The 55,399-nt window shown below is 73.0% G+C and carries 54 protein-coding genes and 1 pseudogene (2 of these 55 cut by a window edge); 21 read left to right on the top strand and 34 right to left on the bottom strand.

Features of this window, described 5'->3' with window-relative positions:
- From hypF to hypE, 4 genes are all read left to right on the top strand, one after another.
- Nucleotides 1-1,347, top strand: the 3' portion of a protein-coding gene (gene hypF, locus ACWCPN_RS25525) for a carbamoyltransferase HypF (RefSeq protein ID WP_451210346.1). 1,002 nt of this gene lie to the left of the window's left edge; 1,347 of the gene's 2,349 nt are visible here — the last part of the coding sequence; its start codon lies beyond the left edge, outside the window; the stop codon is at nt 1,345-1,347.
- A gap of 3 nt (nt 1,348-1,350) precedes the next feature.
- Complete coding sequence (locus tag ACWCPN_RS25520; RefSeq protein ID WP_451210343.1) at nt 1,351-1,641, top strand: HypC/HybG/HupF family hydrogenase formation chaperone; 291 nt, start codon at nt 1,351-1,353, stop codon at nt 1,639-1,641.
- The gene (gene hypD / locus ACWCPN_RS25515) at nt 1,638-2,783 is read left to right on the top strand and encodes a hydrogenase formation protein HypD (RefSeq protein WP_451210340.1); all 1,146 of its coding nucleotides are present in this window, start codon (nt 1,638-1,640) and stop codon (nt 2,781-2,783) included. The genes ACWCPN_RS25520 and hypD overlap by 4 nt, the downstream gene beginning before the upstream one ends.
- Nucleotides 2,784-2,901: 118 nt before the next feature.
- On the top strand, nt 2,902-3,891 hold the full coding sequence (gene hypE, locus ACWCPN_RS25510; protein WP_451210547.1) for a hydrogenase expression/formation protein HypE: 990 nt from the start codon (nt 2,902-2,904) through the stop codon (nt 3,889-3,891).
- 30 nt (nt 3,892-3,921) lie between these two features.
- Here hypE and hypA read toward each other — a convergent pair whose 3' ends face one another.
- From hypA to ACWCPN_RS25465, 9 genes are all read right to left on the bottom strand, one after another.
- Nucleotides 3,922-4,278 carry a hydrogenase maturation nickel metallochaperone HypA gene (gene hypA / locus ACWCPN_RS25505; RefSeq protein WP_365128307.1) on the bottom strand — a complete coding sequence of 119 codons (357 nt, stop codon included), beginning with the start codon at nt 4,276-4,278 and terminating at the stop codon, nt 3,922-3,924.
- Nucleotides 4,279-4,287: 9 nt separating this feature from the next.
- On the bottom strand, nt 4,288-4,440 hold the full coding sequence (locus ACWCPN_RS25500) for a hypothetical protein (protein ID WP_199213796.1): 153 nt from the start codon (nt 4,438-4,440) through the stop codon (nt 4,288-4,290).
- A 50-nt stretch (nt 4,441-4,490) separates the two neighbouring features.
- On the bottom strand, nt 4,491-4,697 hold the full coding sequence (locus ACWCPN_RS25495; protein WP_199209324.1) for a hypothetical protein: 207 nt from the start codon (nt 4,695-4,697) through the stop codon (nt 4,491-4,493).
- Between the two features lie 21 nt (nt 4,698-4,718).
- Nucleotides 4,719-5,315: a DUF5947 family protein gene (locus ACWCPN_RS25490; RefSeq protein WP_392294588.1), complete on the bottom strand. Its 597-nt coding sequence runs from the start codon at nt 5,313-5,315 to the stop codon at nt 4,719-4,721.
- The gene (locus ACWCPN_RS25485; protein ID WP_199209323.1) at nt 5,312-5,875 is read right to left on the bottom strand and encodes a NifU family protein; all 564 of its coding nucleotides are present in this window, start codon (nt 5,873-5,875) and stop codon (nt 5,312-5,314) included. The genes ACWCPN_RS25490 and ACWCPN_RS25485 overlap by 4 nt, the downstream gene beginning before the upstream one ends.
- The gene (locus ACWCPN_RS25480; RefSeq protein ID WP_451210335.1) at nt 5,868-7,661 is read right to left on the bottom strand and encodes a nickel-dependent hydrogenase large subunit; all 1,794 of its coding nucleotides are present in this window, start codon (nt 7,659-7,661) and stop codon (nt 5,868-5,870) included. Before ACWCPN_RS25480 ends, ACWCPN_RS25485 begins: the two co-directional genes overlap by 8 nt.
- Before the next feature lie 64 nt (nt 7,662-7,725).
- Nucleotides 7,726-8,814: an NADH-quinone oxidoreductase subunit B family protein gene (locus ACWCPN_RS25475; protein ID WP_451210332.1), complete on the bottom strand. Its 1,089-nt coding sequence runs from the start codon at nt 8,812-8,814 to the stop codon at nt 7,726-7,728.
- Complete coding sequence (locus ACWCPN_RS25470; protein ID WP_451210330.1) at nt 8,811-10,439, bottom strand: hypothetical protein; 1,629 nt, start codon at nt 10,437-10,439, stop codon at nt 8,811-8,813. The genes ACWCPN_RS25475 and ACWCPN_RS25470 overlap by 4 nt, the downstream gene beginning before the upstream one ends.
- A 225-nt stretch (nt 10,440-10,664) precedes the next feature.
- Nucleotides 10,665-11,315 (bottom strand): DedA family protein, encoded by a 651-nt coding sequence (locus ACWCPN_RS25465; protein WP_451210544.1) that lies wholly within the window; start codon nt 11,313-11,315, stop codon nt 10,665-10,667.
- A gap of 427 nt (nt 11,316-11,742) precedes the next feature.
- On the opposite strand from ACWCPN_RS25465, the gene ACWCPN_RS25460 reads away from it, so the two are divergent.
- On the top strand, nt 11,743-13,317 hold the full coding sequence (locus tag ACWCPN_RS25460) for a hypothetical protein (RefSeq protein ID WP_451210327.1): 1,575 nt from the start codon (nt 11,743-11,745) through the stop codon (nt 13,315-13,317).
- A gap of 45 nt (nt 13,318-13,362) precedes the next feature.
- On the opposite strand, the gene ACWCPN_RS25455 is transcribed toward ACWCPN_RS25460, so the two are convergent.
- The 3 genes from ACWCPN_RS25455 to ACWCPN_RS25445 form a co-directional block, all read right to left on the bottom strand.
- Nucleotides 13,363-14,631 (bottom strand): hypothetical protein, encoded by a 1,269-nt coding sequence (locus tag ACWCPN_RS25455; RefSeq protein ID WP_451210324.1) that lies wholly within the window; start codon nt 14,629-14,631, stop codon nt 13,363-13,365.
- A gap of 113 nt (nt 14,632-14,744) precedes the next feature.
- Nucleotides 14,745-15,611 (bottom strand): alpha/beta fold hydrolase, encoded by an 867-nt coding sequence (locus ACWCPN_RS25450; RefSeq protein ID WP_451210322.1) that lies wholly within the window; start codon nt 15,609-15,611, stop codon nt 14,745-14,747.
- Nucleotides 15,612-15,692: 81 nt separating this feature from the next.
- A complete protein-coding gene (locus ACWCPN_RS25445; RefSeq protein WP_451210319.1) occupies nt 15,693-16,664 on the bottom strand; it encodes a LysR family transcriptional regulator in 972 nt (323 codons plus the stop codon).
- A 187-nt stretch (nt 16,665-16,851) separates the two neighbouring features.
- Between ACWCPN_RS25445 and snpA the strand changes: the two genes are divergently transcribed.
- A complete protein-coding gene (gene snpA / locus ACWCPN_RS25440) occupies nt 16,852-17,535 on the top strand; it encodes a snapalysin (protein ID WP_451210316.1) in 684 nt (227 codons plus the stop codon).
- Nucleotides 17,536-17,639: 104 nt separating this feature from the next.
- Here snpA and ACWCPN_RS25435 read toward each other — a convergent pair whose 3' ends face one another.
- The 14 genes and pseudogenes from ACWCPN_RS25435 to ACWCPN_RS25370 form a co-directional block, all read right to left on the bottom strand.
- Entirely contained in the window at nt 17,640-18,446 is an 807-nt protein-coding gene (locus tag ACWCPN_RS25435; RefSeq protein WP_451210313.1) for an enoyl-CoA hydratase/isomerase family protein, read from the bottom strand.
- Nucleotides 18,443-19,690 (bottom strand): cytochrome P450, encoded by a 1,248-nt coding sequence (locus ACWCPN_RS25430; RefSeq protein WP_451210310.1) that lies wholly within the window; start codon nt 19,688-19,690, stop codon nt 18,443-18,445. The genes ACWCPN_RS25435 and ACWCPN_RS25430 overlap by 4 nt, the downstream gene beginning before the upstream one ends.
- Nucleotides 19,691-19,788: 98 nt before the next feature.
- Entirely contained in the window at nt 19,789-21,147 is a 1,359-nt protein-coding gene (locus ACWCPN_RS25425; RefSeq protein ID WP_451210307.1) for a cytochrome P450, read from the bottom strand.
- Between the two features lie 13 nt (nt 21,148-21,160).
- Nucleotides 21,161-21,721, bottom strand: coding sequence for a GTP-binding protein (locus tag ACWCPN_RS25420; protein ID WP_199209305.1), 561 nt, complete (start codon nt 21,719-21,721; stop codon nt 21,161-21,163).
- Between the two features lie 3 nt (nt 21,722-21,724).
- Entirely contained in the window at nt 21,725-22,108 is a 384-nt protein-coding gene (locus ACWCPN_RS25415; protein WP_451210304.1) for a DUF742 domain-containing protein, read from the bottom strand.
- Complete coding sequence (locus tag ACWCPN_RS25410) at nt 22,105-22,944, bottom strand: roadblock/LC7 domain-containing protein (protein WP_392294604.1); 840 nt, start codon at nt 22,942-22,944, stop codon at nt 22,105-22,107. The genes ACWCPN_RS25415 and ACWCPN_RS25410 overlap by 4 nt, the downstream gene beginning before the upstream one ends.
- A complete protein-coding gene (locus ACWCPN_RS25405; RefSeq protein WP_451210301.1) occupies nt 22,941-24,122 on the bottom strand; it encodes an ATP-binding protein in 1,182 nt (393 codons plus the stop codon). Before ACWCPN_RS25405 ends, ACWCPN_RS25410 begins: the two co-directional genes overlap by 4 nt.
- A gap of 455 nt (nt 24,123-24,577) precedes the next feature.
- Nucleotides 24,578-24,959 (bottom strand): annotated as a pseudogene (locus tag ACWCPN_RS25400) (DMT family transporter); the annotation flags it as partial.
- A 213-nt stretch (nt 24,960-25,172) separates the two neighbouring features.
- On the bottom strand, nt 25,173-25,718 hold the full coding sequence (locus tag ACWCPN_RS25395) for a hypothetical protein (RefSeq protein ID WP_451210298.1): 546 nt from the start codon (nt 25,716-25,718) through the stop codon (nt 25,173-25,175).
- A 13-nt stretch (nt 25,719-25,731) separates the two neighbouring features.
- Nucleotides 25,732-25,989, bottom strand: coding sequence for a hypothetical protein (locus tag ACWCPN_RS25390; protein WP_451210296.1), 258 nt, complete (start codon nt 25,987-25,989; stop codon nt 25,732-25,734).
- A 134-nt stretch (nt 25,990-26,123) separates the two neighbouring features.
- On the bottom strand, nt 26,124-26,939 hold the full coding sequence (locus ACWCPN_RS25385; RefSeq protein ID WP_451210293.1) for an ABC transporter permease: 816 nt from the start codon (nt 26,937-26,939) through the stop codon (nt 26,124-26,126).
- 12 nt (nt 26,940-26,951) lie between these two features.
- Nucleotides 26,952-27,845, bottom strand: coding sequence for an ABC transporter permease (locus ACWCPN_RS25380; RefSeq protein WP_451210290.1), 894 nt, complete (start codon nt 27,843-27,845; stop codon nt 26,952-26,954).
- A 3-nt stretch (nt 27,846-27,848) separates the two neighbouring features.
- Nucleotides 27,849-29,045 carry an ABC transporter substrate-binding protein gene (locus ACWCPN_RS25375; RefSeq protein ID WP_451210288.1) on the bottom strand — a complete coding sequence of 399 codons (1,197 nt, stop codon included), beginning with the start codon at nt 29,043-29,045 and terminating at the stop codon, nt 27,849-27,851.
- Between the two features lie 82 nt (nt 29,046-29,127).
- Nucleotides 29,128-30,159, bottom strand: coding sequence for an ABC transporter ATP-binding protein (locus ACWCPN_RS25370; RefSeq protein WP_451210285.1), 1,032 nt, complete (start codon nt 30,157-30,159; stop codon nt 29,128-29,130).
- Nucleotides 30,160-30,269: 110 nt separating this feature from the next.
- Here ACWCPN_RS25370 and ACWCPN_RS25365 point away from each other — a divergent pair, with 110 nt between their 5' ends.
- The 3 genes from ACWCPN_RS25365 (at nt 30,270) to ACWCPN_RS25355 (ending at nt 32,697) form a co-directional block, all read left to right on the top strand.
- The gene (locus ACWCPN_RS25365) at nt 30,270-31,010 is read left to right on the top strand and encodes a FadR/GntR family transcriptional regulator (RefSeq protein ID WP_451210282.1); all 741 of its coding nucleotides are present in this window, start codon (nt 30,270-30,272) and stop codon (nt 31,008-31,010) included.
- A 36-nt stretch (nt 31,011-31,046) separates the two neighbouring features.
- Entirely contained in the window at nt 31,047-31,829 is a 783-nt protein-coding gene (locus tag ACWCPN_RS25360) for a PDC sensor domain-containing protein (protein ID WP_451210279.1), read from the top strand.
- 106 nt (nt 31,830-31,935) lie between these two features.
- Entirely contained in the window at nt 31,936-32,697 is a 762-nt protein-coding gene (locus ACWCPN_RS25355) for a beta-glucanase (RefSeq protein WP_451210276.1), read from the top strand.
- Between the two features lie 85 nt (nt 32,698-32,782).
- On the opposite strand, the gene ACWCPN_RS25350 is transcribed toward ACWCPN_RS25355, so the two are convergent.
- The 3 genes from ACWCPN_RS25350 to ACWCPN_RS25340 all read right to left on the bottom strand — a co-directional run bounded on the left by ACWCPN_RS25350 (nt 32,783) and on the right by ACWCPN_RS25340 (nt 38,805).
- Nucleotides 32,783-34,261: a glutamate--cysteine ligase gene (locus ACWCPN_RS25350; protein WP_451210273.1), complete on the bottom strand. Its 1,479-nt coding sequence runs from the start codon at nt 34,259-34,261 to the stop codon at nt 32,783-32,785.
- A gap of 108 nt (nt 34,262-34,369) precedes the next feature.
- A complete protein-coding gene (locus ACWCPN_RS25345) occupies nt 34,370-36,433 on the bottom strand; it encodes a SpoIIE family protein phosphatase (protein WP_451210270.1) in 2,064 nt (687 codons plus the stop codon).
- 494 nt (nt 36,434-36,927) lie between these two features.
- The gene (locus tag ACWCPN_RS25340; RefSeq protein WP_451210267.1) at nt 36,928-38,805 is read right to left on the bottom strand and encodes an acyl-CoA dehydrogenase family protein; all 1,878 of its coding nucleotides are present in this window, start codon (nt 38,803-38,805) and stop codon (nt 36,928-36,930) included.
- Nucleotides 38,806-39,191: 386 nt separating this feature from the next.
- Between ACWCPN_RS25340 and ACWCPN_RS25335 the strand changes: the two genes are divergently transcribed.
- From ACWCPN_RS25335 to ACWCPN_RS25305, 7 genes are all read left to right on the top strand, one after another.
- Complete coding sequence (locus ACWCPN_RS25335; RefSeq protein ID WP_451210264.1) at nt 39,192-39,875, top strand: ScbR family autoregulator-binding transcription factor; 684 nt, start codon at nt 39,192-39,194, stop codon at nt 39,873-39,875.
- A gap of 121 nt (nt 39,876-39,996) precedes the next feature.
- Nucleotides 39,997-41,235 carry a cytochrome P450 family protein gene (locus ACWCPN_RS25330; protein ID WP_451210261.1) on the top strand — a complete coding sequence of 413 codons (1,239 nt, stop codon included), beginning with the start codon at nt 39,997-39,999 and terminating at the stop codon, nt 41,233-41,235.
- 269 nt (nt 41,236-41,504) lie between these two features.
- On the top strand, nt 41,505-42,161 hold the full coding sequence (locus tag ACWCPN_RS25325; RefSeq protein ID WP_451210258.1) for a ScbR family autoregulator-binding transcription factor: 657 nt from the start codon (nt 41,505-41,507) through the stop codon (nt 42,159-42,161).
- A gap of 88 nt (nt 42,162-42,249) precedes the next feature.
- The gene (locus ACWCPN_RS25320) at nt 42,250-42,954 is read left to right on the top strand and encodes a hypothetical protein (protein ID WP_451210256.1); all 705 of its coding nucleotides are present in this window, start codon (nt 42,250-42,252) and stop codon (nt 42,952-42,954) included.
- 167 nt (nt 42,955-43,121) lie between these two features.
- On the top strand, nt 43,122-43,709 hold the full coding sequence (locus tag ACWCPN_RS25315; RefSeq protein WP_451210253.1) for a sigma-70 family RNA polymerase sigma factor: 588 nt from the start codon (nt 43,122-43,124) through the stop codon (nt 43,707-43,709).
- Nucleotides 43,710-43,772: 63 nt separating this feature from the next.
- Entirely contained in the window at nt 43,773-44,837 is a 1,065-nt protein-coding gene (locus ACWCPN_RS25310) for a YihY/virulence factor BrkB family protein (RefSeq protein ID WP_451210250.1), read from the top strand.
- A gap of 55 nt (nt 44,838-44,892) precedes the next feature.
- Entirely contained in the window at nt 44,893-45,687 is a 795-nt protein-coding gene (locus ACWCPN_RS25305; protein WP_451210247.1) for an SDR family NAD(P)-dependent oxidoreductase, read from the top strand.
- Between the two features lie 11 nt (nt 45,688-45,698).
- Here ACWCPN_RS25305 and ACWCPN_RS25300 read toward each other — a convergent pair whose 3' ends face one another.
- Nucleotides 45,699-46,925 carry a cytochrome P450 gene (locus tag ACWCPN_RS25300; protein WP_451210244.1) on the bottom strand — a complete coding sequence of 409 codons (1,227 nt, stop codon included), beginning with the start codon at nt 46,923-46,925 and terminating at the stop codon, nt 45,699-45,701.
- A 510-nt stretch (nt 46,926-47,435) separates the two neighbouring features.
- Here ACWCPN_RS25300 and ACWCPN_RS25295 point away from each other — a divergent pair.
- Nucleotides 47,436-48,809, top strand: a complete 1,374-nt coding sequence (locus ACWCPN_RS25295; RefSeq protein WP_451210242.1) for a tannase/feruloyl esterase family alpha/beta hydrolase — start codon at nt 47,436-47,438, stop codon at nt 48,807-48,809.
- An 82-nt stretch (nt 48,810-48,891) separates the two neighbouring features.
- Here the strand turns inward: ACWCPN_RS25295 and ACWCPN_RS25290 are convergent, their stop codons facing one another.
- Nucleotides 48,892-50,475: a glycerol-3-phosphate dehydrogenase/oxidase gene (locus ACWCPN_RS25290; RefSeq protein ID WP_451210239.1), complete on the bottom strand. Its 1,584-nt coding sequence runs from the start codon at nt 50,473-50,475 to the stop codon at nt 48,892-48,894.
- Complete coding sequence (locus ACWCPN_RS25285; RefSeq protein WP_451210236.1) at nt 50,472-51,071, bottom strand: TetR/AcrR family transcriptional regulator; 600 nt, start codon at nt 51,069-51,071, stop codon at nt 50,472-50,474. Before ACWCPN_RS25285 ends, ACWCPN_RS25290 begins: the two co-directional genes overlap by 4 nt.
- An 83-nt stretch (nt 51,072-51,154) precedes the next feature.
- On the opposite strand from ACWCPN_RS25285, the gene ACWCPN_RS25280 reads away from it, so the two are divergent.
- Nucleotides 51,155-52,747, top strand: coding sequence for an FAD-binding oxidoreductase (locus tag ACWCPN_RS25280; protein ID WP_451210233.1), 1,593 nt, complete (start codon nt 51,155-51,157; stop codon nt 52,745-52,747).
- 50 nt (nt 52,748-52,797) lie between these two features.
- Nucleotides 52,798-53,700: a YegS/Rv2252/BmrU family lipid kinase gene (locus tag ACWCPN_RS25275; protein WP_451210230.1), complete on the top strand. Its 903-nt coding sequence runs from the start codon at nt 52,798-52,800 to the stop codon at nt 53,698-53,700.
- A 41-nt stretch (nt 53,701-53,741) separates the two neighbouring features.
- Here ACWCPN_RS25275 and ACWCPN_RS25270 read toward each other — a convergent pair whose 3' ends face one another.
- Together ACWCPN_RS25270 and ACWCPN_RS25265 are read right to left on the bottom strand one after the other, a co-directional pair.
- Complete coding sequence (locus ACWCPN_RS25270; RefSeq protein ID WP_451210227.1) at nt 53,742-54,152, bottom strand: ATP-binding protein; 411 nt, start codon at nt 54,150-54,152, stop codon at nt 53,742-53,744.
- Nucleotides 54,153-54,293: 141 nt separating this feature from the next.
- Nucleotides 54,294-54,518: a hypothetical protein gene (locus ACWCPN_RS25265; protein ID WP_385015838.1), complete on the bottom strand. Its 225-nt coding sequence runs from the start codon at nt 54,516-54,518 to the stop codon at nt 54,294-54,296.
- A 119-nt stretch (nt 54,519-54,637) separates the two neighbouring features.
- Here ACWCPN_RS25265 and ACWCPN_RS25260 point away from each other — a divergent pair, with 119 nt between their 5' ends.
- On the top strand, nt 54,638-55,147 hold the full coding sequence (locus ACWCPN_RS25260; RefSeq protein ID WP_451210223.1) for an SRPBCC family protein: 510 nt from the start codon (nt 54,638-54,640) through the stop codon (nt 55,145-55,147).
- Nucleotides 55,140-55,399, top strand: partial view of a phytoene desaturase family protein gene (locus ACWCPN_RS25255; protein ID WP_451210220.1) — the 5' portion only. It continues 1,360 nt past the right edge of the window; only the first 260 of its 1,620 coding nucleotides appear in the window; the start codon lies at nt 55,140-55,142; its stop codon lies beyond the right edge, outside the window. Before ACWCPN_RS25260 ends, ACWCPN_RS25255 begins: the two co-directional genes overlap by 8 nt.

The following is a 55,399-nucleotide window of genomic DNA, read 5'->3' as shown; positions in this document are numbered from 1 at the left end:
CCCCCCGGACCGCGCGTCCTTGTCATGACCAGCGGAAACCGCTCCGGTGAACCCATCGTCACCGACGACACCGAGGCGCTGGACCGCCTCGCCGGCCTCGCCGACGCCTGGCTCGCCCACGACCGGCCCATCGCCTCCCCGTGCGACGACTCCCTGCTGCGGGTCCGCCCCGACGGCACCGAACAGGTGCTGCGCCGCTCCCGCGGCTACGTCCCCCGACCGCTGCGCCTGCCGGTCCCGGTCCGCCCCGTGCTCGCCGTCGGCGGAGACCTGAAGAACGCCCTGTGCCTGGGCGACGGCGACCAGGCCTGGTTCGGGCCGCACATCGGAGACATGGGCGACCTCGCCGCCCTCGACGCCGCCGCGCGGGCCGAAGGCCATGTCACCGGCCTCACCGGTGTCATCCCCGGGCTGATCGCCGCCGACCGGCACCCCCGCTACCACTCGGCCGGCTGGGCCCGGCGCCTGTCCGACGACCGCGGCCTGCCACCCCCCGTGCTGGTCCAGCACCACCACGCCCACGTCGCCGCCGCGATGGCCGAGCACGGTCTCGACGGCACCACACCGGTGATCGGCGTCGCCTTCGACGGCACCGGGTACGGCGACGACGGCACCGTGTGGGGCGGCGAGGTGCTGCTGGCCGACTACTCCGGCTTCCGCCGCTTCGCCCACCTGGCCACGGCCCCCCTGCCCGGCGGCGACGCGGGCGTGGCCAACCCGTGCCGGCTGGCACTGGCCCGGCTGTGGGCCGCCGGGCTGCCGTGGGAGCCGGACCTGCCGAGCCTGCTCGCCTGCACCGACGCCGAACTCTTTGTACTGCGGCAGCAGCTGGAACGGGACGTCGCCTGCGTGCCCACCTCCAGCATGGGCCGCCTCTTCGACGCCGTGTCCTCGCTGACCGGCGTCTGCCACCGCACCACGTACGAGGCGCAGGCCGCGCTGGAGCTGGAGGCCGCGGCGACCGAGGCCTGGGGCGCGGACACCGGGGCCTACCCGTTCCGATTCGGCGCCGGCCACCGGATGGAGGCCGCGCCCCTGCTGGAGGCGCTCCTCGCCGACCGGCGGCGCGGCACCCCCGCACCGGTGCTCGCGGCCCGCTTCCACCGCGGGGTCGCGCGGGCCGTCGCGGAGGTATGCCGGCGGGCCCGCCGGTCGGCCGGCCCGACCACCGTGGCCCTCACCGGCGGTGTCTTCGCCAACGGACTGCTGGAGGAGGAGTGCGCCGCCCTGCTGGACGCGGACGGCTTCACCATCCTGCGGCACCACGAAGTGCCGCCCAACGACGGCGGGCTGGCGCTCGGCCAGCTCATGGTCGCGGGAACGGCAAACCACCACGAGACGGAGTGACCCATGTGTCTGGCAGTGCCCGGCAAGGTCGTGTCCATCGACCATCGCGCCGACCCGCTCACCGGGCTGGTCGACTTCGGCGGAGTGCAGAAACAGGCGTGCCTGGAGTACCTGCCCGACGTGCGGGTGGGGGAGTACGTCATCGTGCACGTCGGCTTCGCGCTGCAGCGCCTGGACGAGGAGTCGGCCCGGGCCTCCCTGGAGCTCTTCGAGCAACTGGGCCTGCTGGACGAGGAGTTCGGCGACGCCTGGGAGCAGGCGGCCCGGCAGGGGAGCGGGAGTGAGGTCCAGTGAAGTACATCGACGAGTTCAACGACCCCGGCCTGGCACGCCGGTTGCTGGACGAGATCCGCGCCACGGCCACCCGCCCGTGGGCCCTGATGGAGGTCTGCGGCGGCCAGACGCACTCCATCATCCGGCACGGCATCGACCAGCTCCTGCCGGAACAGGTGGAGTTGATCCACGGGCCGGGCTGCCCCGTCTGCGTCACGCCGCTCGACGTCATCGACAAGGCGCTGGCGATCGCCGCCCGCCCCGGCGTCATCTTCTGCTCCTTCGGCGACATGCTGCGGGTGCCCGGCACCGACCGCGACCTGTTCCGGGTCAAGAGCGAGGGCGGTGACGTACGGGTGGTGTACTCGCCGCTCGACGCCCTGGAACTCGCCCGCAAGAACCCCGGCCGGCAGGTCGTGTTCTTCGCGATCGGCTTCGAGACCACCGCCCCCGCCAACGCCATGGCCGTCCACCAGGCCCGCCGGCTGGGCCTGACCAACTTCAGCCTGCTGGTCTCCCACGTCCGGGTCCCCCCGGCGATCGAGGCCATCATGACCGCCCCCGCCTGCCGGGTGCAGGGCTTCCTCGCCGCCGGGCACGTGTGCAGCGTGATGGGCACCGCCGAGTACCCGGAACTGGCCGAGAAGCACCGGGTGCCCATCGTCGTCACCGGGTTCGAACCGCTCGACATCCTCGAGGGCATCCGCCAAGCCGTTCATCAGCTCGAACGCGGCGAGCACCGCGTCGACAACGCCTACGCCCGCGCCGTGCGCGACCAGGGCAACCCGGCGGCGCAGCGGATGATCGAGGAGGTGTTCGAGGTCGCCGACCGCAACTGGCGCGGCATCGGCCTCATCCCGGCCAGCGGCTGGCGGCTCAGCGAGGCCTTCCGCGACCACGACGCCGAGCACCTCTTCGACGTCACGGACATCCGCACCGAGGAACCCGCGGTGTGCCGCGCCGGCGAGGTCCTGCAGGGCCTGATCAAGCCGACCGAGTGCGAGGCGTTCGGCGAGGCCTGCACCCCGCGCACCCCGCTCGGCGCCACCATGGTCTCCAGCGAGGGCGCCTGCGCGGCCTACTACCTGTACCGCCGGATGAGCGGCGGCCCGGCACCCCGGGGATCCCGCATTCCGCAGGAGGAGATGAACCCCGTTGGCTGACCTCGCCACCGAAGCGGCCCCCGGCGCCACGCAGGCGCCCGCCGACGCCGCCGAAGCGCCCGTCGACCCCGCGAACTGGACCTGTCCCGCCCCCCTGCGCGACCAGCCGGTCGTGGTCATGGGCCACGGCGGCGGCGGCGCGCTGTCAGCCGAGCTGATCGACCAGGTCTTCGCCCCCGCCTACGGCAACCCCACGCTCGCCACGATGGCCGACTCCGCCGTGTTCGACCTGGGCGGCGCCCGGCTGGCCTTCTCCACCGACTCCTACGTCGTACGGCCGCTGTTCTTCCCCGGCGGCTGCCTGGGCGACCTCGCCGTCAACGGCACCGTCAACGACCTGGCGATGAGCGGCGCCCGGCCGGCCTACCTCTCCACGGCCTTCGTCCTGGAGGAGGGCGTGGAACTGGCCGTCGTCGGGCGGATCGCCCGTGCCATCGGCTCGGCGGCCGAGGCGGCCGGGGTCACCGTCGCCACCGGCGACACCAAGGTGGTGGAGTCCGGACACGGTGACGGCGTCTACGTCACCACCGCCGGCGTCGGGCTGGTACCCGACGGGGTCGACATCCGCCCGCAGCGCGCCCGGCCCGGCGACGCCGTGATCGTCAGCGGGCCGATCGGGCTGCACGGCGTGGCGATCATGAGCGTGCGGGAGGGCCTGGAGTTCGGCGTGGAGATCGCCTCCGACACCGCACCGCTGGCCGGTCTGGTGGCCGCCATGCTGGAGGTCACCAAGGACGTCCACGTCCTGCGCGACCCCACCCGGGGCGGCCTCGGCGCCTCGCTCAACGAGATCGCCCGCGCCTCCGGCACCGGCGTACGGCTCCAGGAACGCGCCCTCCCCGTGCCCGACGAGGTCGCGAACGCCTGCGGGTTCCTCGGCCTCGACCCGCTCTACGTCGCCAACGAGGGACGGCTCGTCGCCTTCGTGCCCCGGGACCGGGCCGACGCCGTGCTGGAGGCGATGCGCGCCCATCCGCACGGCACCGGGGCGACCGTCATCGGCAGTTGCGTCGAGGAGCACCCCGGCATGGTCGTCGTGGCCACCGCACTCGGCGGCACCCGGGTGCTCGACCTGCCGCTGGGCGAGCAACTGCCCCGCATCTGCTGAAGCGGCCCAGGAACGGGAACGGCCCCGCGCTCAGCGCGGGGCCGGCACCGCTTCGACCTCCGTGATCTCCAGTTCCCGTCCGCTGCGCAGCTCCTGCGAGGGACGGTCGCAGCGGGGACACCAGAAGAACGGCGGCATGCCCACCGCGAACTCCTCGGCGCACCCGCCGCACCAGGCCAGTGCCGTCACCTGCTCGACGACGAGCCGGGCCCCGGCCAGTGCCGTACCGTCGCGGGCCACCTCGAAGGCGAACCGCAGCGCGTCCGGCACCACACCCGCCAGCTCCCCGACCCGGACGGTCACCGCCGACACATCGTCGGCGCCGTCCGCCCGGGCGATCTCCTCCGCCTGCTCCACGATCGCGGTCGCGATCGACAGCTCGTGCATGCGGCGGACTCAGGGGTACCGGCGGTGCGCGCGGAGCCCGCCGGTCATCCGGTAGATCCGCACCTCCCGCAGCAGACCGGGCAGCTCCTTCAGGAACAGGGCCGTCACCACGCCGCCCACCAGGGCGGCCTGCGCGAGCAGCACCTGCCGTCCGGTCGTCACCGACCTCGTCTTCCTTGCCGTTCCACAGCGCTTCGTCACGTTCCGCCCTCTCATCCCGGGGAGATGTTCGGCATGGCGTCGATCAGGGCGTCATGCCGCTTCCAGTGGATCCCGGTGGAGCGGCGGGCGTCGGAGGTGCCGTCCTCGTGGAATCCGGTCTGTCGGTCGCACGGGCCGCTGTTGCCCTGGTGCAGACCGGGCACATGGCTGGGTGTGTCGGGCTTCGCCTGGGCGCGGCCCACTCGGATGCTGCCCATCGTGTCTCTCCTTCCAGGTCCTCAGCGCCGCTCGGTGAGCTCCGCGAAGAACCGTTCCACGGCCGGCCAGACCCGGCCGCCACCGGACAGGCCCCGCCACTCGCGGCGGACCAGGGCGACCATCCGGAAGCAGTCGTCGACCGGCACGATCCAGTGTTGCTCGGAACCGCGTGCCGTGTTCAGCAGCAGCGCCTCCACGTCGGGTTCCATCGAGGCGAGCGGCGCACAGGTGCCGGCCAGCCGCCGCCAGGCCGCCGCGTCCACCTCCCACCGCATGGCCCCGGCCGGGCTGGGGCCCTGCGCGGTGACCGTGCCGTCGGAGCGGGGCACGAAGAACACCAGGCCCACGGGCACGCCCAGCACCGCCGTGTCGACCGGCGGCAGCCGCAGACGGCGCCGCGGCACCAGCCGGTAGCGGCCCTCGCCCGCCCCGTCCCCGGCGAACAGCACCGAGCAGGGTCCGCACACGCACCGCACGTCCGCGTCGGCCGTGTCGTACAGGTGCGGGTGCGTCTCGGCCACCGGGGCGGCGCACAGCTCGCACACCTCGGGCTCCCCGGCCGCCGCCCGGTTCGCGGCCGAGCGGATGACCCGGGCCAGCGCTCCCTCGGCGGTCACCGGGCCTCCTGTGCGGCGGCCCGGCGCCTGATGGAATCCAGCGGTACGAAGGCGGGGGCTGCCCGCCGCTCCTCGGCGACCGGCTCCACCGCCGTCAGCTCCGGAGCGGCGGCCAGCACCGCCGCCCGGACCACCTCGGTGACGTCGGCGGACCCGCCGCCGCACCCGGAGCCGCATCCGCCGCCGCTCACCCGCACCCGGGCCACCTGACCCTCGACGCCGGCCCACTCGACGTCGCCGCCGCGCTCGCGCACCGCGGGGCGCAGCTTCTCGACCGCGCGGGCGGCCCGGCGCTCGACCGGCTCGGGATGCACGGAGTGCAGCACCAGCAGGTGGCCCAGCAGTTCGTCCTCGGCCAGCCGTTCGCTCAGCCGCTCGTCCGCCACGTCGACGATCCGGGCCAGCGCCTCGCCGTACACCTCGGTCAGCAGCAGCACCGACTCCAGCGCCTCCCGGGCGGCCGGGCCCGGCGCGGACTCCAGTCCCGCCAGCACCTCGTCGAGCCGGGCGAGCCGCGCCTCCACCGCGGGGTCCGGGAGCCGGACGGCGGCCTCAGCCATGGTTGGCGCCGTACGTGGGGGAGTGCACGGTGCTCAGGGTCTTGCCCTTGCCCATGTACATGTGGACGCCGCACGGCAGACAGGGGTCGAAGCTGCGCACGGTGCGCATGATGTCGACGCCCTTGAAGTCGTCCGGCCCGTTCTCCTCGAAGATGGGCTGGCCCTGCACGGCGTCCTCGTAGGGCCCGGGGGTGCCGTAGATGTCGCGGGGGCTGGCGTTCCACGGCGTGGGCGGGTAGGGGTGGTAGTTGGCGATCTTCTTGTCGCGGATCACCAGGTGGTGCGAGAGGACACCGCGCACCGCCTCGTGGAAGCCGCAGCCGATCGCGTCGTCCGGCACCTCGAAGTTCTCGAAGACCTTGGTGTCGCCGCTGCGCAGCATGCCCATGGCCTCCTCCAGGAACTGCAGGGCCATGGCGGCGGCGTAGGCCACGAAGTACGGCCGGGCGCGGTCCCGCTCGATGGTGTTGCTCCACTTCGGGATGTGCCACTCCAGCGTGGTCTCCGGCAGCGACTCGCCCTTGGGCAGCGAGATCCGCACGCTGCTGCCGGTGGCCTTGACGTAGGGCGTGTCGACCAGGCCGCTCAGCGCGGTCGACCACAGGCGCGCCAGGGGACCGCCGCCCGTGTCCAGGGCGAGGTGCTCGCCGCTGTCCCGGTGGTACCAGCGCGGGCTCATCACCCAGCTGTAGTTGCCGTCGAAGTCGCGCTTCTGCGGCACGGGAACGGTGGTCTGGTTCCACGGGTGCCGCATGTCCACGGGGTTGCCGAGCGGGTCGTGGGTGACGAACGGCTGCTCGTTGACCCAGTCCTCGTAGAAGGAGCTGCCCAGCATGATGCGCAGGCCGAGGTTGATGTCGACCAGGTTGTTGGTGACGAGCTTGCCGTCCACGACGATGCCGGGGGTGACGTACATCGCCTTGCCCCACCGGTCCATGTTCTCGTACCGGTAGTCGACGACGTCCGGGTTCTGCCAGGCGCCCCAGCAGCCGAGCATGATGCGGCGCCTGCCGACCTCCTCGTAGCCGGGCAGCGCCTCGTAGAAGAAGTCGAAGACGTCGTCGTTCATCGCCACCGCCTTCTTCACGAAGTCGATGACGTGCATCAGCCGGCTGAGGTAGTCGGTGAAGGTGTTCGGCTGCGGCATCGTGCCGACGCCGCCCGGGTACAGCGTGGAGGGGTGCACATGGCGCCCCTCCATCAGGCAGAACATCTCCCGGGTGACCCGGCTGACCTTCAGCGCCTCCTTGTAGACCTCGCCCTCGAAGGGGTTGAAGGCCTTCATGATGTCGGCGATGGTGCGGTAGCCGTGGATGTCCCCGCGGGGCGCGTCGGTCCGCTGGGCGCGGGCCAGCACTCCCGGGTTGGTGGCCTTGACCATCGCCTCGCAGAAGTCCACGAAGACCAGGTTGTCCTGGAAGATCGTGTGGTCGAACATGTACTCCGCGGCCTCGCCGAGGTTGGTGATGTGCTCGGCCAGCTTCGGCGGCTTCACTCCGTACGCCATCTGCTGGGCGTAGTTGGAGCACGTGGTGTGGTTGTCGCCGCAGATGCCGCAGATGCGCGAGGTGATGAAGCCCGCGTCACGCGGGTCCTTGCCCTTCATGAACACCGAGTAGCCGCGGAACAGCGACGAGGTGCTGTGGCATTCCACGACTTCCTGGTTCGCGAAGTCGATCTTCGTGTAGATGCCCAGGTTGCCGATGATCCGGGTGATCGGATCCCAGGACATGTCCACGATCTGGGCGGGTTTGCGCTGTGTCTGCCGGGACTCGGTGGTGGTCATCTGCGGTACTGCCCCTCGCTGTTCGGGATCGGCGGTTAGGTGGGGGGTTGCGGCGCGGAAGCGGTCACGGGCGGTAGCGCGGGTCGTACCCGCTGGTCAGCTTCCGCTTGTTGTGGCGCCACCTGGGCTCGTGGTTCACCATGTCGTTGGTCAGGCCGCGCAGCCGGCGGATGACCGCCCCGTAGGGCTTGATGACCATGGACGACAGGGTGCCGCCGGGCGGCTCGTCCATGAACGGCATGAAGGCGTCGGGGAAGCCGGGCATCGTGCACCCGATGCAGATACCGCCGACGTTGGGGCAGCCGCCGATCCCCGCCATCCAGCCGCGCTTGGGCACGTTGCAGTTGACCACCGGCCCCCAGCAGCCCGTCTTGACCAGGCACTTGGGGGAGTTGTAGTCGAGCCCGAAGTCGGCCTGCTCGTAGTACGAGCCCCGGTCGCAGCCCTCGTGCACGGTCTTGCCGAACAGCCACTGCGGACGCAGCATGTGGTCCAGCGGGGGCGGGGGAGCGGAACCGGCCGCGTGCTGGAGCACCCAGATCAGGGTCTCCATGAAGTTCTCCGGCTGGATGGGACAGCCGGGCACGTTGACCACCGGCAGACCGGCCTGGGACTTGAACTCCCAGCCCAGGTAGTCCGCGAGGCCCATGCAGCCGGTCGGGTTGCCGGCCATGGCGTGGATGCCGCCGTAGGTCGCGCAGGTGCCGGCGGCCACCACCGCCCAGGCCTTGGGCGCCAGTTGGTCGATCCACCAGTTCAGGGTCTGCGGTTCCCCGGTCTCCGGGTCGTTGCCGAAGGACGTCCAGTAGCCGTCGCCGTCGATGATGTTCTGGTTCGGGATGGAGCCCTCGATCACCAGGATGAACGGGGCCAGCTCGCCGCGGGCCGCCGCCCGGTAGGGCGCCAGGAAGTCCTCGCCGCCCAGGCTGGGCGAGAGCACCTTGTTGACCAGGTTGACCTTGGGCAGGCCCGGGATCAGACCGAGGACGACGTCCTCGATCGAGGGCTGGTCGGCGGCCGTCAGGGAGACGGTGTCGCCGTCGCAGCTCATTCCCTCCGAGATCCAGAGGATGTGGATCTCGTCGATCCCCTGGCTCGCTCCGGCCCCGCCGGGCTCGCGGCTGGCTTGGGTGGTACCGCTCTGGCTGCTCATGTGGTCGGCCTTTGCTGCAGTCGGTCGGGGAGTCGGCCGGCGGTCTGCGCCGGCGTCTCGGAGGCGTCCGTCGCGCCCTCCATCGAGCCGTCCCTCCTCCGGCCTGCCGGCCGGGCGTCGGAGCCGCGGGTACCGCGGCCGGGTGGGGCAACCGGGTCCGCGGAGGCGAGTGGTTCGACCTCGTCGGGCCGGAAGTAGTGGAAACGGCCGTACCATCCGTGGAGTTCGGCCGCGGGATCGTCGTCCACGGTCACCGCGAGGTGCGTGCTGCCGTCCACGTCGTGGAAGACCGCCGCCACCCGCGCGGTCCGGCCGGCCAGGAACATGTCCTGGGCATCGGCGCCCCGGCCGCGCGGACGCAGCCGCACCGGGCTGCCGCCGCCCACGTCGACACCGTCGACCACGACCGTGTCGGTGGCCGGGGACAGCCCGTCGTCGGCGCCCTCCTGCCACCAGGTGGGCCGGGCGGCGGGGGCGCCGGGCGGTGCGGGCGGTGCGGGCCGCGCCGGCGTGAGCGAGCGGATGGCGCCGTGCAGCCGGGCGAAGATCTCGGGGGGCATGCTGTCGACGCGGTCCAGGATCCGGGCGGCGCGCGGGTCGGTGGCGCGGGCCTCGGCCTTCTCCTCGTCGGTGAGCAGCATCGTGCGCAGCGTCAGGATCTCGTCGATCTCCGCCGCGTCGTGCAGATCGCCCGGGCTCTCCGGCGCCACCTGCGGCCGGTCCGGGAGGATGATCGGGCAGGACAGCACGACCGGCCCGGTGGGGCCCGTGTCCTCGGGCTCGCCGCCCAGGACCGGGTACGTGAACGCGTTTGCACAGCCGCGCGCCTGCTCCGCCAGAGAGGCCGGCGGGTCGACGAGCGACACGAACTCCAGGTCCGCGCCGCCGATCAGGGTGTGCGCGGCGAGCAGCGCGTGCCGCATCGCCTCGCCGCGCACGGCGCGGACGTCCGGCGCCCGTCCGGTGTTCTCGGTGCGCACGCGCAGCCGGTACACGTCCTCGGTGAGCCGCTCGGCCAGCACCGTGGTGCGGGCCCGGACCTCCTCGCGCCGTCGCACCACCCGCCCGGCTCCGCCGGGCAGCGGCTCGCTCTCCTCACCGGCCGGCGCCCCGGACGCGGCACCGCACTCGCCGCGCAGCAGGTCCGCCAGCGGCCACGCGAGATCGATCTCGTGCGGCACCGCCTCGTCGAAGGTGAGATGGTCCCGCCCGTCGTCCGTCCGCAGCGACTCGACCGCGCGGTCCCAGCCGTCCGCACCGGCGGCCCGCACCTGCTTGTGCTGCATCTGCAGGTACCGCACGCGCACCCGTACGACCGCGTCGGGGCGCCGCACGCGCACCAGGCACTCGGTGCGCTGGTACCAGGAGTCGGCGGAGCCGGAGACGCCCGGGACGACGGGGCCGTCCGCCTCCACCCAGTCGCGGGGGAGCAGCACCCCGAACTGCCACCGGACACGGTTCTTGGCCGAGGACCGGCGGTAGGGGTACAGCAGGTAGCCCTCGTACAGGACGGCGTCGGCGACGCCGCTCACTCGCGCGAAGGCGTCGCCGGAACCGCCGTCAGGCGTGTCGCCGCCCACCAGGGCGACACCCGCCACGCCGCCAACGCCGCCCGACTCCGGCATACCGCCTCCTCGTCACAGGTGCACCGGCCCATCTCTTCCACCACGGAAACACCCCTCACCGGACCTCGCCCCTCCGGCGGAGCCACGTTGGGCCGGTCGGGCGACGGCCCGATTCCGATCGGATCCGAAAGCTTCGGACCTCCCGAAGGCGAATGTTTCGAAACATGCGCCGAACCAGGTGCTGACCCGGCGCAGGGCCGGCCGTACCCCCGGCCCGGCCGGGGCTCAGCCGTCTCGCTGACGGTCCTGGTCCCGCCGGAGGCGACGCGTCCGGCGAGCCTCCGCCAGCAGCGGCAACAGCGAGAGCGCGACGATGACGGCGACCAGCGGCAGCAGATAGCCGTCGACGTGTGAGACCGAGGAGCCGAGGAGATACCCGGCGAGCACCAGGCTCTGGGACCAGAGCAGCCCGCCCAGCGTCTGCCAGAACGTGAACGCCCGCACCGGCACCCCCAGCGCGCCGGCCGCCGGATGCAGCACGGTGCGCAGCATCGGGACGAAGCGGCCGATCACCAGAGCCTTGCCGTACCCGTACCGGACCAGGAGACGCTCCGCCCGTGCCGTGACCTCCTTGACCCGCCGGTTCGACGAGCGTTCCAGCAGGGGCCGTCCGCCGTGCCGCCCCAGCAGGTAGCCCACCTGGCCGCCCACCACGGAGCCGACGGCCGCGCACAGCATCACCTGCCACAGCTCCAGCCGCGGCGGCTGCCCGGCGCCCGGGGCGCACAACACTCCGGCGGGGAACAGCAGCGCGTCACCGGGAAGGAAGAATCCCACGACGAGCAGACCCGACTCGGCGAAGATCACCGCCAGGACGCCCAGCGCCCCGAAGGCAGCGAGCAGCGAGGCGCTGTCCGTCGGATCGACGGCGATCACCACGCCCGCCTCCCTGCCTTCGTTCGCCGGCCGCTCTCCCTCAGCCTCCCGCCTGTCGCCGCTGCCGGCGACCCGCAACCTCCCGTCGTTTCCTGGGGAGAGCCGGGACCCACCGCCGGTGTGACGCCGCGGCCCGGCTGACCAGGGACCATCTGCCCGGGCCGACCACGGCTTCGTCGTCGGCGCCCGGCCGCTCGGCGGCGCCGACCTGGACGCCTTCAGGACAAGACACGCCCTCGGCGCGATCGCCCGCCGTGAGGGACCCGGGCGCTACCGACCACACCAACGGGACGGGCTTGCACCGCGACCCGGCCGCATTGTGCCGGGGCGGGAGCATGCTGTCCGGGGCCCCTCTGTCGGGCCCCGCCCACCCGCCCTACACTGCCCATCCGCAGACATGTGGGGACAGTTGACGGGGGGAGCCGCCATGTCCGGAAATCCGTACGGCCCGGAACCGGGATTCGCCGTACCACCCATGCCCCAGGCACCACCGCCCGCACCGCCCGACGCGCTGCGGGCCGCCGCCGTCGCGGTGCTCAACCTGAGCGGCCTCGGCCTCGGTTACGCCCTGGTCCGCAGATGGCTGCCGATGGCCGCCTGCTGGGTGGCCACCGCGGTCCTGCTGTTCGTCGCCCTGCCCGCCGACGCCGACGGCGTCCCGGGAACAGCCCTCGCCCTCTACGGCGTACTGCTGCTGCTCGCCGCCGTGCACGGCGCGGTCGTCGGCCTGCGCACCCGGCTCACCGGACCGGCCGGCGCGCCCCTCGCCCTGCTGCTCGCCGTGCTGCTGCTGACCGTCCCGGCCGGCGGCGCCCTCTGGTACCACGACGCGCGGGAAGAGGCCGTGCAGCAGGCGCTGCTGGACCGTCTGGAACGGGCCGACCACCTGGTGACGGCGGCCGGCCGGCACTCCTTCGCCACCGCCAGGTCCGACTACCGGACCGCCCTGGACGTCTACCGCGACCTCGCCGTGAACCACCCCGGCTCCCGCGCGGCCGGCCAGATCCCGGACCGCATGCGGACCTACTACACGACCGTCGGGGCGCCCTACGGCCACAAGGACTACTGCGCGGCCGTCGAGCCGCTCACCTACCTGCGCACGGTGCCCCGCACCATGCCGGAGCGGCAGCTCGGCTCGCTGGCGCGGTGGCCGGACGACCGTCTCGCCGACTCGCTGTACGAGTGCGGCTCGGCGGGCCTGACGGACGGCGGGGCGGACTGGGTCGCGCGCTTCGGCGACCTGCTGAGCACCTTCCCGCGGTCCGCCCCGGCGGCCAGGGTGGCGCCCGCGGTGGACGCGGCGGTACGGAAGGCGGAGAAGGACGTCCGCGGGGATGAACCGTGCGCGGCCGTCGAGCGGTTGAACAGCCTGGACAGCCGGATCAGCGACCTCGCACGCAGTGCGCCGGCCGCCGCGGACACGGCGGACGACCTCACCGGGACGGCCGGCCGGGCGGGCCGCAGCGGGAGCGCGGGGCAGTACGCCTGCGGCGTCGACCAGTTCGAGGACGGCGACTTCGACGCGGCGCAGAAGACGATGGAGGACTACGCAGACGGCAACAAGCACGGCGGGAACCTCGAGCGCGCCAAGAAGATAGCCATCGGCGCCGAGGTGGCCCGGACCCTGCCGGCCGCGGGGAAGAAGCTGCCCACCACCGCCTCCGGCGGCGGCATCTCCGTCACGGTCAAGAACGACAGCCCCGACGACGTCACGGTCCTGTACACCGGACCGGTCACCGGAAGCTTCACCCTCAAGGGGTGCGGCGGCTGCAAGGCGTACTCGCTGTCCAGCACACTCCTGAACGGCTTCAAACCCTGCGACGACAGCGGCCGGCACTACCCGCAGCGCACGCTCAGCCTGCCGGTCGGCACCACGTACTTCGTGCACAAGCCGCACGGCGGCAGCACCGCCACGCCCGCCTCCGACACCGCCAGGCTGCGGCCCGGTTACGTCTACACGGAATGCGCCTACACGACCCGGACCCTGGGGTCCAGCTACTGACCGGAGCGGGGCGGGCCCGGCCCGCCCCGCGTCCGTTCGCCGCCGTCAGCGCTGCCGGGCGGCGCGCCGGCGGACCGCCAGCACGGTGCCCGCGCCGAGGACCACGGCGCCGGCCGCCGCGCCCGCCAGCGGCAGGGCGGACCCGGCGCCGGTGTCCGCCAGCCCGCCGCCGGTGGCCGCCGACCCGGAGGTGCCGGTCGTGGCGGTACCACCGGTGCCACTCGACCCGGAACCGGAGGCCGGCGCCGGTGCCGAGCCGCCGGTGGTCCCCGTGCCGGAGCCCCCGGTGGCGGACGTCGAGCCGCCGCCCGTCGGGGAACCGGCGCCGGTGGCGTCCAGCACGATGTCCGCGGTGTCGTCGGCCTTGTGGGTGTCGAACGGCCGCGGCTGCCCGGCGAGCGCCACCGAGCCCCTGGCCCCCGTCACCGCCTTGTCGATGCGGAGCGTGAACCGGTACGTCGCCCCGCCGCCCTCGTTGATCCAGGCCTGGGCGGTGCCGCACTCGTAGGTACCCGACCCGAGGCTCTTGCAGAATCCGTCGGTCTTGGTGACGGACGTGCCCGCGGGCATCTTCACGCGGACCCGGGTCGCCCCGGCGCCGATCTCCCGCAGCACCCAGCCGGGCCCGGCGTTGGTGAACTTCACGACCAGCGGCACCGTGTCCCCGGCCCGGCCCTTCAGCCGGGCTCCGCTCACCTGGAAGTCGGCCGTGTTCTCCGCGGTCACCTTCACCGTCGCCCCGTCCCAGCCGGAATGCCGGGCGCTGCCCGGGGCGGCCGGGGTCTCGTCGGGCCGCTCCACCAGTCTCAGCGCGGGCCCGGTGCCCCGCACCGGCTCGGAGGCGCCGTCGCCCGGACCGGTCTCGGTGCTGTCGACCGTCACCCGCAGCTCGTCGTAGAGGGCGTGGTCGAGAGCCTTCAAGGTCAGCGGCCGCTCCGGGGCGTAGACGACGCCCGGCTTGACCGTCTGGTCGAACTCGCAGACCACGACCGAGCGGCTCGGCTCCTCGTCGAAGTCGGTGATCTCGTAGCGCGAGCAGTTGGCGGGCACCTCGGTGTGCGCGAGCCCGCGGGTGACGGAGTACGACATCCAGACCTTGCCGAGCGCCGCGCTACCCGTGTTGGTGAACGAGGTGGGAACCGTGAACCCGCTGCCGGGCCGCAGCCCGTCGATCGGGGCGATCCTCCCCAGGACCAGGGAGGGTTCCGGGTCCGCGGCACCGGCGGGGGCGGCCCCGAGGGCGATCAGGGCGACGGCGCCGACGGCACCGGCGGTCCGGAGCGTCGCACGGGAGCCGGAGAGCGTGGGGGGCATGGAGTCCTCGTGGGTGGAGCGGCTGTTGCGGACAGGTGAACCTGGAGGGAACGCGCGTTCCCCGGAGGAAGACCTGTACGACCGCCCGAGGGTTGCACGCGGATCCGGATCGCTCACGGCCGCGGGGTGCCGTCGCCCCCGGCCATCCGGACCAGCCATACCAGGGCGCCCTCGGCGCCGGCCAGCACGGAGATGTGCCCGTCGCCGGGCCTCGGCCGGAGTTCGGCGGTGGGGCAGCGGCTCGCCAGCCACCGTCCGTGGGCGAACGGGATGACCCGGTCCCGCCCGCCGTGCAGGACCAGCACCGGAGCGGTGACCGAGGCCGGATCGCATCCCCACGGACGGACGTAGGCCCGATCGTCGTCGACGAGCCCGCCGAGGCCGGCGGCGACGGCCGGCCGGACGACCTCGTCGAACCAGGACCAGTCACCGGCGAGCGCCGCGTGGTCGGCCGGGGTGAACATCTCGGGGTCGTACTCCGCGTCCGCCTCGTGCCGCTCCTTGGCCTCGCGGCCCGCCGCGGCCGCGAGGAGCGACGCCCGGCAGGACGGGGCCATGCCCGCGAACCAGTCGAGCCCCTCGGCACCGAACGGGGCCGGCCCCGACACGGCGGCCACGCCGAGCACCCGCTCGCCCAGCACCGCGGCACAGGCCAGGGCGTACGAGGCGCCGCCCGAGTGGCCCATGACGGCGAACCGGCCGAGGCCGAGCGCGTCGGCGACCCGGCGGGCGTCTTCGGCGGCCGACGCGACGGTACGGCCAGGCACCGGGGTCGATCCGCCGTACCCGGGCCGGTCGTACGACACCCAGCGGATCCCCAGCCGGGCGGAGGCGGCGAAGAGCGGCTCGGGCGGCAGGCCCACGTTGGGCGTGCCGTGGTGCCACAGGACGGGCAGACCGCCGGTTCCGGTGTCGTAGACGTGCAGTACGCGGCCGTCGGGCGCATCCACGACGGACTCGCCGACTCGAACGTTCGCCATGGTGCGGTTCCTCCCGGAGGGGCGCGGACGGGTGATGCTGCCGGCGTACCGACCTCGCGGCCGACCGGAAGTCATCGCACCTCAGGCGCCCACCGCACGCAGTGTCTGGGCGGGACGGCCGGCCGCCCGGCGCGCCAGCCACTCCTGGTACGCCGGCGCCTGCCGGGCCGCCTCCCCGTAGGCCTCCTCCAACTCGCGCCAGCCGGTCATGAGTTCGTCCGCCGTCCGGGCCGCGAGCAGCAGCCGTACTCCTATCGGGTCACCGTGCAGGGGCCGGATGACCAGGTCGGACCGGGGCGGAAGCGCGGTCGGCTGGCTGACCGTGACCACCTCGCCGATGGCGGCCAGGAAGTAGGCGGTGAGGTAGTCGCCGTGCAGCAGGTCGGGCTCGATGCCGGCGGCGCGCAGCACCCGGCAGACCCCGTCCCACTCGCCGTCGACCGTGGCGTCCACCATCCAGCGGTCGTGCGCCAGGTCCGCGAGACGCACCTCGCGCCGGGCCGCGGCGGGGTGGTCTGCGGCCAGGGTGACGAACTGGGGTTCGCGCTCGACCAGGACCCGCAGACACAGTCCGTCCGGGACGCGCAGCGGGCTGCCCTCGACCTCGTGGACGAAGGCCAGGTCGAGTCTGCCCTCGGCGACCTGACGCAGCAGGGCGTTCGCGGACACGTCCATCTGCAGGCTGGGCTCCACGGCCGGGACGCGGGCGCGCAGCCGGCTGAGCCAGCCCGGAATCGCCCGGCTGGCCGTGGCGCCGATGCGCAGCCGGGGACCGCCCGCCGCGCGGGCGGCCGCGGCCCGTGTCTCGGTCACGATCGCGGTGAGCTCGGCGACCAGCGGCCGGGCACGGCTCACCACGATGTGTCCCAGCGGCGTGGGGCGGCTGCCCGTGCGGTCGCGGGTGAACAGCCGGCCGCCCAGCAGCTGCTCGATGCGGCGCAGCTGGGTGCTCAACGAGGGCTGTGCCATGCCCAGTTCGCGAGCAGCCTTGTGCAGGCTGCCGGCGTCGGCGACGGCGCACAGCACGCGTAAGTGCCTCACCTCGAGCTCCATGCGCGGAGCGTAAGGGTTGCGTCTGATGAGGCGCCAGATGTTCAAACGCCAACGGAACAGCACGAGTCGCCCTGATAGCCGTGCGCTATCCCCAGTTGCCATCATCCGCTCGGCCACCGGACTGACCCAGACTCGTGGGCGAACCGATCGTTCATCACCCCACACGAACGAGTAGGAGCCCCCCCACATGACGTCCACCCGTACGTCCTCCACGTCCGCGAAGGCCTCCAGGAGACTGCTGGCGCTCGGCCTGGGCGTGACGTTCGCGGCCCTGGGCGGCGCGATCCCGGCGAGCGCCCAGACCACCGGCCCCACCGCCACCGTCCGGGCCGGCTACACCGGCTCGGCCCACGAGGCGGCGAACAACAAGGCGTTCTTCCAGGCCGTGCTCGACTCGGTGGCCAGGAAGCAGGCGGCGCACCCGAACCTGCAGTCGGTGACCGTGTACTACAACGCCTCCCAGGCGCCGACCTTCCGCTCCCAGATATCGAGCGCCGCCTCGATCTGGAACAGCTCCGTGAGCAACGTCAAGCTGGCGTCCACCACGGGCAGCGCCGACTTCTCGTACTACGAGGGCAACGACTCCCGCGGCTCGTACGCATCCACCAACGGCCACGGCAGCGGCTACATCTTCCTCGACTACGCGCAGAACCGGCAGTACGACTCGATCCGCGTCGCCGCGCACGAGACCGGCCACGTGCTCGGGCTGCCGGACCACTACAGCGGCCCGTGCAGCGAGCTGATGTCGGGCGGCGGACCCGGCACGTCCTGCACCAACCGCTACCCCAACTCCACCGAGCGGGCGCGCGTCAACCAGCTGTGGGCCAACGGTCTCGCCAAGGCCCTGGACAAGCTGAACAAGGTGCGCTGACACCCAGGGGAGACCTCCGCCCCTGCCGGAGCGGGCTGTGCCACCGGCGGCACGGCCCGCTTCGCCGTGCCGCCGCACCGCCCGTAAGTCCGCCGGTGGCGGAACTAGGCGTGTTCTTCCGCCCGCCGCGAGCGCGGCCGGTTGAGTTCCGCGGTCAGCAGGTGCGCGTCGAGCAGGGCGACGTCGGCGGTGCGGGCGGCCCGTGAGTGGCCCGCGAGCATGCGCTTGGTGAGGGTGACGGCCTCCGGTGAGCGCCGCACGAGCGGCCGCACCCATGCCTGGACGGCGGCGTCCAGCTCTCCGGGCGGTGTGACCTTGTGCAGCAGACCGAGCCGGTGTGCGGTGGCGGCGTCGAAGACGTCGCAGGTGAGCATGAGTTCACGGATCCGTGCGGCACCGCCCTCCACGATGAGCCGGCCCATGGCGCCGCCCCAGGCCGGCGGCAGCCCCACGCCGATCTCGGGCATGCGGAACCGGCAGGTGTCCGCGCCCGCGCGCAGGTCGCAGAACGAGGCGAGCGCGAGGCCGGCGCCGATGACCCGGCCGTGCAGCCGGGCGATGGTGACGGCGTGGGTGTTCTCCAGGGCGTCGCACACCCGGTGGGCCTTGTCCGCGATCCGGCGCATCAGGGCCCCGGTCGGGTCCTCCTCCAGCGCGGCCCGGTACTCGTTGCGGTCGGCGCCCAGACAGAAGTCGTCCCCGGCGGCCGACAGCACCAGCACCCGGACGTCGGGGCGGTCGTGCAGGCCGTGGAGGAGGTCGGCGAGGGCGTCGAGGGCGGCCACGGTCAGCGTGCTGTCCCGGCCCGAGGGGTTGAGCCGGACCCGCAGGACCGGCCCGTCCTGCTCGGCGTCCAGTGCCCTGCTGTGGAACGACGCGGCGGCGGGGGAGGGGGTGATGATCTCGGTCATGAGAGGGCGACGTCCAGGTTCAGCAGCCGCCGGAAGGCGACACGGGGCGCCCACGACGGCCGGCGCACGAGGGTCAGGCCGGGGAAGCGCCGGACCAGTTGGTGGAGCAGGGTCTGGGCCTCGAGGCGGGCCAGCGGAGCGCCGAGGCAGTAGTGGATGCCGCCGCTGAAGGACAGGTGGCCCGGCTTGCGGTGCAGGTTGAACAGCTCCGGGTCCTCGTGCCGGGCCGGGTCGCGGTTGGCCGCGCCCACCATGAGGTGGACCATGTCGTCCCGGCGCACCTCGGTGCCGCCGAGCACACAGTCCCGGGAGGCGACGCGGCTGATGACGTGCGTGGGCGGGTCGTACCGCAGCGACTCCTCGACGGCCGCGGGGACGAGGTCGGGGCTGACGGCGAGCCGGTCCCACTGCCGGGGGTGCTCCAGCAGCAGCAGCGCCGTCGTCGACAGCAGCGTGGACGTGGTCTCCAGTGCGGCCAGCAGGAAGAACAGGGCGAGGTGGTAGACCGCCTCGTCGGCCTTCTCGCGGTCGCTCTCCATGCCGTCCCACACCGCGATCCAGCGGGACACCGGATCGTCACCCGGGCGCGCCCGGCGGTCGCGGACCAGAGCGGTGAAGTAGCCGCGCAGCTCGGCCGTCGCCGCGTCCGACAGGGCCAACTGGCTCGCCGAGGGCAGCAGTTCCTGGGTGAAGACCTGGTCGTGGGTCAGCTCCCGCAGCCGGGGGAAGTCGGCGGCGGGCAGCCCCATCCAGTGGCCGATGGTGGCCACCGGCAGCTCCTCGCTCACCAGGGCGTTGAAGTCCGCCTCGCCGTCGCGCAGCCGCTCGGCGAAGGTGTCGAGGAGTCCGCCGGTGATCCGCTCCACCGTCCCGCGCAGTTCCTCCAGGGAGCTGCGGTCGAACATGCCCGCCGACCGGCGCACCCAGGTGTGGTCCGGCGCGTTGAGCGCGGGCAGCGTTTTGCTCATCTCCCGTGAGGAGGGCGCCGTCCAGCGTGTTCCGTCTCCTTGCTGCTCCCGCCAGCGTGCGTCGGGTTCCAGCCACTCGCGGCCGCGCAGGACCTGGTCGCACAGGTCGAAGCCGGTGACGAGATGACCTCCCCACGGTGCCGCGACCACTCCGCCCCTCGACCGCAGTTCCGCGTACACCGGAAAAGGGTTCGCCTGACCTTTCGCCGTCCGCAGCCGGGAGAAGAGCGAGACGGCGAAGCGTCTGTCGGCGGGCGGAGTTGTCGCGATCTCCACGACGGTCCCTTCTTGATCGTCAGCATCGGGCGCGCCATGCATACCCAGCCGATGGCCGATACATACAAGATGACTATGCGCGGCGCGCGTTGCCTACGTCACTCCCCCCTGGTCCATGCCAGGAACCGGCTGAACAGACCGGGCCTGCCCTTGGGCGCGGCCGGTGCCGCCGACTGCGGCGACGTGCTCGGGACCCGGTGCGCGGCGCTCGGGGCCGGCTGGGGCTCCGCCGACCGCGCGGGCGTCACGCTGCGGGGGGTGAACCGGACCGGCAGGTTCACCAGGGACCGGCTCCAGGGGGCCGGCACCCAGTTCAGGTCCTTGAAGGGGACCCGGACCTCGACGTCGGGCAGCCGGTTGAGCAGCGACTCGACGGCGGTGACGGCGATCACGAACGCCGGGTCCTTGGCCGGGCAGGCGTGCGGCCCCGCCCCGAAGGCCAGATGGGCCTTGGCGCTGAGCTGTTCGCGGTGCTCTGCCAGCCGGGGGTCGGTGTTGGCCGCGGCGAAGGAGATGAGCACCGGGTCGTTGGCCCGGACCGTCCTGGCGCCCAGCTCCACGTCGTGAGTGGGGTAGTGGGCCGCGTAGTTGGCGATCGGCGCGTAGTTCCAGAGCACCTGGGTGACGGCGTCCTCGACCGGCAGGCCGGTCTGCCATTCCTCGCCGAGGATCAGGGCGCAGGCGCTGCCTATGGTCGCCGACAGCGGAGCGGTGCCACCGGAGAGCAGGGTCACCAGCTGGTGCAGAACCTCCTCGTCGGTGAGCTGCGCGGAGTGCTCCATCAGACGGGTCGTCAGGTCGTTGCCGGGCCGGCGGCGCTTCAGCGCGATCAGCTCGCCGAGCGCCTCACCGAGCACCTGGTCCGCGCCGGCCGTGCCGTCGAAGATGCCGCTGATGCCGACGATGACACGGTCGCCGATCTCCGGCGGGCAACCGAACAGGTCGCTGAAGACCAGCAGCGGCAGCGACTGGGCGTACTCGGCCATGAGCTCGGCCTGTCCGAGCCGGTCCGAACTGAACCGGCTGATCAGGTAGTCGGCCGACTGCTGGGTCTGCCGCACCAGCTGGAGCTCGTTGACGCCCGCCAGACTGTCGGTGACCGCCTGGCGCAGCCGGGCGTGCGCCGCCCCGTCGCTGAACAGCGCGTTGGGCCGGTACCCCATCATCGGCAGGGCCGGGCTGTCCGCGGGCACGCGTCCCTCGTTCAGCGCCCGCCAGCGCCGGGAGTCCCGGACGAAGGAGGCCGGGTTCTGCAGGATGTACAGGGCGGCGTCGTAGCTGGTGACCAGCTCGACCTCCACTCCCGGGGCGATGTCCACCGGTGCGCTCGGGCCGAGGCGGCGCAGCTGTTCGTAGTGGGCGTCCGGATCGGAGCCGAACTCGGGCCCGTAGAGCGGGACGTTGCCGTGCGCGGGGCAGCCGGGCGGTGGCCCCTGGATGCCGGGAGGCTGCTGCATGTGGGGGTGGCTCCTAGTCGAGAAGGGACAGAAGGTGGTGGACGAGGGTGATCAGGGCCTGCGCGGACGACTGCTGGTCCCGTACGTCGCAGGCGACGACGGGGGTCCGCTCGGACAGGTTCAGCGCCTCGCGGATCTCCGCGAGCGGGTAGTTGGTCGTGCCGTCGAAATGGTTGACGCCGATGGCGTACGTGAGGCCGAACCGCTCGACCAGGTCGAGGACGGGGAAGGAGTCCGACAGCCGCTCGGGGTCGACGAGGACCAGTGCGCCGAGCGCGCCCCGGGACAGCTCCTCCCACATCTCCTTGAAGCGCTCCTGACCGGGTGTGCCGAAGAGGTAGAGCACCACCTCGTCGCTGATGGTCAGGCGGCCGAAGTCCATGGCGACCGTCGTGGTGACCTTGTCCGGGGTTCCCGACAGGTCGTCAAATCCCACACTGGCCTCGGTGATCTCCTCCTCGGTCCGCAGGGGCTCGATCTCGGAGATGCTCCCGATGCACGTGGTCTTCCCGACCCCGAAGTGCCCCACCACGAGGATCTTGACCGCGGTGAGAACACCTGAATCCAGGTACACGAATCACGCTCCGAATCGGGCTTTGAGGCCGTCGAGTACGGCGTTGAGCACTTCCCGGTCGACACGTTCGGCGGGTGGAACCGGCTTACGCGCGATGATGTGACCGCTCTCCTCCATCTGCGCCAGGAGAATCCGTACGATCCCCAGGGGCAGATGGGTGTGGGCGGCCACTTCGGCCACGGAGAGAAAACCTTCCGCCACCAGTTCCAGAACCCGGCGCGCCTCCGGTGAAAGGGTGCGCACCGAAGCGGCGGCATCCTCTTGCGCGGACACCAGCGTGGTGCGCTCGTAGGTATTGTCCGGTGGCAGGGCCCGTCCGTTGGTGATCACGAAGAGCGGGACTAATGCCGAGGTCAGCTCGAGTTCCTCGTGCGGCTCGTCATTCACGTACGGCTCGCCTCCCCGCGGGGTGCCAGATATCCGTTCAGCCGGGGTACCGCCTCGTGCAGACGGGTGGTGAACTCCTCGATATCGGCCTCGTGTTCGGCGGCCGCGGCCAGGAAGGCGCCGTGCCCGGCCGAGATCAGGAAGATCCAGCCGTGCTGGAACTCGATGACCGTCTGCCGCCACTGCGCCGCCGGATCCGGCCCGGCGAACTGCGAGGTGGCCCTGCTGTAGGCGTGGATGCCGGTCATCGCCGCCGAGATGGTGTCCGCCAGGTCCTGGCTCATGCCCGTGGTGGCGCCGCGGGGCAGGCCGTCGTGGCCCAACAGGACGGCGTGACGGGCGCCTTGCACCTCACCGACGGCCGCGTCGAGGTCCGCGATAGGGATTCCCGTGCCGCCCACCGGCACCTGCTGGGCGCCGCCGGAGGGCCCGTCCCCGCTCTCCGTGTGCACGCGCGGCGGCGAGGTGAGGTTATTGCCGAGCCGGGCGACGAGCCGGTGCATGCGGAAGGAGATCTGCTGCATGTCGACGTCGGGGGCCGCGGCCGCGGCGAGATAGGCGCCCTGGCCGGCGCCGATCAGGAAGATCCAGCCGTGCGAGAACTCGATGATGGTCTGGTTCCACTGCCGGTCCGCGCCGGGCCCGGCGAAGTGCGAGGTCGCCCGGCTGAGCGACTGCATGCCCGCCATGGCGGCGGAGATCGTCCGCACGTCCTTCTGTTCCATGCCGTCGGTCGCGCCGCGGGGCAGGCCGTCCGCGGACAGCAGGACGGCGTGGCGCGCCTTCGGCACGTTGTGCACGATGTCCTCGAGCATCCACGACAGGTCGCTGGTCATGCGTCATCGGACCCTTCGGACGGCGCCGAGGCGAGATTGCGGCCCGAGAGCGTGCCGCGCTGGAAGGCGCCCAGGCTCCGGCCGACGGCCCGGCCGGCGTCCTCCGGCGCCGGGGCGGGCGACGCGGCGGCGTCCTGGTCGGGAACGCTCGCGATGGGTACCTGACGGGCACCCCGCCGGGGCAGGCCGTGCGCCGTGCGGGATACCGGCTCCGGCCGGCCCACGCTGCCACGGATACCGCTGACCTGGGGCTCCTCGGACACCGCCGGCTCCTCCTCGGTCCACAGTTCCTCCGGCAGCAGGACGACCGCCCGCACACCGCCGTAGCGGGAGACGCCCGTGACGTCCACCCGGAATCCGTACTGCCGGGCGAGCAGGCCGATCACCGGGAAACCGAACTTCGGCTGGTTCCCGAGATGCGAGAGCCGGGGGCTGAAGTCACTGGAGAGCAGCGCGGTCGCCTTCTGCCTGTCCTCGTCGTTCATACCGACACCGGCGTCGTCGATGACGATGCACAGGTTCTTCTGCACCCGCTGGAAATTGACCTCGATCGGCGAACCCTGCTGGGAGAAGCTGGCGGCGTTGTCAAGAAGTTCGGCGACCGCGAGGGCGACCGGGGAAACGGCGGACGCCTTCAATGCGAGACCGGTCTGCTGCATGATTTCGACGCGCCGGAAGTTTCGAATCTGACCCTGTGCGCTGCGCACCACGTCATAAACATTAGCGGGCCTATTACGACGGCCCAGCGGTGCGCCGCACATCACCGCAATGCCCTGCGCCTTGCGTGCCATCTGCGCATTGGCGTGACTGACTTCCAGCAGATCGCCCAGTACGGAATGGCCACCGTATTTGCGCTGGATTTCCTCGAGCAGTGCGAGCTGTTCCGCGGCAAGGCTCTGCAGAAAGCGCGCCGATCCCTTGAGGACGGCCTTCGTGCTTTCCTCGGCCGCCTCCTCGGCGTCCGCGATGGTCTTGTCGTGCTCGGCCCTGTGCTGCTGCAACTGTGCGCTTAAAGCGGCAAGTTGGCTGTCGGCCGCGCTCAGCTGCCGGGTCAGCTCCGCCTCGGCCAGGCGCTTCTTCGCGGCGATGGCCTTGTTGCGACGACTGAGCGCGAGTGCCGCGGTGACGGCGATGACCGCCACTGCGACCAGGCACCAAACGAGTGCGTCTCGAAACATGGATACCTTTCCTATGTGTAGCCCGCAACCATCGGTGGACGGACATCGGGGGAATCCGTGACACAACCGCTCGGAACGACTCGGCCGACTTCGGGTCGAGAAGTCGGTCCCAGTGCAGCTCCCGAGCCGAGTGGACCAAGGTCGCAGACGCGGGGATGCTATCACTGACTTGGCTAAACGTTTGCAACGCGGAGTGGTCGTATCAGGTCGGCCCGGAGCGCTGGCTCCGCCCCTTTTGCGGACGTACCGGTTGCCGCGCGCGGCGCCGGTAACCACCGGTTGTTCGCCGGGTCGCCTATTGAATGCGCGGCGGCCGTCATTTTCCCGTCATCCCGCCGGACTCATTGCCCTTTGTCGGACTTGGGATCACGCGCGCCGGTATACGACGCCGCCCGCCGCGGCGACCGGCGCACCGGACCGCGGGAAGGCCTCGGACCCGCCCCCGTTCACCGCTCCGCCTGGTCGGTGGCCATGGGCGGTGCGGCCGCCGCGAGCAGCACGGCCAGTCCCGCCACCACGCCGCCGACACCCCACCAGCCCCGGCGGGGCAGCCGCCGGTGCATCAGCGGTTCGGCGATGAGCAGGGCGAACGGCAGCTCCAGGATGAACAGCGGCCGCACCAGCGCGAGCGGCCCTTTGACGAGGGCCAGGCTCTGGCACACCGCCGCGCCGATCGCCCCCGCCATGCCCAGCGCCCACACGGGTCCGCGGGCGAGCTCACGCAGCAGCCCGCAGTCCGCCGTGCCGGCTCGCGGAGGCCGCCTCGCGCTGGAACGCGGTGCCCGCGGCGTTGCTCGCGTCTCCCGCGACGGCGGACGCCGCGGCCAGTTCGATCACGACCGTCTCCCGCCCGCGGACCATGCCTTCCGAAGAGGCCTCGGGCGTGTTCGGCCCACGAACGCCCTCGCCGGGGCGCCGCAGCGCCACGGGCCGGTACGGCGGTACGGGGTTCCGCCGCGGCGGCGGGCGTGAGCGGATGCCGTCGGCCGGACGGCGGGGACCGCCGGTACGCACCCGGCGCGGCGCGCCGCTGCCGGGTGCGTGGTCCGGTCACCGCTGATGCGGCTCGGCGCCGGCGGCGCCGGAGTGACCGGCCAGCGCCGCTCGCATCCGGCACAGCCTCTTGTGCTGGAGGTTGCCGAAGGGGATGAACCAGCCGAGGAAGACCACGGTGAGCAGCGCGAGGCCCAGGGTCTGGCGCGTCCCGGCGGTCAGCGCCGTCAGCGCGGTCACCGAGCAGAAGAGCACGGCGAGTACGACCTGCGCGGCGACGCGGTGCCGGGTGCGGTGCAGACGCTGCTCCACCAGGGCGCGCATGGCCTCGCGCTCCGCGGGATCGGTGGGGACCTCGCCCTTGCGCAGCCTGCCGTCCAGGCCGACGAGCCGGTCCGTGGAACCGCCGGCCGCGCGCTTCTCCCTGCGGCGCGCCACCACCACCACGGCGATGCCACCCAGCGAGCACAGTGCCGTCCGCGCCAGGACGGAGGCGGGCGAACGCCCGGGATAGAGGAGCAGGATCAGGGCGCTGCCGAGCAGGACGGACACGATGATCTGCAGCCACAGATGGCGGCTCAGGAAGTCGTTCAGGCGTTCCACGGCCTCTCCCGCCTCAGAGGCGCGGCCGGCGGCGGCCGGCCACCCGGACGGTCAGCGCCACGGCGAGCAGGACCCAGGCCACCGCGCTGTACGCCCAGGCCGTCGTCCCGCGCACCGCGCCGACGGCGCTCCACACCGCCCAGAGGGCGAGGACGGCGCACCCCGCCGTCCACGCGATGCCGGTGATCCGGGCGCGCAGCTGCGCGCGCTGCGCGGTGCCCGGTTCGAGGTCACCCAGCCCCCGGTCCAGCGGTGTCCCGCGCGATGTCATGGCCGGTCTCCTCCCGTCGCGGTGTCAAGGCCTGTCGCTTACCCGGCCGCGGCGGGCGCATGTCGTCAAATTCCCTACTCCATACGGAAGTTGATGATCCGCTTCGGGGCCGCGCCGCCCGGTCGTGCCGCCCCTCACACCCGGCTCGACGTGGCCGTGTCCGCGGACAGCCGCTGGGCGGCGTAGATCGGGACGACCGACACGAGGACGAGGACGGCGGCCACGACGTTCACCACGGGCGCCTGTTGCGGCCGGGTCATGTTGTTGAAGATCCAGATGGGCAGGGTCTCGACGCCGGGGCCCGCGGTGAAGGTCGTGACGACGATCTCGTCGAAGGACAGGGCGAAGGCGAGCAGGCCCCCGGCCAGCAGGGCGGAACGGACCAGCGGGAAGGTGACGTCCGCGAAGGCGCGGAAGGAGTTCGCGCCGAGGTCCATCGCCGCCTCCTCGTACGACGCGGCCGTACGCCGCAGCCGGGCGACCACGTTGTTGAACACCACGACGATGCAGAAGGTGGCGTGGCCGACGATCACGGTGAACAGGCCGAGGCCCACGCCGAGCGGCTCCAGGACGGTGCCGAACGCGGAGTTGAGGGCGATGCCCGTGACGATGCCGGGCAGCGCGATCGGCAGCACCACGACGAAGGACACCGTGCCGCGGCCGAAGAAGCGGTACCGGGCCACGGCGAACGCGATCAGCGTGCCGAGGACCAGCGCGACGGCCGTGGCCCCGAGACCCGCCTTGACCGACACCCACACCGCCGCCCGCGCTCCGGAGCTGCCCGCGGCCACCGACCACCAGTGCAGGGTGAGCCCCGACGGCGGCCAGCTCGCGCTGCGGTCCGGGCTGAGGGAGTTGACGAGGACGAGCAGCAGCGGGACGTAGATCACCGCGAAACCGAGCGCGGCGCCCAGGCGCAGGGCGATCCGCGCGGTGCGGCCGAGATGCATGGCGCTCCTCCTCTACAGGTTGTTCAGCGCGCCGGTACGGCGGATCGCCAGCAGGTACAGGACGATCACGACCACGGGCACGGTGCCGAGCGCCGCGGCCATGGGCAGGTTGAGTTCGATGTTGGAGTACACGAGGTTGCCGATCAGCTGGGTCTTGCCGCCGACGATCTGCACGGTGATGTAGTCGCCGAGGCTCAGTGAGAAGGTGAAGACCGATCCGGCGGCGACCGAGGGCAGCACCATGGGCAGGACCACCGAGCGGAAGGTGCGGCCGGCCCGCGCGCCGAGGTCGGCCGAGGCGTCGAGCAGATTGTCCGGGAGCTGCTCCAGGGCCGTGTGGATCGGCAGGATCATGTACGGCAGCCACAGGTAGGTCAGGGTGAGCACGGTGGCGGTCAGGCCGAAGCCCGGGCCGCTCAGCCCGAACGGCCGGAGCATCCAGTCGGCCGGACCGCCCTCGGCGAGTATGAGCCGCCAGGCGTACACCTTGACCAGGTAGCTCGCCCAGAGCGGGGTGAGGATGGCGACCACCAGCAGCGGGCGCCACTTCGGCCGGGCCACCCGCGCGGTGCAGAAGGCGACCGGGAAGGCGATCACGGCGCACAGCACGGTCACCGCCAGGGCCACGCCGACGCTGCGGAGGACCACCTGCCGGAACACCGGTGTGGTGAACAGCGCGTGGAAGTTGTCCGTCGACCAGACCTTCACCACCTCGGAGGTGAAGGAGTTCGTCGTCCAGAACGCGGAGACGAACAGAACGGTCAGCGAACCGAGGTACAGGACGGCCAGCCACAGCAGTGGGGCGGTGAGCAGCAGCGTCAGGCGCAGCCGGGGCCGTCGGTGCAGTGTCCCGGCGAGCCGCCGGACGGTGCCCCGTCCGGCGGCCGCGGTCGCGTCGGTCGTCACCGCTCAGCCCTTGATCTCGGTCCAGGCCTGCACCCACTTGGCGTAGGGCACGCAGCGAACGTCGGTCCGGCCGTCGAGGCACTGCTCGATGGGCGTGTTCCAGAAGGCGATGTTCTTCCAGTAGCCCTCGTCGGAGGCGTGGTAGGTCGCGCAGAAGGTCTTGGCACTGGTCTCGGAGCAGGCCTTGGCGTTGGCCGGGGCCTCCCCGAAGTACTCGGCGACCTGGGCGTTGACCTTGGGGGAGACGATCCAGTCGAGCCACTTGTAGGCGCAGTTGGGGTGCTTGGACTTCGCGGAGACCATCCAGGTGTCGGACCAGCCGGTCGAACCCTCCTTGGGGACGAGGGCCTTGACCTTGGCGCCCTCGTCGGCGGCGAGGCCGGCGATGACCTGCCAAGTGGTGCCGACCACGGAGTCCCCGCTCTTGAAGGCCGAGACCTCCTTGAGGTAGTCGCTCCAGTACTCGCCGATGTCACCGTTCTGCTTCTTCAGCAGCGTCACGGCGGCGTCGAACTGCTTCTGGTCGAGCGCATAGGGGTCCTTGATCTTCAACTCGGGCCTGGTGGCCTTGAGATACAGGGCCGCGTCGGCGATGTAGATCGGCGAGTCGTACGCGGTGACGTGACCCTTGTGCCGGGCGGCGTCGTCGAAGACGGCCGACCAGGAGGTGGGCGCCGGGCTCACCTTCTCGGTGTTGTACATCAGCAGGTTGGCGCCCCGGCCGTGCGGGATGCCGTACATCTTCCCGTTCACGGAGTTCCAGGAGCCGTTCTTCAGTCCGCTGAAGACATCCTTGTAGTGGGGGACGAGCGCGGTGTTGACCGGGGCGGCGTCACCGGAGGCGATCAGGCGCAGGGAGGCGTCACCGGAGGCGGAGACGGCGTCGTACTCGCCGGTCTTCATCAGCTTGACCATCTCGTCGGAGCTGGCGGCGACCTTCGAGTGCACCTGGCAGCCGCTCTGCTTCTCGAAGCCGCTGACCCAGTCGACCTTGGGGTCGTTGGAGCCGTCCTCGACGTAGCCGGCCCAGGCGATCAGATTGACCTGTCCCTCGGTCCGGCCGAGTTTCGTGGGCGCCTTGAGGTCGGGCGGGTTGAGACCGGTGGCGGCGGAGCCGCCGGAGCCGGAGGAGTCGCAGGCGGCGGCGAGCAGCAGCGCGGCGGCGCCGGCCGCGGCCTTCAGGGTACGGGTGAGACGCACGACGTTCTCCAGGGGTGAGGGAGCCTTGCGCGAGCGGGGGGACGGACGGGGGAGCGGAGTCGGGTGGGGCCGGGTCCGGTGGTCAGGTGGGCAGCCGGACGGCGTGACCGCGGTGCCAGCGCAGTCTGACCCGGGTGCCGCGGTAGGCGGCGACGTCCTCGGAGGAGGTCTCCAGGTTCTGCTGCAGGGCGGTGAGCCGGCCGCCGCCGTCGAGGTCGACGAGGAACCGGGTGGCGTCACCGAGGTAGACGACCTCGGCCACGGTGCCGGTCGCGGTGGCGTGCCCGGGCTCGTCCGCCTCGGCGGACTCCTTCAGCACGCGGATCTTCTCCGGGCGGATGTTGTACGTGCCGGGCGCGCCGACGATCCGCCGGGCCGTCTCGCCCTCCAGCAGGTTCGAGGTGCCGACGAAGGAGGCGACGAACGGGGTGGCGGGCCGCTCGTATATCTCCGCCGGAGTGCCGACCTGGGCGATCCGGCCCTGGTCGAAGACGGCGATGCGGTCGCTCATCGTCAGGGCCTCCTCCTGGTCGTGGGTGACGAAGACGAAGGTGATGCCCACCTCCCGCTGCAGCGCCTTGAGTTCGACCTGCATCTGTTCGCGCAGCTTCAGGTCGAGGGCGCCGAGCGGCTCGTCGAGCAGCAGGACCCGGGGACGGCCGACGAGGGCACGGGCGAGGGCGACGCGCTGGCGCTGGCCGCCGGACAACTGGGCGGGGCGGCGGCGGCCGTAGCCCTCGAGGCGGACCTCCGCCAGAGCCTTGCGGGCGCGGACCAGGCGTTCGGCCTTGGGCACCTTGCGGATCCTCAGCCCGTAGGCGACGTTCTGCTCGACGGTCATGTGCGGGAACAGGGCGTAGTCCTGGAAGACGGTGTGCACGTCCCGCTCGAAGGGGGCTAGGCCGGTGACGTCCTGCCCGGCGAGTTCGATGCCGCCCCCGGTGGGGGTCTCGAACCCGGCGATGAGCCGGAGGACCGTGGTCTTCCCGGATCCGGACGGGCCGAGCATCGAGAAGAACTCCCCGTCCCGGACCTCCAGGTCGACTCCGGCCACGGCGGTCGTCTCACCGAACGACTTCCGCAGATCCTGCAGCCGGATCGCAATTCCCTCCATGCGGGAACCTTTCTGGAGCGCTCAACGTTGAGCGCAAACATATGAAGTCATAGTTCTGATCTCAAGGGCCCCTTAAGGTAAAGCTTGAGTCAACGCATGAGGTGGTGGCCGTGAGGCAGCACGAGAGGGAGGGCGGCGCCCGCCTGGCCGTCTTCACCCCGGTGGACGGCGGGGCGCGGGTGGACGCCGTCGTCCGCCGTATAGGGGACGCCATCGAACTCGGCCTGCTCGCCGACGGCGAGCAACTGCCCGGCGAGAGCGACCTGGCGGGCCGGCTCGGCGTCTCCACCGTCACCCTGCGCGAGGCCCTCATGGCCCTGCGGCAGCAGGGCCTGGTCACCACCCGGCGGGGCCGCGGCGGGGGCAGCTTCGTCTCCCTGCCCGAGGTCCCCGCCGCCGACCGGCTGGAGGCCCGGCTGCGCGGCTGGAGCACCGACGAACTGCGCGACCTGGGCGACCACTGGGCCGCCCTGTCCGGCGCCGCCGCCCGCCTCGCCGCCCGGCGCACCGAACTCGGTGACCTGGACCCGCTGCGCCGCACCGCCGAGGAACTGGCGCGGGCCCGGGAGACGGCCGCGCGCAGCCGCCTGTACGGCCGCTTCCACGTCGAACTGGCGGCCGCCGCCCAGTCCGCCCGGCTCACCCGCGAACAGGTGGCCCTCCAGAGCGAGGTGGGCGCTCTGCTGTGCCTGGTCCTCGACAGCGACGAATATCGTGAAGAAGTGGCGGAGCGTCACCGCTCCGTGATCTCCGCCGTGCAGGATGGGGCCGACCAAACGGCCGGCACGCTGGCCGAGCGGTGCGTCAGGGACGCCACGGAACGGCTCGTCGCCGTGCGCCTCACCCTCTGACGCGCCGCGTCCGGTTCCCGTCCGCTGGAGGACATCATGGGCTGGAGCCCCGGGCAGGCCGCCTCGGCGGCAGCCACGCTGGACACGGACGTCGAGGCCTGGGTGGCCTCCCGGGTGGGCGGCGCCCTGGAGACGGTCTTCGAGGCCGTCGCCGCCATCCGCGCCGACACCACGGCCCTGCTCGCCAGGGTGTCCGCCCGGGGCGGCCGCCCCGCGAGCGCCGACCTCGCCGCCCTCCGTCCCGGCCTGCACCACCGCCTGACCTGCCAGGAACTGGTGTCCGGCGCCGGCTTCGTGGCGGCCCCCGGTCTGCTGGCCGACGTACCGGCGTGGCTGGAGTGGTGGCAGAAGGGGACCGACGGAGACCTGCGGCCCCTGCTGCTCGACCTCGACCCCGACCACTCGGCCTACTCCGACTACACGCACTGGGACTGGTTCACCCTGCCCCGCGACACCGGCCGCCGGGCCGTGGCGGGCCCCTACGTCGACTACCTCTGCTCCGACGAGTACAGCCTCACCCTGTCCGCGCCCGTCGAGACGGAAGGGCGCTTCGCCGGGGTCGCCGCCGCCGACGTGTACCTGCGGCACTTCGAGGCCGCCGTACTGCCCCTGCTGCGCAGGCTGCCCCGCCCCGCCCACCTGGTGAACGCCCGCGGCCGGGTCGCCGCCTCGGCGGACCCCGCGCACCTGGCCGGCTCCCTCACCAGGGGCCCCGGCTTCGGCGCCCTGCTCGCCGGGTCGGCGCCCGCCGAGCACGACGGCCTGCGGCTGGTGCCCTGCCGCGGCGTCCCGCTGGTCCTCGTCCTGCGCGAGGACTGAGCACGCTCCGGCGCGTGCGCGGGCGCCCTTCACCCGGACGGGTCATTCCCGCGGTGTTCCGGCCGTCCCGGCGCATGGTCGGGCCCCAGCCGGTGAGACATCGGTCATGGAACAACCGACACCGAGCGGCCCGGTTCCGGCTCCGCGCACTCCGGCCCGGTCCGACGTGGTGTTCACCGCGGACTTCACCTCAGAACGCCAGTGGGTCGCGGGCCGTTCGTGGGCGTATCCCGACGGCGGCCCGGACAACCCCGGCGACGACAAGCTCGACCACCTGGTGTCCGACGCCGCCTACAGCCGGTCGGGCGTCTTCCGGGCCAGACGGAGGCCGGACGGCCGGTGGAACACCGGACTGCTGACCACGGAGGGCAGCGAGGAGGCGTTCCTGCTCCGGACCGGAGACGTCCTCACGGCCCGGGTACGGCTGCCGCGGGAGCCCGGCGCCTGGCCCGCCATCTGGACCTGGCGCGACGGCGGCCAGGAGATCGACGTCTTCGAGTACCACCCCGACAACCCGGATCTGCTGGAGCTCTCCAACCACGTTCGCGGCAGCGGCAGTTACTTCCGTGACGACGCCGTCCGCCCCGGCGCCTGGATCGACCTGCGGACCGACTTCGGCGCCCGGTCCGTAGTCTGGTGGGTCAACGGCACCCGGGCCTTCGCGGACCGGCGCGGGGTGGGTTCCGGCTGGCACGCCCACCTCATCGTCAACCTGTCGGTGTCCGCCGGGCGTTACCACCCCCCGCCCGACCGGTCGACGACCGCGATGTCGTTCGAGGTGCGAGACCTCGTCGTGCGGCGGCCGCGCGGCGCCACGGCACGGGAGGAGGAGGCGGTGACGGAGGCCGCCGAGGAACGGCCCGCCTGACGGACGCCACGGGCATCGGACCCGGCGGGCGCGCCCGGAAGCCCGGACGGCTGCCGTCGCCGGCCGCGTTCCCCGGACCGCGCGGTCAGTCCACCGGCCAGGTGTGGACCGGGGCGTTGAGGTGCATGTAGTCGATGTACAGCTCGGTCATCCGGCGCAGCGCCTCGTGGCGGCCGGCCTGCGTGCCGGACTCGATGCGGTGGAACATCTCCTTCTGCCACACCGCCCCGTTGCGGGCGGTGACGCAGCGCTGCTCGATGATGCCGAGCAGCGGCTCCCGCCAGGCCGCGTCCATGCCGGACTGCTCGAGACCGCGGTGCGCCATCGGCAGCAGCCGGCGCAGCACCAGTTCGGGCACCGGCACCTCGCCCATGCCGGGCCAGTACAGCAGGGCGTCGATCCCCTGCCGGGCCGCCGTGTGGAGGTTCTCCTCGGCCGCGGCGAAGGACATCCGCGACCACACCGGCCGGTCCTCCTCCACAAGCGCGCGGGTCAGCCCGTAGTAGAAGGCGCCGTTGGCCAGGGTGTCGGCGACCGTCGGCCCGGCGGGCAGCACCCGGTTCTCGACCCGCACGTGGGGCTTGTCGTGGGAGACGGCGTAGACCGGCCGGTTCCAGCGGTAGATGGTGCCGTTGTGCAGGGACAGTTCGGCCAGCCCGGGGATGTCCCCGCGGTCCAGCGTCTCGCCGGGATCCTGTTCGTCGCACAGGGGCAGCAGGGCCGGGAAGTAGCGCAGGTTCTCCTCGAACAGGTCGAAGACGCTGTTGATCCACCGCTCGCCGAACCACACCCGGGGCCGCACCCCCTGGACCTTGATCTCCTCGGGGCGGGTGTCGGTCGCCTGCTCGAACAGCGGCACCCGGGTCTCGTGCCACAGCTCCTTGCCGAACAGGAACGGCGAGTTGGCCGCCAGCGCCACCTGCACCCCGGCGATGGCCTGCGCCGCGTTCCAGTAGCCGGCGAAGTTCTCCGGTGACACCTGGAGATGGAACTGCGTGCTGGTGCACGCGGCCTCGGGCGTGATCGTGTCGGCGTACGTCCGCAGCCGGTCGACGCCGTCCACCTCGATCCGCAGGTCCTCGCCGCGCGCCGCGAAGACCTGGTCGTTCAGCAGCCGGTAGCGCGGGTTCTCCGACAGGGTCCCCTCGCCGATGTCGTCCTGCCGCAGCGTGGGCAGGATGCCGATCACGACCAGGCGCGCCCCCACCGACCTGGCCCGCTCGTCCGCGTGGTTCAGCGCCGCGCGGATCTCCGACTCCCAGGCGTCGGGACCGCCCTGCGTCAGCGCGCGGGGCGGCACGTTGATCTCCAGGTTGAACCGGCCCAGCTCGGTGGACCATGCGGGGTCCGCGATCGCCTCCAGCACAGCGGTGTTGCGCATCGCGGGCTCGGCGGCGTCGTCGACCAGGTTCAGCTCGATCTCCAGCCCCACCTGGGGCCGCTCGGCCTCGAAGAGCTGATCGCGCAGCATCTGCGCGAAGACGTCGAGACACTCCTGCATCTTGATCCGGTACCGGCGACGGTCCTCACGGGTGAAGACGAGCGCCGGGACGTCCCGTCCCATAGGCCCTCCTGGATCGCGCTCCTCGAGAGACCTCCCGTCCCAGGGTGGCATTGCCGGGCGAACCGCACCATGCGGGGCGGGGATTGCCCGGCGCCGGGTGCGCGGGCCTCACAGCGCCCGGGCGACGAGCAGCGCCACGTCGTCGTGGTCCTCGGGGTGCCGCAGGCCGTACAGCAGCAGGTCGCAGGTCTCCTCGAGCGGCCGTCCCGGTTCGTCGAGGAAGCCGAGGAGCACGTTGAGCCGGTCGTCGATGGGGTGCTGCCGCGTCTCCACGAGGCCGTCGGTGTACAGCACCAGCAGGTCGCCGGGCCCCAGCTCCACCGTGGCGGTCTCGAACTCGACGCCCCCGACGCCGAGGGGTGCCCCGGTGGGCAGGTCGAGCAGCTCGGGCGCCCGGCCGGGACGGGCGAGGGCGGGCGGCATGTGGCCGGCGTTGGCGATGGTGCACCGCCGGGTGCGGGGGTCGAACACGGCGTACAGACAGGTGACGATGTAGTGCTCCAGATCGCAGGTGATCCGGTCCAGGTGCTGGAGCACCGCGTCGGGGGCCAGGTCCAGGTCCGCGTAGGCGCAGGTCGCGGTGCGCAGCCGGCCCATGGTGGCGGCCGCGTCGATGCCGTTGCCCATGACGTCGCCCACCACCAGCGCGGTCTTGTCGTCGGCCAGCGGGATGACGTCGTACCAGTCGCCACCCACCTCGCTGGTGGCCTGCGCGGGCTGGTACCGGGAGGCCAGCTCCAGGCCGGTGTGGTGCGCCGAGTGGTCGGGCAGGAGGCTGCGCTGGAGGGTGAGCGCGGTGTTGCGCACGCTCTGGAACCAGCGGGCGTTGTCGATGGCGATCGCGGCGCGGCCGGCCAGCTCTCCCGCCAGAACGACATCGTCGTCGTCGAAGGGCAGCGGGTTGCGGGTGCGTTTGAGGTCGAGCGCGCCGAGCACCTCGCCGTGCGCGATCAGCGGTACGGCGAGATACGAGTGCACGCCCGCCCGGGCCAGGTAGGCCCCGGCCTCCTCGTTGCGCGCGATGCGCGACAGGTCCCGCTCGCCGACGTGCCGGACCAGGACCGGACGGCCGGTGTGGACGCACAGGGTCACCAGCCGGTCACCCTCGTAGGAGGCGAGGTCGCCGGGCGGGTCGGCGGCCCGCAGCGCCACCGTGGGGTGGGCCGCCCTGAGAGCGAGGGCGCGGAACAGCTCCGGGCCGTTGTCCGGGCGGCGGACGCGGCGGCAGGCCAGGGCCGAGTCCAGCACGTCGACGGCGACCACGTCGGCGAGCACCGGAGTGGCGATGTCGGCCAGCTCACGAGCGGTCTGCTCCACCTCGAGCGAGGTGCCGACCCGGGTCGAGGCGTCCGCGATGAGCGCCAGCCGCCGCCTGGCCCGGTCCGCCTCGGCGGCCGCGTGGTGCCGCTCGGTTACGTCGACGACCGAGGCGGCCGCGCCCAGCACCCGCCCGCCGGGGTCCTCGAGGCGGTAGAAGGACAGCGACCAGGCGTGCTCGTGCTCCGGATCGGAGGGCGGCAGACCCACGTGGTACTGGTCGAGCAGCGGCAGGCCGGTGGCGAGCACCTGACGCAGACAGGACTCGACGGTGCCCACGTCGAAGAAGGGCAGCATCTCCCGCAGCCGGCGCCCGATGTGGTCCTCGGCGGGCACGCCGTCGATCCGCTCCAGTGCCGGGTTGACCAGCAGGTAGCGCAGATCCGGGTCCAGCAGGGCCAGGCCGATCGGCGACTGGTTGATCAGCCGCTCGCACAGGGCCAGGTCGGTCTCCACCCGCTGCAGCAGCGTGTGGTCGGCCGCGATGCCCAGGGCGTACACCTGTCCCACGTCGTCCAGCAGCCGCATGGTGCGGAACTCCGTCAGGCGGCTGCTGCCGTCCTTGTGCCGGATGGGGAAGGCACCGGCCCACCCCCGGCCGGTCTGCAGGACCTCGGAGAACAGGCTCACCACGGCCTGCAGATGCTCGGGCCGGACCAGCAGCTGGGCCGCGTACTGGCCGAGCACGTCCTCGGCGGTGTAACCGAACAGCTCCTCGGCCTGCGGGGTCCAGAAGACGATGCGCCCACTGGTGTCGAGCGCCACGGCGGCCACGCTGAGCACGTCCAGCAGGCCGGTCGGGCGGGGCCGCTCGGGGCTGTGCTCGTCGCCGGCGCGGAAGGAGTCCACTGCCATACCGGATCCACCTCCACCGGTCGGTCGTCGGGGGCGTACTCCGAGCGCTGCGGACCGGTACCTCCATGCTGCCCCCGGCGCCGGGCCCGCCCCAACCGCAGAGCGGCCCGCGCGCTTCGGGCGGACCGGCAGCGCCAAGGGGAGGACACGGGGCGGAACCCGCCGGACCGGGCCGCGGCGTGGGACTGTCCGCGGAGCCACGTGATCTTCCCGACGCTTCCGCCTCCGTCCCGCCCCGGCCACGCGACGGCTGTGCGGGCGGCCGATGGCGTCGTGGCGGCCCGGGCCCGGGGTGCCGGGTCGCTGCTCGGGCATCGCGCGGGGGACGTCGCCTGCCGCCCCGCGGTCCGGCTGCCGGCCGGACCCCGGACCCCGGCGCGAGCGGCCGCCGGCGCGTGGTACGGGCGCGCCGCAATGCGATGGAACGGTCCGGTCCCCTCCGGCACGCCCGGTCGAAGGCGGTCCGGGCCGGGCAGGGGATCCCTCGGGACAGGTCAGCCCTCGGAACCGACGGGGGCGTGGCCGGTGCAGTGGGCGGCGAGCGAGCCGGGACCGCCGCCGGTCATCGGGATGCCGTCCAGGAACTCCCTGGGCAGGTCGAACGCCTCGACCAGTTCGGTCATACGCGGCGCGAGGTCGCGCAGGACGTCGTCGAGGAGCTGGGGGAGGGCGCGCACCTGGTCGGCGGAGAGGTGCCCGTCGGCCAGCAGGTCGCCGGTGAACTCGCCGAGCTGCTCCAGCAGGAACAACCGGCACAGATCCTCCAGCAGGCCGCCCGCCTCCGGGTGCCGCGCCCGGGTCACCGCGGCCAGGAAGGCGTCGGCCGCCTGCAGCCGGGCGTGCACCGAGACCATCTCCAGGGCGGCGGAGGACGCGCCGTTCCACCGCTCGACCGGATCGCCGGAGGGACCCCGGCGCAGGGCCGCCCGCGCCCGGTCCTGCCAGACGGCCTCGGCCCGGGCCAGCAGCCCGCGCAGATGCCGGACGTCCGTCAACCGCTCCACATCGCCCGGGGGTTCGGGCTCCTGGCGGGGCGGCTGGTGCTCGAACAGCATCTCGGCGGCCGCCTTCACCCAGATCACCAGGTTGTCGCCCTCGGCGGTGATGGTGCCCTCGATGTACTGCGGGAACTCCGACAGGCCGTTGGCGGCGAACAGGCCCTGGGCGCCGCAGCGTTCCCGGCACTCGACCGTGATGTCCCGCGCCTGCCAGGTGATCCAGCCCTTGGCCACGGCGATCAGCCGTTCGGCGTCCGCCCGTTCCCCGGCTTCCGCCCCGGGGTGCCCGGCGGCCCAGCGGGCGAGTGCCGCCCGGTGCAGGAAGGTCATGGCGTAGGCCGTTGCGATGCCCTTCAGCAGCCGCCCGTGATGCGGGCGATGGGCGTTCACCGGGACGCGCTGACCTGCGCGCGGTCCGCTGACCAGCCGGTGGTCGCCGTAGCGTACGGCTATCGCGAGCGCGGCCCGGGTCGCGCCGACGGCGGCGCCGCTCATGCACAGCTTGCCCATGGTGACCCGGCCGATGGAGTGCAGGAACCGCTTGCGCCGGTTGCCGAGACCGCTGTGCAGCCGGCCCTCGGCGTCCAGCCGGCCGTGCTCGGACTCCAGCAGGGCCTCGCGCGGCAGTGTCACCCGGTCGAACGCGGTCAGGCAGTGGTCCACGGGGGCTCCGGTGCGCAGCGGCAGCCGGCGGACCCGGACCCCCGGCAGCAGTCCCCGCTCGTCGCTCAGCGGGGTCAGGAACAGGAAGACGCCCTCGTCCCGGCCCTCGACCAGGAGGCGGGCGGCGACCACGGCGCTCTTCGGCCCGCCCGTCATGCTGGTGTTGGGCATGAACTTCTGCGCGCCCGCGTGCGGGGTGTCGAGCACGAAACCCCCGGTCACCGGGTCCAGCTCGGCGGTGGTCTCCAGCGCCGAGGCGTCGTTGCCGTGATCCAGCTCGGTGCACAGGAACGTTCCGGTGCGCCGCAGGGCCGTGAAGTCGGACAGGTCCCGGCCGCCGGAGCCCCCGTGGTCGAGCAGGCTGCCGAGGAAGAGGTTGTAGTGGATGCTCGCCACCGTGCACAGGCCCCCGCCGCCGTCCACGATCGCCGCCCACTCGTGCAGGGCCGCCAGCAACCGGGGATCGTCCGCCAGCCGTTCGGCGTCCCCGGCGGTGTCGTTCACCAGACGCAGCCACTCGTAGGAGAGCGCGGCCCGCTCGGCGGCGCCGAGTCCGGGGCGGTGGCGGAAGGTGTCCTTGGCGACGAGCTCGCGCCACATCCCGTGGACCCGCTCGCGGTCGTCGCCGTCGAAGAGGAGCCGGGTCAGCTCGCCGTGGTCCTCGATCTCCGGCAGAGGGGGGAGATGTACCTCGGACGTCAAAAGGGTCATGACCCTCTCCCGTGGTCGCGGATCCGGCAGGGTGGGTTGCGCAGAGTCAGAAGATACGGACCTCCCGGTTTGCTTATCAAGCCAAATTTCTGCCAACGGTGGCCGAACAGGGCCGTCTTGTGAACCCTGCCGGATCGGCCAGGAGCGGAATGCCCAACTCCCCCGGGGCGCGGCCTTCTTCCCGTCGCGGACAGGCCCGGCGGGGTATTGAGATACCGGTCGACAGGTTTTATCGTGGCGCCGGCGACGGCCCGGAGGGCCCGTGCGCCCGGTGAAGGGGAGGCATCCATATGGTTGAAGGGGCATCTTCCGAGGTGGCACGATACGAACCTGTCGGTTTCTTTTCGTGGCCGACCGGTCTGTGAAGCCAGTGCGGAGGATGTGCCGTGGCCCTGCAGGAACGAGCGATCAGGACGAGGCGCAACATCCTGGTGGCAGCCGCCGACGTGTTCGCCGACGTCGGCTACGAGGCCGCGACCATCTCGGAGATCCTCCAGCGGGCGAACGTCACCAAGGGTGCCCTCTACTTCCACTTCGCCTCCAAGGAGCAGCTCGCCCAGGCGGTGCTGACCGACCAGCTGAAGGCGGTGCCGGAGTCGCCGCCGCGCGAACTGGTGCTCCAGGAGGGGCTGGACGCGGGCTTCCTCCTCGCCCATCTGCTCGGCTCGGGAGATCCCATGGTGCGCGGCAGCATCCGCCTCACCGTGGACCAGGGCTCACCGCACGACGGGCTGGACCGCCGGGTCCCCATGGCCTCCTGGGTCGACTACAACGCCATGCTGCTGGAACGGGCGAAGGCGAACGGGGAACTGCTGCCCCAGGTCGACGTCCGGGCCGCGGCGAAGGCGTTCGTGGCCGCGTTCACCGGGGCGCAGGTGCTCTCCAAGATCATGAACGACCACTCCGACCTGATGGAGCGGGTGGTCGACCTCTACCGGCACCTGATGACCAGCATCGCCGTCCCCGCGGTCCTGGTGCGTCTGGACATGTCGCTCGACCGGGGCAGACGCGTCCACGAGGAGGCCATGGAGCTGCGCGGGGAACCGCAGGAGGCCCAGGCCGCCCGCTGAGCGGGAGGCTTCCGCGGAGTACGGCCGCCGGCCCTCTCCCGGAGCGGGGGAGCGGACATCGCTGCCATGGGCACGTCGCCACGCCACAACGTGATGCAGGACCGACCCAGGGAGCACACCGATGGAACAGACCGCCTGCCCTTACGCCTTGGACCTCACGGGCCGGGACCACAGGGGCGAGGCCGCGAAACTGCGCGCCCAGGGCCCCGCGGTCCAGGTCGAGTTGCCCGGCGGGATCCTCGCCTGGGCCGTCGTGGGACAGAGCCACATCGAGCGGCTGCTGACCGACCCGCGCGTCTCGCGCAGCGCGCGGCTGCACTGGCCGCCGTTCATAGCGGGGGAGATCACCGAGGAGTGGCCGCTCTACCCGTGGGTGGCGAACGAGAACATGCTGTTCGCCTACGGGGAGCACCACACCAGGCTGCGCCGCCTGGTGGCCGGCGCGTTCACCGCCCGCCGCTCCGAGGCGCTGCGGCCCCGCGTCCGGGAACTCTCGGCCGAACTGCTCGGCGAACTCGCCGCCCTGCCTTCCGGCGGCCCGGTCGACCTGCGCACCGCTTACGCGGAGGTGCTGCCGCTCAGGGTCATCTGCGAACTCTTCGGTGTGCCGAGGGGCGCCGAGACGGACGCCCTGTCGGCCGCACTGAGCACCGTGTTCAGCTCCACCGTCACGGGCGCGGAGATGGAGGCGGCCAGGCTGGAGGCCTTCGGGCGGCTGGCCGCACTGGTCAAGGACAAGCGGGAACGGCCGGGCGACGACCTGACCAGCTCGCTGATCGCGGCGCGGGACCACGGCGACCGGCTCACCGAGGACGAACTCCTCGGCTCGCTCTTCATGTTCATCGCCGCCGGCCAGGACACCACCGCCACCCTCATCACCAACGCGGCCGGCGCTCTGCTCACTCACCCCGAACAGCTCGCGCACGTGCGCGAGGGCCGGGCAACCTGGGCGGACGTGGTCGCCGAGACCATGCGCGTGCACACGCCCGGGGCGTACGCGCCGATGCGGTTCGCCGTCGAGGACATCGACCTGGACGGAGTGCTGATCCGCAAGGGCGACTGCATCCTCGTCAACTTCGCGGCAGGCGGCCACGAGACCGAGCGGCACGGGCCGGACGCGGACCGCTTCGACCTGTTGCGCGACCGCGACCGGGACATCCTCGGCTTCGGCCACGGACCGCACCGCTGCCTCGGTGCCCCGCTCGGGGAGATCGAGGCGGCCTCCGCGCTGTCCCGGCTCTTCGAGATGTTCCCGGACGTGGAACTCGCCTGCGCGCCGACGGAGTTGGCGCCGCTGCCGACGTTCATGCTCAACGGCTACCGGTCGCTGCCCGTCCTGCTGCGCCCGCAGGACTCCTGAACACGCGGGAGGCCGCCCGCCGGAAGTCCGCCGCCCACCACGGTCGGCGGACTTCCCCTGCTTCGCCCGGCCGACCGGACACGCGGTTTTCCTCGAAGTGCCGTACGGCCGACTCCCCGCGTGACAAGGGCATTTGCGCGGCCTTACGGGTTTTCGCGCCCGGCCGCGGGCCAGGCCTTGCCGTGCCCGTCCCGCATAAACATACTGAACATGCGGTTTACGGGGCCGAGGAGTGGCCTGCCTCCGCGCCGGCCCAGGAGGAGGGCGTCATGGTCAAGCAGGTTCGGGCGGTTCGCACCCGGCAGGCCCTCATACGCGCGGCGGCGGAGGCGTTCGCCCACGACGGCTACGCCCGCGCCTCCCTGCCCGCGATCAGCGGCAAGGCCGGGGTCAGCGCCGGGGCGCTGCACTTCCACTTCCCCAGCAAGGACGCCCTCGCCCGCGAGATCGAGGGCGCCGCCGCCTACTCGGTGCGTGAGCTGACCGAGTGCGCGCGGTCCGCGGACATCGGGGCGGCGGGGACGCTGGTCGCCGCGATCCGCCGGCTGGTGGTGGCCCTGGCCGCCGACCCCGTGGTGCGCGCCGGGTTCGTGCTGAGCGCCGATCCCGCACGCCACAACGGGACGGCGGTACTCGACACCTGGCACGACTGGGTGCGCGACACGGCGCGGCAGGCCCACGAGGCGGGGGAGCTGAGGGACGGCGTCTCGCCCGATGGCGTGGCCACGGTCGTGGTGGCGGCGACGGTCGGCTTCGAGCGGCTCGGGGGCCCGGACCGCGACCCGGAGTCGGAGGACCGCATGGTGGAGTTCTGGACCTGCCTGCTGCCCCGGCTGACCGCCGCGCCCGCCGCCGGTCCCGCCCTGCTGCCGCCCGCCGAGCCCGCCGTCGGCCGGGGCGCCGAGAACAGCATGGCCGGTCTGTAGGCCGCGGCTCGCTCCGGTTGAGTCACGGGCGGGCCGCGGCACGTACCGGGGCACGACGGGGAACGCCCGGATGCGAGGATGAGGCGCCATGACGGCAGGGTGGGGGTCGCGCGCGGCGCGTGCCGCGGTGTTCGCGGCCGTCTGCGTGCTGCTCGCGGCCCTCGGCCACGTCCTGATGTCCGGCCGGCACGTCCCCGGCTGGGCGCTCGCAGCGGGACTGGCCGTGACCGGCGCCGCCGGCTGGGCGCTGACGGGACGTGAGCGGGGGCTGCCGCTGGTCGTGACGGTCGTGGTCGCCGCCCAGACCGGGCTGCACGAGGCCTTCTCACTGGCCCAGCCGTCCAGCGCCACCATGGGTTCCGCCACCACGGGATCCGCCGGCATGGGCGCCATGGACATGGAGGCCATGGGCTCCCTGAACGCGGGCAGCGCCGGTGCCGGCCTCATGGGCCACATGAGCCACATGGGCCGGATGACGCACATGGCCGGCACGGGGCACATGCGGCACTCCGCGGCCGGCGGCTTTTCGCCCGGCATGCTCACCGCCCACCTGCTCGCCGCGCTGCTCTGCGGCCTGTGGCTGGCCCACGGCGAGAAGGCCGCGTTCCGCATCCTGCGGACCGCGGCGGCCCGGCTGGCGGCGCCGCTCAGACTGCTGCTGGCCCTGCCCGTCACTGCGGCGCGTCCGCGACCGCGGATCCGCCGCCGCCGTTCGGCGCGGGCACCGCGGCTGCTGCTCCTCGTCCACTCGATCGTCTCCCGGGGTCCGCCCGCCGGGGCCGCTGCCGTCTGACGGCAGCCGGAATCCCGGGGCCGCCGCCGCGCGCCCCGGGCCCCGGCCGTACCCGCGCACGCCCCGCGTCTTCCCGCGCGTGCCGCGGCGGCCGGCCCCTCTCCCCGGACCGCCGGCGCCGAAGCGTGCCCGCGGCCCGGATCCGGACGATCCGAGAAGGACTTCAGGTGATCACTCCTGCCCTCCTGTCCACCGCTCCCGAAAACCGCGCGCCCGCCGACGAGCCGGTCACCACGTGGGCCCTCGCGGCCCGGGCCGGCGACCCCCGCGCGCTGGAACACTTCGTCCGCGCGCTCCACCGCGACGTGCGGCGCTACGTCGCCCACCTGTGCGCCGACCCCCAGGCCGTCGACGACCTGGCCCAGGACACGTTCCTGCGCGCGCTCGGCAGCCTGCACCGGTTCGAGGGCCGTTCCTCGGCGCGCACCTGGCTGCTGTCCATCGCGCGCCGTGCGGTGATCGACAGCCATCGGCACGCCGCCGCCCGGCCCCGGCTCTCCGACGCCCCCGACTGGCAGACCGCCGTGGAGCGCGCCCAGCCGCGCGGTCTGCCCGGCTTCGACGAGGGCGTCGCCCTGCTGGACCTGCTGGCCGCGCTCCCGGACGAGCGCCGGGAGGCCTTCGTGCTGACCCAGCTGGCCGGGCTGCCGTACGCGGAGGCGGCGCGCGCCGGCGGCTGCCCGGTCGGCACGGTCCGCTCCCGCGTGGCGCGGGCCCGGGCGACGCTGGCCGGCCTGCTGGACGAGGCCGCCTGACGCAGAACCGCCCGTGTCCTGCCCCCGGCTGCGTATCCGCGCCTCCGGGGGTACCCGGGGGACATGGCGCGACTGCATCTTCCAGGGCACAAGGACCATCACGACGGCGACGGGGCGAGGGAGCCCGAGCCGCCGTCACCGGAGCACGCCGGGCCCGGCCCGGAGGTCGAGCGGCGCGCCCCCGACGCGCCGACGAAGCTGCCGAAGGCGGCGTGGGGCAAGGTCCTGAAGGGCTCGCTGCGCGAGTTCAAGGACGACGAGCTGACCGACCGGGCCGCGGCGCTCACCTACTACGGCGTGCTGTCCCTCTTCCCGGCGCTGCTGGTGCTGATCTCCCTGCTGGGCATCACGGGCAAGTCCGCCACGGACAGGGTGCTGGCCAACCTCAAGCACCTCGCGCCCGGCCCGGCCCGCGACATCCTCACGCGCGCGGTGGAGCAGTTGCAGGGCAGTGCGGGCACCGGCTCGGTCCTCGCCGTCGTCGGTGTGCTGCTGGCCGTCTGGTCGGCCTCCGGCTACGTGGCCGCCTTCATCCGCACGGCGAACGCCGTCTACGACGTCCCCGAGGGGCGGCCGATCTGGAAGATCCTCCCGGTGCGCCTCGGCGTGACGGTCGTGCTGATGGTGCTCGCCGTGCTCAGCGCCCTCATCGTGGTGTTCACCGGCGGCCTCGCCCGGCGTGCCGGGGACGCCCTCGGCATGGGGGACGCGGCCCTGACGGCCTGGGCGATCGCCAAGTGGCCGGTGCTGGTCGTGTTGGTCGTTGTGATGATCGCGATCCTGTTCTGGGCGACCCCGAACGCCAAGGTCAGGGGGTTCCGGTGGATCACCCCCGGCAGCTTCCTCGCCCTGCTGCTGTGGCTGATCGCGTCGGCCGGGTTCGCGCTGTACGTCGCCGGGTTCGCCTCGTACAACAAGACCTACGGGACCATGGCCGGCGTCATCGTCTTCCTCGTCTGGCTGTGGATCAGCAATCTGGCCATCCTGCTGGGCCTGGAGTTCGACGCGGAGACCGCACGGCAGCGGGCCATCGCCGGCGGGAATCCGCCGGAGGCGGAGCCGTACGTCGAGCCGCGCGACACGCGCGCGTGGGACGAGGAGGACGTACGCCGGCTGGACGACGCCTGAGCCCGCCGGGCCGGAACCCGGTAGGGCGGCCCACGCGCGGGGAACCTGTCGTCGCATGCACATCGATCTGACTGGACGCACCGCCCTCGTCACCGGCTCGACGCAGGGCATCGGCGCCGCCATCGCCGCCGGCCTCGCGCGTGCCGGCGCCCGGGTGGCGGTCAACGGACGCAGCGAGGACAGCGTGTCGGCCGCGGTCGCCACGCTGGCCCATGAGGTCCCCGGCGCCCAACTGGTGCCGGTGGCCGCGGACGTGGCGAGCGAGGAGGGCGCCGACCGGGTGGTCAAACTGCTGCCGCGGGTGGACATCCTCGTCAACAACCTCGGCATCTTCGGCTCCGCCGACCCGCTGGAGATCACCGACGCCGAGTGGCGGCGGTACTTCGAGGTCAACGTCCTGGCCGCGGTACGGCTCACCCGGGCCTACCTGCCCGGCATGACCGAGCGCGGCTGGGGGCGGATCCAGTACGTCGCCAGCGACTCCGCCGTCGTCATCCCCGCCGAGATGATCCACTACGGGATGTCCAAGACCGCGCTGCTCGCGGTGAGCCGCGGCTTCGCCAAGAAGGCGGCGGGCACCGGCGTGACGGTGAACTCCGTCATCGCCGGGCCCACCCACACCGGCGGGGTCGAGGACTTCGTGTACGAACTCGTCGACCGGTCCCTGCCCTGGGACGAGGCCCAGCGGGCCTTCATGCGCGAGCACCGGCCGCAGTCCCTGCTGCAGCGCCTGATCGAGCCGGAGGAGATCGCCAACATGGTCGTCTACCTCAGCTCCGAGCAGGCCTCGGCCACCACCGGGGGAGCACTGCGCGTGGACGGCGGGTACGTCGACGCGATCCTGCCCTGACCGGCCCCGCGCTACCAGGTCACCGGCAGGACGCGCGGCCCGCGGATCAGTCCCTCGCGCTGGAACTCGACGTCCTCGGCCGCCACGGCGAGCCGGAGCCTCGGGAAACGGCCGAGCACGGCCTTGATCATGACCTCGGCCTCCATCCGGGCCATCAGGGCCGCCAGACAGAAGTGCGGGCCGTGCCCGAAGGCGAGGTGCCCGGCGCCGTCCCGGCCGAAGTCGAGGACGTCCGGGTCGGGGAAGACCGAGGGGTCGCGGTTGGCGGCGACGTAGGCGTTGTAGACGACGTCGCCCTTGCGGATGAGCCGGCCGCCGACCTGCACGTCCTCGGTGGCGATCCGGGGGATCCCGACGCCGTTGCGGTGGGGCACGAACCGGTAGAGCTCCTCCACCGCCTTCGGTACCAGCGCGGGATCGCGCCGCAGCCGGTCGCGGTGGGCCGGATGGGTGAGCAGCGCGTACATCATGGAGCCGCTGTTGTTGCGGACCGCGTGGCCGCCGCTGACGTAGACGGCCATGGCGAGGGAGACCGCCTCGTCGTCGCTGATCTCGCCCGCGGCGGCGGCCTGGGCCAGCACGCTGGCCAGGTCCTCACGGGGTTCCTCACGACGGCGCGCGAGCAGGTCCACGACCCGGCCGCGGGTCGCCTCGCGCGCCGCCCGGTTGCGGTCGCCGCCGTCCGGGTCCTTGGAGAGCAGCGCCTCGGAGTTCCCGGCCCAGTCCCGCCAGTCGTCCTCGTCCGCGCCGAGGAAGAAACACACGACGGCGATCGGGAACGGGGTGTGCAGGTGTTCCATCAGGTCGGCCGGCGGTCCGGCCTGCTCCATGCCGTCGAGCATCCGGTCCGCGGTGCGCTCGGCCAGCGGACGCAGCCGGTCCATGCCCCTGGCGGTGAACGCCCGGGCCACGACCCGGCGCAGCCGGGTGTGCCGCGGCGGGTCGATGTACTGCAGTCCCGCCGTCTGCGACGCCACGGCCTGCGGCGCCATGCTGGTCACCGGGCGCCCGACGAGCTCCGCACGGGAGAAGCGCGGGTCGGAGGTCACGAGGCGGACGTCCTCGTAACGGGTGACCAGCCAGGCGTCGCCGGAGCCGTACGGCAGGGTGATCCGGGTGACCGGTTCGTCGCGGAGCACCTCGTCCAGGAACGGGTCGGGCTCCAGGGCGGGCAGGTCGTCGACGGGCCAGTGCCGCACCTGTGGGGCAGGTGCCGCGGGCTCGGTGTCGAAGCTCATGTCGCATCACTCCTGACTGTCCCGATTGCGAAGTGCCGGTCCGCCGGTGAGCGGCCGCGCGTCAGCAGGTCCCGTGCTCCACGCCGGAGTATCCGGGGGAGGGGCCGTCGCGGTGCGGACGCGGTGTCCGCCGTACGACCACCCGGGGCGGCCGTGGCGTCCGGAACTCTCCGCCCGGTCGCGGGGCCGGCTCGTGTGCTCGCCCGGCGCCGTCCGCGCTGCCTCGCCCGGACGGCCGGGGCGGTATGCCGCCGTCGGCCACGCTGCGTCCCTTCGCCGAACCTTTCTGTAGCGTGCCGCAGCCGCCGACGGCCCGCACGCCGGGAACGCCGGGAGCGCCCTTCGGCGGCCGGGCTCGCCGCACCGCCTCGGCATGTGCGCTCATGCCATCACTGACAGTTTCGATGTGTGGTTCTCGACCATGGCCGGGCGGGCGCGGGAGGCCAAGCATGTGCACGGCACGCTCCAGCTCCCTCCGTCCCCGCACCACCGGACCCGGAAGGCCGCACCATGCACCCCAGCCGTCGAAGCACCCTTCTGTCCGCCGCCCTGCTCGCGGCGGCGTCCGTCACCCCCGCGGTCTCGGCCCGGGCCGACGACGGATCGCCCGGCCGGGGCGGCGGCCGGCGCCGGATCACGGTTCCGGGCGCCGAACTGCAGCAGATCTCCCGCCACGACGACCTGACGACCAGCGCCCTCGCCGGCACGGCGTACACCGACACCGCCGACTGGGCCGGACTCGCCGCCAAGGGCACCCGCAATCCCACCGGCGTGCCCGGCCTGCAGATCGACGGCTACTTCCCGGGCTCCTCGCGGCTGAACACCCTGCACGGCTGGAACCACGACGCCCAGTTCGTGATCCGGCTGCCCGAGGACTGGAACGGCAAGCTGGTCGTCACCGGTGCGCCCGGTGTCCGCAAGCAGTACGCGATGGACACTCTCGTCTCCGACTGGGTGCTGGCCCAGGGGTACGCCTTCGCCGCCACCGACAAGGGCAACAGCGGGCCCGACTTCTACACCGACGGCAAGCGCCCCGGCGACGCCGTCGTCGAGTGGAACCGGCGCACCACCCAGCTGACCCGCGCCGCCAAGGCGGTCGTCGCCCAGCACTACGGACACGCCCCGCGCCGCACCTACATGACCGGCATCTCCAACAGCGGCTACCTCACCCGGTGGCAGCTGGAGAACCACCCCGAGCTGTACGACGGCGGGGTGGACTGGGAGGGGCCGCTGTGGCGCCCGGAGGGCCCGAACCTCTTCACGTTCCTGCCCACCGCCGTCGCCCGTCAGCTCGGCCGGGCCGGCGACGAGGACATGTACGCGGCCGGGTTCGCCCGCGGCTCGGAGTTCCTGTGGCCGTACCACGAGAAGGTCTACTGGGGACTGACGCAGAAGACCTACCGCGCCGAGTTCGACCCCGGCTACGACCCCGACTGCCCCGGCGCCTCGGCCGGTTCGACGGTCGAGGAGATCCTGGCGCCCTGCCCCTCCGACGCCGGCTACGACTACGCGGCCCGGCCCCGCGCCGTCCACGACGCGGTCGGCCGGGTCGCGCTCACCGGCCGGATCGGCAAGCCCATGATCACCGTGCACGGCACCCTGGACGCGCTGATCCCCATCCGGGTCCAGTCCGACCTGTACGCGCGGATGATCGCCGAGCAGGGCCGCTCCCGGCTGCACCGCTACTACCGGATCGAGGGCGGCACCCACGTCGACAGCCTGTACGACACCTATCCGGACCGGCTGCGCCCGATCCTGCCCTGCTACCGGGCCGCCTTCACCGCCCTGACGGACTGGGTGGAACACCACGAGGAGCCCCCGGCGAGCGGCACGGTGACCCGGCCGGCCACCGGTGACCTGGTCAACACGGGGTCGCTGACCTGACCGCACGGCGGCCGCGGCCGGGGTCCCTCACCGGTCCCGCCCGGGGCCGTCACCGGCCCGGACCGCCCGGCCCGCCCAGGGCTCAGCGAAGTACCGCGGCCGCCCGTTCCAGGGCTTCCCGGGCGGTGGTGAGCGCCTCGGCGCGGTCCTCGGGGACCAGACCGATCCGGGTGCAGCGGTCCAGCAGGTCCGACGCCTCCAGGGCGCCTTCGTGCAGGGCGGCCCACACCAGCTCGGCCCGGGTGACCGGCTGGCCCGGCAGGACCGCTTCGGCCAGCGCCGGGTCGCGCTCGGTCAGGGCCTGCACGGCCGGCGCCTCGGTGCCGTGCCGGCGGACCAGGCGGCGCGGCGCGGGCAGGGCCCGCAGCGTTCCGGCCGGGGCGGCTCCGACCAGCGGGAGATCCATGGTGGGGGAGGGCCGGGCGGGCAGGCCGCGGGCCTCCAGGGCGGCGTCCACCGCGTCCTGCGCCATCCGCCGGTAGGTGGTCAGCTTGCCGCCGACGACGGTGGTCACCCCGTCCGCCGAGGTCAGCACCGCGTGCCGGCGGGAGATGTCGGAGGTCCGGGCCGGTGCGTCACCCGCGCCCCGGGACGCGTCCGTGTCCAGCAGCGGGCGCAGCCCGGCGAAGGCCCCGACGACCTCGTCCCGGCGCACGGGCACGTCCAGGACGGACCCGAGCACGTCCAGCAGGAAGCCGATGTCGGTCTCGGGAACCTCCGGCACGTCCGGCAGCGGGCCGTCTACCGGCTCGTCGGTGAGTCCCACGTAGACCCGGCCGTCGCCCTGCGGCAGGACCAGCACGAAGCGGTTGGTCTCGCCGGGGATCGGGATGTGCAGTCCGGCCGGCAGCGTGCCGAGCCGCTCCGAGCGAAGGACCAGGTGGGTGCCGCGGGAGGGGCGGATCCGGATGCCGTCGACCAGCTCGCCCGCCCACACGCCGGTGGCGTTGACCACCGCGCGGGCGCGGATCTCGCCCTCCTCGCCGGTCAGTTCGTCCCGGACGCGGGCGCCGGTGCCGGTCAGCTCCAGCACCCGCACCCGGGTCAGCACCCGGGCGCCGTGGGCGGCGGCGGTGCGGGCCAGGGCGGTCACCAGCCGGGCGTCGTCGGTCACCCGGCCGTCCCAGGACAGCAGCCCGCCGCGCAGTCCGTCGGCGCGCACCGCGGGCGCCAGGTGCCGGGCCTCCGTCGCCGACAGCCGGCGCGGCGCGGGCAGCGCCTGCCGGGGCGTCCGCGCGGCCAGCCGCAGCATGTCACCGGCCCGGAACCCGGCCCAGGCCAGCGAGGCCTGGGCCCGCGACACCAGCGGGGTCAGCGGCAGCACGAACGGCTGGGCGGACACGAGGTGCGGGGCGGTGCGGGTCATCAGCACGCCGCGCTCGACGGCGCTCTCGTGCGCGACGTCGAACTGCGCGGAGGCGAGATAGCGCAGTCCGCCGTGGATCAGCTTCGAGCTCCAGCGCGAGGTGCCGAACGCCAGGTCGTGGGCGTCGACCGCGACGACGTCCAGTCCGCGGGCGGCCGCGTCCAGGGCCGCTCCGGCACCGGTGGCGCCGAGCCCGACGACAAGGACGTCGCAGACCCGGCCGTCCGCCGCCTCGGCGAGTTCGCGGGTGCGCCGGCCCGCGCTGAGGGACGAGCCGGGTACGGCCTCGGGGTGGCTCATGGCGTCAGGGTCCTCTCCAGAAGGGCGCGCAGCTCACCGAGCAGGGCGGCGGAGTCGAGGTCGGGGTCGTCCTCGTCGGTCATCGTGCGCAGGGACAGGGCGAAGGACTGCACCACCAGCAGCAGGGCGCGTGCCTGCCGCTCGGTGTGGGCGGTGCGCACCGAACCGTCCGCGTGACCCTCGCGCAGCGCCTCGGCCAGCAGCGCCAGCAGCGCCTCCTGGCTGGTGCCGCGCCGGTCCAGGACGTAGGGGAGCAGCAGTTCGGGATCGACGTCGACGATCTTCCGGAAGAGCGGGTGCGCGCGGAACGCCTCCACCCCCGCCACCAGCCCGTCCACGATCCGGGCGCGGGTGACGGTGTCGGAAGCGGGCTCCGGTATCGCCCGGGTGGCCACGTCGATCCACTCACGGGTCATCAGGTCGCCGACCAGGGTGCGCAGATCGGGCCAGCGCCGGTACAGCGTCATCCGGGAGACGCCGGCGCGGCGGGCCACGTCGGCCAGGGTCGTGCGGCGCACGCCGACGGCCAGCACACAGTCGCGCACCGCGTCGAGCACGGGATCGCTGTCCGAACCGTTGTGACGAATAGGCGTCATGTGTCACAGTGTAACGCCCCGGGGGCCGGGCGGAGCCGCCGCCGCGCGAACCGAGCACACCGACCTGTGAGGACGACCCTTCGATGGACATGCTGTGGAACGGCTGGGGCGACCCGGCGAAGGCCGCACCCCTGCCCGGCGCGGTGACCGGACTCCTGCGCGACCTGCTCGGGGTCACACCGCGCACCGCGCCGGCACTCGCGCTCGAGGACATCCGGCTGCCCGCCCCCACGGCCGGCCCCGCCGCGCTCGAGGCGCTCGCCCGGGCCGCCGGCGGCGCGGAGCACGTCCTGACGGACGACGAGAGCCGGGTCCGGCACACCCGCGGCAAGTCCACCCCCGACCTGCTCCGGCTGCGCGCCGGCGACGTCACCGACGTCCCGCAGGCAGTGGTCCTGCCCTCCTCCCACGACGAGGTCCTCGCCGTGCTCCGGGCCTGCGCCGAGCACGCTCTGGCCGTCGTCCCGTTCGGTGGCGGCACCTCGGTCGTGGGCGGACTCGCCCCCGAGCGGCGCGCCTTCGTCGCCCTGGACCTGCGCCGCATGAACGGCCTGCTCGACCTCGACCCGGTCTCCCGCACCGCCGTGCTCCAGCCCGGCCTGCGCGCCCCCGAGGCCGAGGCACTGCTCGCCGAACAGGGCTTCACCCTCGGCCACTTCCCGCAGTCCTACGAGTGGGCCACCATCGGAGGCTTCGCCGCGGCACGCTCCAGCGGACAGGCCTCCGCCGGCTACGGCCGCTTCGACGACATGGTGCTCGGGCTGACCCTCGCCACCCCCGAGGGCACCATCGAGACCGGCCGCGCCCCGCGCTCCGCCGCGGGACCCGATCTGCGTCAGCTCGTCCTCGGCTCGGAGGGCGCCTTCGGCGTCATCACCTCCGTCCTCGTACGGATCCGGCCGCTGCCCACGACGCGCGTCTACGAGGGCTGGCGGTTCGCCTCTTTCGAGGAGGGCGCCGCGGCCCTGCGCCGGCTCGCCCAGGACGGACCGCGGCCCACCGTGCTGCGCCTGTCCGACGAGACCGAGACGCTCATCGGCCTCGCCCAGCCGGACGCCATCGGCGCCCAGCTCCAGCGGGGCGACGCCGGCTGCACGGCGATCACCGGCTACGAGGGCACCGCCGAGGACACCGCCCGCCGGCGGGAACGGGCGGCAGCCGTCCTGCGGTCCTGCGGCGGCACCCTGATCGGCACCGAACCGGGCGAACGCTGGGCGCACGGCCGCTACTCCGCGCCCTACCTGCGCGACGCCCTGCTGGACGCGGGCGCGTTCGCCGAGACCCTGGAGACCGCCGCGTTCTGGTCCCGGGTCCCCGAGCTGTACGGCGCGGTGCGCACGGCCCTCACCGAGACCCTCACCCGGGCCGGCACCCCGCCCCTGGTGATGTGCCACATTTCCCACGTGTACGAGAACGGCGCCTCCCTCTACTTCACCGTCGTCAGCGCCCAGGGCGAGGACCCGGTCGCGCACTGGGCACCCGCCAAGCGCGCCGCCAACGACGCCGTCCTCGCCGCCGGCGGCACCATCAGCCACCACCACGGCGTGGGCACCGACCACCGCGACTGGTACGTCCGGGAGGCGGGCGCCCTCGGCGTCGCCGCGCTGCGCGCCGTCAAGGACCGCCTGGACCCGGACGGACTCCTCAACCCGGGCGTCCTGCTCCCCACCGACTGAACCACCCGCCGTCCCTTCCGCTCCCACCGTAACCGCCCGGAGGCACACCGATGCGACAGTTCACCGCCGTCGTCAACCCGACCGCGGGTGACTCGACCGGAGCGGCCTCACTGCTCCAGGTGGCCCGCCTGCTCCGCGAGGCCGGAGCGGAGCTGGAGACGGAGTACAGCCACAGCCTCGCCCACGCCCAGGACATCGCCCGGCAGGCCGGAGAACGCGGCCGGGTGGTCCTGGCGGTCGGCGGCGACGGGATGGCCGGCGGCGTCGGCGGCGCGCTCAGCGGCACCGGCACCGTCCTCGGCCTCGTACCCGCCGGGCGGGGCAACGACTTCGCACGCGCCCTCGGCCTCCCCCGGGACCCCGCCGCGCTCGCCGACATCCTGCTGCGCGCGGAGCCCGGACGGGTCGACACCATCGAGGTCGAGTCCGCCGTCCACCGGCGCACCGTGGTCCTCGGCAGCGTGTACGCCGGTGTCGACGCGCTCGCCAACCGGCACGCGAACCACACCCGGCTGCTGCGCGGCGCCGCCTCGTACTACGCGGGCGGCCTGCGCGCCGTCACCACCTGGCGGCCGGCCGACTTCCGCGTCACGGTCGACGGCGAGGAGCACCACCACCGCGGCTACACCGTCGTGGCCGCCAACTCCCCCTACTACGGCTTCGGCCGCCTCATCGCCCCCGGTGCGCGGGTCGACGACGGGCTCCTCGACGTCGTACTGATCCGTGAGGCGCCGCGCCTGCTGTTCTTCACGCTGATGAACGAGCTGAAGACCGGGGCTCATGTGAAGCGCCCCGAGGTGGTGATCCTGCGCGGACGCGAACTGCGTATCGAGGCCTCCCGGCCCGTGCCCTACGGCGCCGACGGCGAGGTGGAGGCCACCCTGCCGGTGACGCTCCGGGTACGCCCCGCCGACCTGCCCGTGCTGTACCGGCCGGGCACCACCGGCGGCTGAGGGACCTCCCCGGCCACCGGACGGCCGGGCGGAGGCCCGGATCAGCCGGTGGCCGGCGGCCGGAAGCAGGCGTGCACGACCTTGCCGTCCGGACAGGGACGGGTCTGCCAGGTGTCGGCCAGCGCGTCCACGAGCAGCATGCCCCGTCCGCCCGGACGCTCGGGATCCGCCGGCCGCGGGACCGGAAGCTGCCGGGACCGGTCGTGGACGGACACGTGCAGACAGGTGCTGTCCCAGGTCAGCACCAGGTCGGCCGCGCTCTGCGCGTGCACGTGGGCGTTGGTGACCAGCTCCGAGATGGTCAGCAGCACGTCGTCCACCGTCTCCGGCGCCGACTCGGTCCAGCCCAGTGACCGCAGATGCTCGCGCGCCCAGTCGCGCGCGGTCTTGACGCTCGCGTTCAGCGGCAGTGAGCGTGCCCAGCCCACCGCCCGCAGTGATGATTCGCTCAAGGTGTGCCCTCCTGCTGTGCCCGTGCGACGCGCATACCCGCTCGGCGGGTATCGACGCGACCGGCACCCCGACGGACACACCGGACAGGGGGGTGGAACGCCTCGATGCCCCCGGGGAGTGCGCGCCGCCTCCCCCTCCGCTCAGGTCCGGGTCTCGGCCTCCCACCGGTCCGGGCCCATGCCGCGCCAGTCGATCAGCGGCGAGTCCGCCACGTCCTCCGGCTCGATCTCCAGGCCCGCCCGGCGCAGGAACTCGACCAGATCGCGCACGCTGTGCGCGAGGCCGAGGATCTCACCGCCGACCCGCACCCGGCGTCCGCCGGTCGGGGACGGCAGCTGCACGATCACTGGGCGCTTGCCGGGCATGGCTCCAGCATCGGCCGAACCGCCCGCCCCCGCACCCGGGACGAGGACAGGTGTCGGGCGGGGCCGGGAAGGGCACTCGGCGAGGGCAGTCAAACGGACATATGCACCAGGAGGCGCACGTGGCGGTTCGGCATCGTCTGATCAAGGCAGCCCCGGACAGGGTGTGGGCGGTCCTCGCCGACGGCAGCCGGTACGCGCAGTGGGTGGTGGGAACCTCCGAGTCCCGGCCGAAGGACGGTGAGTGGCCGCAGGAGTCGGCGTCCATCAGCTACCAGATCCGGCTCGGTCCCTTCGAGGTCGGCAACGAGACGGTGGTACGCCGCTGCGTGGAGGGATCCATTCTGGAACTCGAGGCCCACGCGGGCCCGCTCGGCACCGCCCGCATCAGCATCGAGCTGCGCAGGTGGGGGGAGCACTGCCTGGTCATCGTCGACGAGCACCCGCTCCAGGGCGCGGGCGGGACCCTGCACAACCTCGGCTTCGAGGCGCTCATCCAGCTTCGTCACCGGGCCATGCTCGCGCGCCTGGCGAAGACCTGTGAGGACGACGGCACCGGCGAGGAGCGGGACCGGCGGCCGCGGCCGGGCGGGCGGTACGCCGCCGGCGCGGGCGGAGCCGGCCATGCCTGACGCCGTGGTGATCGGAGCAGGCCCCAACGGGCTGGTGGCCGCCAACCTGCTGCTGGACGCCGGGCTGAGTGTCACCGTGCTGGAGGAGCAGCCGGAGCCGGGCGGCGCCGTCCGGCACGACCGGGGCGTGGACCCCGACTTCGTCAGCGACATGTTCAGCTCCTTCTACCCCCTGGCCGCCGCGTCGCCCGTGCTCTCCGCCCTGCGCCTGGACGAGCACGGACTGCGCTGGAGCCACGCCCCGAGCGTGCT

It is taken from the genome of Streptomyces sp. NPDC002386 (assembly GCF_053593175.1).
This window is presented reverse-complemented; position numbering and strand designations above follow the sequence as displayed.

What these genes read in the sequence shown, in the direction of transcription:
- ACWCPN_RS25485 (WP_199209323.1), bottom strand. Translation starts at nt 5,875, where the DNA reads ATGGCTGAGGCCGCCGTCCGGCTCCCGGACCCCGCGGTGGAGGCGCGG.
- ACWCPN_RS25475 (WP_451210332.1), bottom strand. Translation starts at nt 8,814, where the DNA reads ATGAGCAGCCAGAGCGGTACCACCCAAGCCAGCCGCGAGCCCGGCGGG.
- ACWCPN_RS25340 (WP_451210267.1), bottom strand. Translation starts at nt 38,805, where the DNA reads ATGACCCTTTTGACGTCCGAGGTACATCTCCCCCCTCTGCCGGAGATC.
- ACWCPN_RS25295 (WP_451210242.1), top strand. Translation starts at nt 47,436, where the DNA reads ATGCACCCCAGCCGTCGAAGCACCCTTCTGTCCGCCGCCCTGCTCGCG.
- ACWCPN_RS25410 (WP_392294604.1), bottom strand. Translation starts at nt 22,944, where the DNA reads ATGACCAGCGACCTGTCGTGGATGCTCGAGGACATCGTGCACAACGTG.
- ACWCPN_RS25455 (WP_451210324.1), bottom strand. Translation starts at nt 14,631, where the DNA reads ATGCCCCCCACGCTCTCCGGCTCCCGTGCGACGCTCCGGACCGCCGGT.
- snpA (WP_451210316.1), top strand. Translation starts at nt 16,852, where the DNA reads ATGACGTCCACCCGTACGTCCTCCACGTCCGCGAAGGCCTCCAGGAGA.
- ACWCPN_RS25280 (WP_451210233.1), top strand. Translation starts at nt 51,155, where the DNA reads ATGGACATGCTGTGGAACGGCTGGGGCGACCCGGCGAAGGCCGCACCC.
- ACWCPN_RS25330 (WP_451210261.1), top strand. Translation starts at nt 39,997, where the DNA reads ATGGAACAGACCGCCTGCCCTTACGCCTTGGACCTCACGGGCCGGGAC.
- ACWCPN_RS25480 (WP_451210335.1), bottom strand. Translation starts at nt 7,661, where the DNA reads ATGACCACCACCGAGTCCCGGCAGACACAGCGCAAACCCGCCCAGATC.
- ACWCPN_RS25345 (WP_451210270.1), bottom strand. Translation starts at nt 36,433, where the DNA reads ATGGCAGTGGACTCCTTCCGCGCCGGCGACGAGCACAGCCCCGAGCGG.
- ACWCPN_RS25385 (WP_451210293.1), bottom strand. Translation starts at nt 26,939, where the DNA reads ATGCATCTCGGCCGCACCGCGCGGATCGCCCTGCGCCTGGGCGCCGCG.
- ACWCPN_RS25300 (WP_451210244.1), bottom strand. Translation starts at nt 46,925, where the DNA reads ATGAGCTTCGACACCGAGCCCGCGGCACCTGCCCCACAGGTGCGGCAC.
- ACWCPN_RS25310 (WP_451210250.1), top strand. Translation starts at nt 43,773, where the DNA reads ATGGCGCGACTGCATCTTCCAGGGCACAAGGACCATCACGACGGCGAC.
- ACWCPN_RS25305 (WP_451210247.1), top strand. Translation starts at nt 44,893, where the DNA reads ATGCACATCGATCTGACTGGACGCACCGCCCTCGTCACCGGCTCGACG.
- ACWCPN_RS25520 (WP_451210343.1), top strand. Translation starts at nt 1,351, where the DNA reads ATGTGTCTGGCAGTGCCCGGCAAGGTCGTGTCCATCGACCATCGCGCC.
- ACWCPN_RS25470 (WP_451210330.1), bottom strand. Translation starts at nt 10,439, where the DNA reads ATGCCGGAGTCGGGCGGCGTTGGCGGCGTGGCGGGTGTCGCCCTGGTG.
- ACWCPN_RS25290 (WP_451210239.1), bottom strand. Translation starts at nt 50,475, where the DNA reads ATGAGCCACCCCGAGGCCGTACCCGGCTCGTCCCTCAGCGCGGGCCGG.
- ACWCPN_RS25405 (WP_451210301.1), bottom strand. Translation starts at nt 24,122, where the DNA reads ATGTTTCGAGACGCACTCGTTTGGTGCCTGGTCGCAGTGGCGGTCATC.
- ACWCPN_RS25360 (WP_451210279.1), top strand. Translation starts at nt 31,047, where the DNA reads ATGGGCTGGAGCCCCGGGCAGGCCGCCTCGGCGGCAGCCACGCTGGAC.
- ACWCPN_RS25390 (WP_451210296.1), bottom strand. Translation starts at nt 25,989, where the DNA reads ATGACATCGCGCGGGACACCGCTGGACCGGGGGCTGGGTGACCTCGAA.
- ACWCPN_RS25370 (WP_451210285.1), bottom strand. Translation starts at nt 30,159, where the DNA reads ATGGAGGGAATTGCGATCCGGCTGCAGGATCTGCGGAAGTCGTTCGGT.
- ACWCPN_RS25350 (WP_451210273.1), bottom strand. Translation starts at nt 34,261, where the DNA reads ATGGGACGGGACGTCCCGGCGCTCGTCTTCACCCGTGAGGACCGTCGC.
- ACWCPN_RS25265 (WP_385015838.1), bottom strand. Translation starts at nt 54,518, where the DNA reads ATGCCCGGCAAGCGCCCAGTGATCGTGCAGCTGCCGTCCCCGACCGGC.
- ACWCPN_RS25285 (WP_451210236.1), bottom strand. Translation starts at nt 51,071, where the DNA reads ATGACGCCTATTCGTCACAACGGTTCGGACAGCGATCCCGTGCTCGAC.
- ACWCPN_RS25275 (WP_451210230.1), top strand. Translation starts at nt 52,798, where the DNA reads ATGCGACAGTTCACCGCCGTCGTCAACCCGACCGCGGGTGACTCGACC.
- ACWCPN_RS25425 (WP_451210307.1), bottom strand. Translation starts at nt 21,147, where the DNA reads ATGCAGCAGCCTCCCGGCATCCAGGGGCCACCGCCCGGCTGCCCCGCG.
- ACWCPN_RS25435 (WP_451210313.1), bottom strand. Translation starts at nt 18,446, where the DNA reads ATGACCGAGATCATCACCCCCTCCCCCGCCGCCGCGTCGTTCCACAGC.
- ACWCPN_RS25495 (WP_199209324.1), bottom strand. Translation starts at nt 4,697, where the DNA reads ATGGGCAGCATCCGAGTGGGCCGCGCCCAGGCGAAGCCCGACACACCC.
- ACWCPN_RS25445 (WP_451210319.1), bottom strand. Translation starts at nt 16,664, where the DNA reads ATGGAGCTCGAGGTGAGGCACTTACGCGTGCTGTGCGCCGTCGCCGAC.
- ACWCPN_RS25450 (WP_451210322.1), bottom strand. Translation starts at nt 15,611, where the DNA reads ATGGCGAACGTTCGAGTCGGCGAGTCCGTCGTGGATGCGCCCGACGGC.
- ACWCPN_RS25325 (WP_451210258.1), top strand. Translation starts at nt 41,505, where the DNA reads ATGGTCAAGCAGGTTCGGGCGGTTCGCACCCGGCAGGCCCTCATACGC.
- hypE (WP_451210547.1), top strand. Translation starts at nt 2,902, where the DNA reads ATGGGCCACGGCGGCGGCGGCGCGCTGTCAGCCGAGCTGATCGACCAG.
- ACWCPN_RS25320 (WP_451210256.1), top strand. Translation starts at nt 42,250, where the DNA reads ATGACGGCAGGGTGGGGGTCGCGCGCGGCGCGTGCCGCGGTGTTCGCG.
- ACWCPN_RS25355 (WP_451210276.1), top strand. Translation starts at nt 31,936, where the DNA reads ATGGAACAACCGACACCGAGCGGCCCGGTTCCGGCTCCGCGCACTCCG.
- ACWCPN_RS25460 (WP_451210327.1), top strand. Translation starts at nt 11,743, where the DNA reads ATGTCCGGAAATCCGTACGGCCCGGAACCGGGATTCGCCGTACCACCC.
- hypA (WP_365128307.1), bottom strand. Translation starts at nt 4,278, where the DNA reads ATGCACGAGCTGTCGATCGCGACCGCGATCGTGGAGCAGGCGGAGGAG.